Annotated in this window: 47 protein-coding genes, 1 tRNA gene, 3 pseudogenes and 1 riboswitch; of the genes and pseudogenes, 29 read left to right on the top strand and 22 right to left on the bottom strand. The window is 70.2% G+C overall.

The genetic code is table 11. The features are described from left to right. From ABZ826_RS21515 to ABZ826_RS21535, 5 genes and pseudogenes are all read left to right on the top strand, one after another. Positions 1-150: pseudogene (locus tag ABZ826_RS21515) on the top strand (4-hydroxy-3-methylbut-2-en-1-yl diphosphate synthase); the annotation flags it as partial. Positions 151-176: 26 nt separating this feature from the next. Then, positions 177-2,078 (top strand): 1-deoxy-D-xylulose-5-phosphate synthase, encoded by a 1,902-nt coding sequence (gene dxs, locus ABZ826_RS21520; protein ID WP_361450471.1) that lies wholly within the window; start codon positions 177-179, stop codon positions 2,076-2,078. Then, entirely contained in the window at positions 2,075-3,472 is a 1,398-nt protein-coding gene (locus ABZ826_RS21525; RefSeq protein ID WP_361450474.1) for an aspartate aminotransferase family protein, read from the top strand. The genes dxs and ABZ826_RS21525 overlap by 4 nt, the downstream gene beginning before the upstream one ends. A gap of 84 nt (positions 3,473-3,556) precedes the next feature. Next, entirely contained in the window at positions 3,557-4,165 is a 609-nt protein-coding gene (locus ABZ826_RS21530) for an XRE family transcriptional regulator (RefSeq protein ID WP_361450477.1), read from the top strand. Between the two features lie 33 nt (positions 4,166-4,198). Beyond that, positions 4,199-4,366 (top strand): DUF6126 family protein, encoded by a 168-nt coding sequence (locus ABZ826_RS21535; protein WP_176729046.1) that lies wholly within the window; start codon positions 4,199-4,201, stop codon positions 4,364-4,366. A 21-nt stretch (positions 4,367-4,387) separates the two neighbouring features. Here the strand turns inward: ABZ826_RS21535 and ABZ826_RS21540 are convergent, their stop codons facing one another. Next, positions 4,388-5,200 (bottom strand): tyrosine-protein phosphatase, encoded by an 813-nt coding sequence (locus tag ABZ826_RS21540; RefSeq protein ID WP_361450480.1) that lies wholly within the window; start codon positions 5,198-5,200, stop codon positions 4,388-4,390. A 225-nt stretch (positions 5,201-5,425) separates the two neighbouring features. Between ABZ826_RS21540 and ABZ826_RS21545 the strand changes: the two genes are divergently transcribed. From ABZ826_RS21545 to ABZ826_RS21555, 3 genes are all read left to right on the top strand, one after another. Then, positions 5,426-7,525 carry an alpha-galactosidase gene (locus ABZ826_RS21545; RefSeq protein WP_361450483.1) on the top strand — a complete coding sequence of 700 codons (2,100 nt, stop codon included), beginning with the start codon at positions 5,426-5,428 and terminating at the stop codon, positions 7,523-7,525. 290 nt (positions 7,526-7,815) lie between these two features. Then, positions 7,816-7,976: riboswitch (cyclic di-AMP (ydaO/yuaA leader) on the top strand. A gap of 3 nt (positions 7,977-7,979) precedes the next feature. Next, a complete protein-coding gene (locus ABZ826_RS21550; protein WP_361450486.1) occupies positions 7,980-8,909 on the top strand; it encodes a LysM peptidoglycan-binding domain-containing M23 family metallopeptidase in 930 nt (309 codons plus the stop codon). A gap of 188 nt (positions 8,910-9,097) precedes the next feature. Continuing rightward, positions 9,098-9,943 (top strand): SGNH/GDSL hydrolase family protein, encoded by an 846-nt coding sequence (locus ABZ826_RS21555; protein WP_361450489.1) that lies wholly within the window; start codon positions 9,098-9,100, stop codon positions 9,941-9,943. Between the two features lie 89 nt (positions 9,944-10,032). On the opposite strand, the gene ABZ826_RS21560 is transcribed toward ABZ826_RS21555, so the two are convergent. From ABZ826_RS21560 to ABZ826_RS21585, 6 genes are read right to left on the bottom strand one after another with little or no spacing between them, the layout of a single operon-like run. Next, positions 10,033-10,911: an STM4011 family radical SAM protein gene (locus ABZ826_RS21560; RefSeq protein WP_361450492.1), complete on the bottom strand. Its 879-nt coding sequence runs from the start codon at positions 10,909-10,911 to the stop codon at positions 10,033-10,035. A gap of 8 nt (positions 10,912-10,919) precedes the next feature. Continuing rightward, positions 10,920-12,284, bottom strand: coding sequence for an STM4012 family radical SAM protein (locus ABZ826_RS21565; RefSeq protein WP_361450495.1), 1,365 nt, complete (start codon positions 12,282-12,284; stop codon positions 10,920-10,922). After that, positions 12,281-13,096, bottom strand: coding sequence for an STM4013/SEN3800 family hydrolase (locus tag ABZ826_RS21570; RefSeq protein ID WP_361450711.1), 816 nt, complete (start codon positions 13,094-13,096; stop codon positions 12,281-12,283). The genes ABZ826_RS21565 and ABZ826_RS21570 overlap by 4 nt, the downstream gene beginning before the upstream one ends. Positions 13,097-13,133: 37 nt before the next feature. After that, entirely contained in the window at positions 13,134-14,288 is a 1,155-nt protein-coding gene (locus ABZ826_RS21575) for an STM4014 family protein (protein WP_361450498.1), read from the bottom strand. Further along, positions 14,269-15,243, bottom strand: a complete 975-nt coding sequence (locus ABZ826_RS21580; protein ID WP_361450501.1) for an STM4015 family protein — start codon at positions 15,241-15,243, stop codon at positions 14,269-14,271. Before ABZ826_RS21580 ends, ABZ826_RS21575 begins: the two co-directional genes overlap by 20 nt. 6 nt (positions 15,244-15,249) lie before the next feature. Beyond that, a complete protein-coding gene (locus ABZ826_RS21585) occupies positions 15,250-16,206 on the bottom strand; it encodes an STM4015 family protein (RefSeq protein WP_361450504.1) in 957 nt (318 codons plus the stop codon). Between the two features lie 200 nt (positions 16,207-16,406). On the opposite strand from ABZ826_RS21585, the gene ABZ826_RS21590 reads away from it, so the two are divergent. Beyond that, entirely contained in the window at positions 16,407-16,733 is a 327-nt protein-coding gene (locus ABZ826_RS21590) for a hypothetical protein (protein ID WP_361450507.1), read from the top strand. Positions 16,734-16,927: 194 nt separating this feature from the next. Further along, complete coding sequence (locus ABZ826_RS21595) at positions 16,928-17,929, top strand: DUF6745 domain-containing protein (RefSeq protein WP_361450510.1); 1,002 nt, start codon at positions 16,928-16,930, stop codon at positions 17,927-17,929. Positions 17,930-18,116: 187 nt separating this feature from the next. Here the strand turns inward: ABZ826_RS21595 and ABZ826_RS21600 are convergent, their stop codons facing one another. The 4 genes from ABZ826_RS21600 to ABZ826_RS21615 form a co-directional block, all read right to left on the bottom strand. After that, positions 18,117-18,728, bottom strand: coding sequence for a TetR/AcrR family transcriptional regulator (locus ABZ826_RS21600; protein WP_361450513.1), 612 nt, complete (start codon positions 18,726-18,728; stop codon positions 18,117-18,119). Positions 18,729-18,936: 208 nt separating this feature from the next. Further along, positions 18,937-20,157, bottom strand: a complete 1,221-nt coding sequence (locus ABZ826_RS21605; protein WP_361450516.1) for a Glu/Leu/Phe/Val dehydrogenase dimerization domain-containing protein — start codon at positions 20,155-20,157, stop codon at positions 18,937-18,939. After that, positions 20,154-21,779: a thiamine pyrophosphate-dependent enzyme gene (locus tag ABZ826_RS21610; protein ID WP_361450520.1), complete on the bottom strand. Its 1,626-nt coding sequence runs from the start codon at positions 21,777-21,779 to the stop codon at positions 20,154-20,156. Before ABZ826_RS21610 ends, ABZ826_RS21605 begins: the two co-directional genes overlap by 4 nt. Positions 21,780-21,890: 111 nt before the next feature. After that, positions 21,891-22,478, bottom strand: a complete 588-nt coding sequence (locus ABZ826_RS21615) for a carboxymuconolactone decarboxylase family protein (RefSeq protein ID WP_361450523.1) — start codon at positions 22,476-22,478, stop codon at positions 21,891-21,893. 161 nt (positions 22,479-22,639) lie between these two features. Here ABZ826_RS21615 and ABZ826_RS21620 point away from each other — a divergent pair, with 161 nt between their 5' ends. The 3 genes from ABZ826_RS21620 (at position 22,640) to ABZ826_RS21630 (ending at position 24,892) form a co-directional block, all read left to right on the top strand. Beyond that, positions 22,640-23,080 (top strand): PPOX class F420-dependent oxidoreductase, encoded by a 441-nt coding sequence (locus ABZ826_RS21620; RefSeq protein WP_361450526.1) that lies wholly within the window; start codon positions 22,640-22,642, stop codon positions 23,078-23,080. A 99-nt stretch (positions 23,081-23,179) separates the two neighbouring features. After that, complete coding sequence (locus ABZ826_RS21625; RefSeq protein ID WP_361450529.1) at positions 23,180-24,382, top strand: MBL fold metallo-hydrolase; 1,203 nt, start codon at positions 23,180-23,182, stop codon at positions 24,380-24,382. A gap of 201 nt (positions 24,383-24,583) precedes the next feature. After that, positions 24,584-24,892: a transposase gene (locus ABZ826_RS21630; RefSeq protein WP_361450532.1), complete on the top strand. Its 309-nt coding sequence runs from the start codon at positions 24,584-24,586 to the stop codon at positions 24,890-24,892. A gap of 204 nt (positions 24,893-25,096) precedes the next feature. On the opposite strand, the gene ABZ826_RS21635 is transcribed toward ABZ826_RS21630, so the two are convergent. Further along, entirely contained in the window at positions 25,097-25,282 is a 186-nt protein-coding gene (locus tag ABZ826_RS21635; RefSeq protein WP_361450535.1) for a LacI family DNA-binding transcriptional regulator, read from the bottom strand. 239 nt (positions 25,283-25,521) lie between these two features. Between ABZ826_RS21635 and ABZ826_RS21640 the strand changes: the two genes are divergently transcribed. The 7 genes from ABZ826_RS21640 (at position 25,522) to ABZ826_RS21670 (ending at position 34,120) form a co-directional block, all read left to right on the top strand. Then, a complete protein-coding gene (locus ABZ826_RS21640) occupies positions 25,522-26,829 on the top strand; it encodes a mandelate racemase/muconate lactonizing enzyme family protein (RefSeq protein ID WP_361450714.1) in 1,308 nt (435 codons plus the stop codon). Between the two features lie 297 nt (positions 26,830-27,126). Then, complete coding sequence (locus ABZ826_RS21645) at positions 27,127-29,277, top strand: DUF6351 family protein (RefSeq protein ID WP_361450538.1); 2,151 nt, start codon at positions 27,127-27,129, stop codon at positions 29,275-29,277. 871 nt (positions 29,278-30,148) lie between these two features. Next, the gene (locus ABZ826_RS21650; protein WP_361450541.1) at positions 30,149-32,086 is read left to right on the top strand and encodes an ATP-binding protein; all 1,938 of its coding nucleotides are present in this window, start codon (positions 30,149-30,151) and stop codon (positions 32,084-32,086) included. Positions 32,087-32,093: 7 nt separating this feature from the next. After that, positions 32,094-32,528 carry a roadblock/LC7 domain-containing protein gene (locus ABZ826_RS21655; protein WP_361450544.1) on the top strand — a complete coding sequence of 145 codons (435 nt, stop codon included), beginning with the start codon at positions 32,094-32,096 and terminating at the stop codon, positions 32,526-32,528. A 2-nt stretch (positions 32,529-32,530) separates the two neighbouring features. Continuing rightward, a complete protein-coding gene (locus tag ABZ826_RS21660; RefSeq protein ID WP_361450547.1) occupies positions 32,531-32,902 on the top strand; it encodes a DUF742 domain-containing protein in 372 nt (123 codons plus the stop codon). Next, a complete protein-coding gene (locus tag ABZ826_RS21665; RefSeq protein WP_361450550.1) occupies positions 32,880-33,536 on the top strand; it encodes an ATP/GTP-binding protein in 657 nt (218 codons plus the stop codon). The genes ABZ826_RS21660 and ABZ826_RS21665 overlap by 23 nt, the downstream gene beginning before the upstream one ends. After that, on the top strand, positions 33,533-34,120 hold the full coding sequence (locus tag ABZ826_RS21670; protein ID WP_361450553.1) for a GAF domain-containing protein: 588 nt from the start codon (positions 33,533-33,535) through the stop codon (positions 34,118-34,120). Before ABZ826_RS21665 ends, ABZ826_RS21670 begins: the two co-directional genes overlap by 4 nt. A 196-nt stretch (positions 34,121-34,316) precedes the next feature. Here the strand turns inward: ABZ826_RS21670 and ABZ826_RS21675 are convergent, their stop codons facing one another. From ABZ826_RS21675 to ABZ826_RS21695, 5 genes are all read right to left on the bottom strand, one after another. After that, positions 34,317-36,227 carry a DUF2264 domain-containing protein gene (locus tag ABZ826_RS21675; protein ID WP_361450556.1) on the bottom strand — a complete coding sequence of 637 codons (1,911 nt, stop codon included), beginning with the start codon at positions 36,225-36,227 and terminating at the stop codon, positions 34,317-34,319. A gap of 36 nt (positions 36,228-36,263) precedes the next feature. Then, entirely contained in the window at positions 36,264-38,696 is a 2,433-nt protein-coding gene (locus ABZ826_RS21680) for a polysaccharide lyase 8 family protein (RefSeq protein ID WP_361450559.1), read from the bottom strand. A gap of 22 nt (positions 38,697-38,718) precedes the next feature. After that, entirely contained in the window at positions 38,719-40,113 is a 1,395-nt protein-coding gene (locus ABZ826_RS21685; RefSeq protein ID WP_361450562.1) for a M60 family metallopeptidase, read from the bottom strand. Positions 40,114-40,270: 157 nt separating this feature from the next. Next, positions 40,271-41,365 (bottom strand): LacI family DNA-binding transcriptional regulator, encoded by a 1,095-nt coding sequence (locus tag ABZ826_RS21690; protein ID WP_361450717.1) that lies wholly within the window; start codon positions 41,363-41,365, stop codon positions 40,271-40,273. 62 nt (positions 41,366-41,427) lie between these two features. Then, positions 41,428-42,414: a hydroxyacid dehydrogenase gene (locus ABZ826_RS21695; RefSeq protein ID WP_361450565.1), complete on the bottom strand. Its 987-nt coding sequence runs from the start codon at positions 42,412-42,414 to the stop codon at positions 41,428-41,430. Positions 42,415-42,753: 339 nt separating this feature from the next. Between ABZ826_RS21695 and ABZ826_RS21700 the strand changes: the two genes are divergently transcribed. From ABZ826_RS21700 to ABZ826_RS21720, 5 genes are all read left to right on the top strand, one after another. Beyond that, positions 42,754-43,767 carry an ABC transporter permease subunit gene (locus ABZ826_RS21700; protein ID WP_361450568.1) on the top strand — a complete coding sequence of 338 codons (1,014 nt, stop codon included), beginning with the start codon at positions 42,754-42,756 and terminating at the stop codon, positions 43,765-43,767. Positions 43,768-43,849: 82 nt separating this feature from the next. Continuing rightward, positions 43,850-44,710 carry a carbohydrate ABC transporter permease gene (locus tag ABZ826_RS21705; protein ID WP_361450720.1) on the top strand — a complete coding sequence of 287 codons (861 nt, stop codon included), beginning with the start codon at positions 43,850-43,852 and terminating at the stop codon, positions 44,708-44,710. A gap of 51 nt (positions 44,711-44,761) precedes the next feature. Further along, positions 44,762-46,435 carry an extracellular solute-binding protein gene (locus tag ABZ826_RS21710; protein WP_361450571.1) on the top strand — a complete coding sequence of 558 codons (1,674 nt, stop codon included), beginning with the start codon at positions 44,762-44,764 and terminating at the stop codon, positions 46,433-46,435. Continuing rightward, positions 46,432-47,898, top strand: coding sequence for a M1 family metallopeptidase (locus ABZ826_RS21715; RefSeq protein WP_361450574.1), 1,467 nt, complete (start codon positions 46,432-46,434; stop codon positions 47,896-47,898). Before ABZ826_RS21710 ends, ABZ826_RS21715 begins: the two co-directional genes overlap by 4 nt. Then, a complete protein-coding gene (locus ABZ826_RS21720; RefSeq protein ID WP_361450577.1) occupies positions 47,895-50,111 on the top strand; it encodes a right-handed parallel beta-helix repeat-containing protein in 2,217 nt (738 codons plus the stop codon). The genes ABZ826_RS21715 and ABZ826_RS21720 overlap by 4 nt, the downstream gene beginning before the upstream one ends. Before the next feature lie 58 nt (positions 50,112-50,169). On the opposite strand, the gene ABZ826_RS21725 is transcribed toward ABZ826_RS21720, so the two are convergent. Continuing rightward, on the bottom strand, positions 50,170-51,192 hold the full coding sequence (locus ABZ826_RS21725) for a LacI family DNA-binding transcriptional regulator (RefSeq protein WP_361450723.1): 1,023 nt from the start codon (positions 51,190-51,192) through the stop codon (positions 50,170-50,172). A 246-nt stretch (positions 51,193-51,438) separates the two neighbouring features. Between ABZ826_RS21725 and ABZ826_RS21730 the strand changes: the two genes are divergently transcribed. Genes ABZ826_RS21730 through ABZ826_RS21740 form a run of 3 tightly spaced genes read left to right on the top strand, consistent with a single transcriptional unit; the run spans position 51,439 to position 54,178 of the window. Further along, positions 51,439-52,302: an ABC transporter permease gene (locus ABZ826_RS21730; RefSeq protein ID WP_361450580.1), complete on the top strand. Its 864-nt coding sequence runs from the start codon at positions 51,439-51,441 to the stop codon at positions 52,300-52,302. A 38-nt stretch (positions 52,303-52,340) separates the two neighbouring features. After that, positions 52,341-53,360 (top strand): ABC transporter substrate-binding protein, encoded by a 1,020-nt coding sequence (locus ABZ826_RS21735; RefSeq protein ID WP_361450585.1) that lies wholly within the window; start codon positions 52,341-52,343, stop codon positions 53,358-53,360. After that, a complete protein-coding gene (locus tag ABZ826_RS21740) occupies positions 53,357-54,178 on the top strand; it encodes an ABC transporter ATP-binding protein (protein WP_361450588.1) in 822 nt (273 codons plus the stop codon). The genes ABZ826_RS21735 and ABZ826_RS21740 overlap by 4 nt, the downstream gene beginning before the upstream one ends. Positions 54,179-54,306: 128 nt before the next feature. Here the strand turns inward: ABZ826_RS21740 and ABZ826_RS21745 are convergent. From ABZ826_RS21745 to ABZ826_RS21755, 3 genes and pseudogenes are all read right to left on the bottom strand, one after another. Further along, positions 54,307-54,570 (bottom strand): annotated as a pseudogene (locus ABZ826_RS21745) (sugar phosphate isomerase/epimerase); the annotation flags it as partial. A 122-nt stretch (positions 54,571-54,692) separates the two neighbouring features. Then, complete coding sequence (locus tag ABZ826_RS21750; RefSeq protein WP_361450591.1) at positions 54,693-55,595, bottom strand: transketolase; 903 nt, start codon at positions 55,593-55,595, stop codon at positions 54,693-54,695. A 58-nt stretch (positions 55,596-55,653) separates the two neighbouring features. Continuing rightward, positions 55,654-56,355: a transketolase gene (locus tag ABZ826_RS21755; protein ID WP_361450594.1), complete on the bottom strand. Its 702-nt coding sequence runs from the start codon at positions 56,353-56,355 to the stop codon at positions 55,654-55,656. Between the two features lie 127 nt (positions 56,356-56,482). Between ABZ826_RS21755 and ABZ826_RS21760 the strand changes: the two genes are divergently transcribed. Then, positions 56,483-56,556, top strand: a tRNA-Pro gene (locus ABZ826_RS21760). Between the two features lie 99 nt (positions 56,557-56,655). Here the strand turns inward: ABZ826_RS21760 and ABZ826_RS21765 are convergent. Next, positions 56,656-56,958 (bottom strand): annotated as a pseudogene (locus tag ABZ826_RS21765) (tyrosine-type recombinase/integrase); the annotation flags it as partial. Positions 56,959-56,987: the final 29 nt, after the last annotated feature.

Here is a 56,987-nt window from a genome sequence, read left to right on the forward strand (position 1 = left end):
AAGGGGCAGATCTTCGTGAAGGGCGAGGTCATCAAGACCGTGCCGGAGTCGAAGATCGTCGAGACGCTGATCGAAGAAGCCCTGAAGATCGCCGAGGGCATGGATGCCGCGGGAGCGCCATCGGGGGCTCCCGCCGTCACTGTGAGCTGAAACAGAACCAGAGAGGGGGCCCGAGCGTGACGATTCTGGAGAACGTCCGAGGGCCGTACGATCTCAAGGCGCTGAGCGCGGCGGAGCTCGACGAACTCGCCGAGGACATCCGGCAGTTCCTCATCCGGACGGTAGCGAGGACGGGCGGTCATCTGGGGCCCAACCTGGGGGTGGTGGAGCTCTCCATCGCCCTGCATCGGGCCTTCGACTCGCCCCTGGACCGCATCCTGTGGGACACCGGACACCAAAGCTATGTGCACAAACTGCTCACCGGGCGGCAGGACTTCTCCAAGCTGCGCGGCAAGGGGGGCCTGTCCGGCTACCCCTCCCGCGAGGAGTCCGCGCACGATGTCATCGAGAACTCGCACGCCTCGACCGTCCTCGGGTGGGCCGACGGCATCGCCAAGGCCCATCAGGTGCTGGGGCGGAGCGACCACGTCGTGGCCGTCATCGGTGACGGCGCGCTCACCGGCGGCATGGCCTGGGAAGCGCTCAACAACATCGCGGCCGCGAAGGACCGTCCGCTGATCATCGTGGTGAACGACAACGAGCGTTCGTACGGCCCGACGATCGGCGGCCTCGCCAATCACCTCGCCACGCTCCGCACCACCGACGGATACGAACGCTTCCTCTCCTGGGGCAAGGGAGTGCTCCAGCAGACGCCCGTCATCGGACAGCCGTTGTACGAGTCGTTGCACGGCGCGAAGAAGGGGTTCAAGGACGCCTTCGCCCCGCAGGGCATGTTCGAGGACCTCGGGCTCAAGTACGTCGGTCCGATCGACGGCCATGACGTCGCGGCCGCCGAATCCGCACTGCACCGGGCGAAACGCTTCCACGGCCCGGTTCTGGTGCACTGCCTCACCGAGAAGGGCCGTGGCTACCCGCCCGCGCTCCAGGACGAGGCCGACCGCTTCCACACCGTGGGCGCGATGGACCCGCTGACCTGCGCACCGCTCGCCCCGGCCGGAACGCCGTCGTGGACCGCTGTCTTCGGGGACGAGATCGTCGCGATCGGTGCCGAACGGCCGGACGTCGTGGCCATCACCGCGGCGATGCTGCACCCCGTAGGACTGACGCAGTTCGCCGAGGAGTTCCCCGACCGGGTCTGGGACGTCGGGATCGCCGAGCAGCACGCCACGGTCTGTGCGGCGGGTCTCGCCACCGGCGGACTCCATCCGGTCGTCGCCGTCTACGCCACCTTCCTCAACCGGGCCTTCGACCAGCTGCTGATGGACGTCGCGCTGCACAGGTGCGGGGTGACGTTCGTCCTGGACCGGGCGGGGGTCACCGGGCCCGACGGAGCCTCCCACAACGGCATGTGGGACATGTCGGTGCTGCAGGTCGTCCCCGGGCTGCGGATCGCGGCCCCGCGCGACGCCGACGAGCTCCGGGCCCAACTTCGCGAGGCCGTCGATGTCGACGACGCGCCCACAGTGATTCGGTTTCCCAAGGCGTTGGTGGGGGAGCAGATCCCGGCCGTCGACAGGATCGGCTCCATGGACGTGCTGCACCGGGCGGCCGACCCCGATGTGCTGCTGGTGGCCGTCGGTGTGCTCGCCCCCGTCTGTCTCGGCGCCGCGGACCTCCTGGCGGGCGGCGGCATCCGCTGCACCGTCGTCGACCCGCGCTGGGTCAAACCGGTCGACGAACAGCTGGCCCCGCTCGCCGAACGGCACCGGCTGGTCGCCGTCGTCGAGGACAACAGCCGGGCAGGGGGCGTCGGTTCGGCGGTCGGACAGGCGCTGCGGGACGCCGGGGTGGACGTACCCCTGCGGACGTTCGGCATCCCCGAGCAGTTCCTCGCCCACGGCAAGCGCGCCGAGGTGCTGGCGGACATCGGGCTCACACCGGTGGAGATCGCCGGGCGGATCAGCGCGGCCCTGGCCGCCAGGGAAGCAGTGAGAAGGACCGAGGAGAGCGGGGCATGAACGACGACGGGCCCAAGGGCTTCGATCTGGCACAGCTCCTCGCGGAGCGCGGCGCCGAACGCTATGAGCTGCACACCAGGCACCTCAACCACCAGCTGCCCCGCATGCTGCACACCATCGGTTTCGACAAGGTCTACGAACGGGCCGAGGGCGCGCACTTCTGGGACGCGGACGGCAACGACTACCTCGACATGCTCGCCGGATTCGGGGTGATGGGACTCGGCCGCCACCACCCCGTGGTGCGCAAGGCCCTGCACGACGTCCTCGACGCCTCGCTCGCCGACCTCACCCGCTTCGACTGCCAGCCGCTGCCGGGGCTGCTGGCGGAGAAGCTGCTCACGCACAGCCCGCACCTGGACCGGGTCTTCTTCGGCAACAGCGGCACGGAGGCCGTCGAGACCGCTCTGAAGTTCGCCCGGTACGCCACCGGCAGACCCAGGATCCTCTACTGCGCGCATGCCTTCCACGGGCTGACGACCGGCTCGCTCTCGGTGAACGGGGAGAGCGGCTTCCGGGACGGCTTCGCACCCCTGCTGCCGGACACCGCCATCGGACTCGGCGATCTCGACGCTCTGCGGCGGGAGCTGAAACGCGGCGACGTGGCGGCACTGGTCGTCGAGCCCATCCAGGGCAAGGGCGTCCACGCCGCGCCGCCCGGCTTCCTGCGGGCCGCACAGGACCTGCTTCGCCGGCACAAGGCACTGCTCATCGCCGACGAGGTGCAGACCGGCCTCGGCAGGACCGGCGACTTCTACGCGTACCAGCACGAGGAAGGAGTGGAACCGGATCTGGTCTGTGTCGCCAAAGCCCTCTCCGGCGGCTATGTGCCGGTCGGGGCGACGTTGGGAAGGGACTGGATCTTCAAGAAGGTCTATTCGTCCATGGACCGGGTCCTGGTCCACTCCGCGAGCTTCGGCTCCAACGCACAGGCGATGGCGGCCGGCCTCGCGGTCCTCGCGGTGATGGAGGACGAGCAGACCGTCGCCCACGCGCGCCGCACCGGTGATCTGCTGCGCGAACGACTGGCCGCGCTGGTCGACCGCTACGAGCTGTTGCACGAGGTGCGCGGGCGCGGCTTGATGATCGGCATCGAGTTCGGCCGGCCGTCGTCACTGAAGCTCCGCAGCCGCTGGACCATGCTGCAGGCGGCCCGCAAGGGCCTCTTCGCGCAGATGGTGGTGGTGCCGCTGCTCCAGAAGCACCGCATCCTCACCCAGGTCTCGGGCGACCATCTGGAGGTGATCAAGCTGATCCCGCCGCTGGTGATCGGGGAGCCCGAGGTCGACCGGTTCGTCACCGCGTTCACCGCCGTGATGGACGACGCCCACAGCGGTGGCGGGCTGATGTGGGACTTCGGCAGGACCCTGGTCAAGCAGGCTGTCGCCAACCGCTGACGGGACTGCCCTGTACGGCTCAGGGGCTTTTGCCTCGCAGGCAAGAAATTTGCCTCCGAGGAAAGCTCCTGGCCCAATGGGTACATGAATACTCCGGACGGAGGGGTGGCCGACGAGCTGCCCGGGATCGCGCCACGCCTGCGCGATCTGCGCCGCAGCCGTGGTCTCACCCTGGAGACCGCCGCCGAGCGGGCCGGGCTCTCACCCGCCCATCTCTCCCGACTCGAAACGGGCCGTCGTCAGCCTTCGCTGCCGATGCTCCTCGGCCTTGCCAGGATCTACGGTACGACGGTCTCCGAACTGCTCGGCGAGAAACCCCCGGAACGTGACGCGATCATCCGTGGCGGAAGGTTCGAAGGGGCCGAGGCCGACGGCTGGATGTACCGGCGGGCCGGTGGCGCCGGCCGGGCCATGCAGGCGCTCCGCGTCCGGGTTCCGTACGGCGCGCAGGGCGACCTCGTGCGGGTCCATCCCGGTGAGGAGTGGCTGTACGTGCTCGCCGGGCATCTGCGGGTCACGCTCGGGGACACCGTGCACGATCTCGCTCCCGGTGACAGCGCGCACTTCGACTCGCTCACCCCGCACCGGATCACGGCCGTCGACCGTGACGGTGCCGAGCTGCTCTTCGTCCACACCCTGCTGCAGAGCCCCGCCGCCGCGCTGTGCCTCGGCAGCGGTATCCACCATCGCTGAGTCCGGTCCGTCCGGTCGCCAGAGAGGACTGTCATGTCCGATTCAGAGAACTTCGACCCGCTCGGGTCCAGGAAGAACTACGAGGCCCAGGAGCGGAAGTTTCCGCGCGGCGTGGTGATCCGGCTGTTCGCCTACCTCATCGCCGGACACATCTTCGCGGCCTTCCTCTACTTGCTCTTCGCGGTGGCCGGTAAGGGCTGACCACCGCGAGGAGCGGCCCGGCTACGCCTCGTCGAGGAGCTGCTCGCGCAGCCGCTCACGGGTCTCGGGGGCGAGCTTCAGCCCCTCGGAGAGGTAGCGGTCGGTGCCGCCCCAGGTCTCCTCGATGGTGGCGAAGGCAGCGCCGAGATAGTCCGCGTGGGCGCCGAAGAGGGGACTGAGCAGCTCCATCACCTCGGGCGACATGCCGTTCGCCGAGGTGTCGCTGCGGTGCACCTTGTAGCGGCGGTGGGCGTCGTTCGACTTGAGGTAGTCGGCCTCGATGGCATCGCGCTCGACGCCGACGGCCAGCAGCGACACCGCGATCGACAGACCGGCCCGGTCCTTGCCCGCCGCGCAGTGCATCAACGCCGGAACGCTGTCCTCGGCCAGGGCGTGCAGGACACGGCTGTGCTCGGCGGTCCGGTCCAGGATGATCGAGCGGTACGAGGCGATCATCCGGTCCGCCCCCTTGCCGTCGGCGAGGAGCGAGCGCAGCTGGTCGAGATCGCCGTCGCGGACCATCCGCCAGAACTCCGCGCCGTCGGCGGGGTCGGAGAGCGGGATGCTCACGTTGCGTACGCCGGGCAGTTCCACGTCCAGGCCGTCGAGCCGGTGGTCGGCGGCGTTGCGAAAGTCGAAGACCGTGTGCAGTCCGAGACCGCCGAGGAACGCGGCGTCCTCGATGGTGGCGTGCGCGAGGTGACCACTGCGGAAGAGCCGTCCGTGCCGCACCCGCCGGCCGTCCTCGGTGGGCAGTCCGCCCACGTCGCGGAAGTTGCGGACGCCCGCCAGCTCGGGTTCCGTCGACGGGATCTGCGGCAACTGTTGCGTCACAGGGACTCCTGGGGTGTCTGGCGTCGACGCGAGTCGCCGACAAGGCCACTTCCGCGACGATACGACATTGATTCCTCAGGCAATCATCTCGGTCTTTCCTTGTCGATACCTCGTGAACCCTCGCGCTCCGGTGGCGAATCCGTCCGGCGAATTCCTTGCGAGACCGTTGCCCGCCCACCCGGCGACGGTCGATGATGTGCGGAACTGTTGGAATGTGGGGAAGCGATGATCGAGACTGGCGGCAAGGGCCGGACCTGGCTGCTCACCGGGGCGAGCAGCAGCTACGCATTGCGAGTCACCGAGCGGGACGAACTGCTCCATCTCCACTGGGGGCCGCGGATCTCCCTCGCCGCGGCCGATGCCCTGGCTGCGGCGCCGGATCCGCCAGCCAGGGGATTCGAGTCCCGGCTCGACGGCCGTGAGGAGTATCCCGTGGAGGGCGGCCCGCGGTTCGTCCGCCCGGCCCTCGCGGTGCGCACCCCCGAGGTCCGCGGCACGGAGTGGGCCTTCACCGACGCCGTGGTGGACGGGGACGAACTCCGTATCGGCTTCACCGACTCCGTGCACCGGCTCGCCCTCACCCTGCACTACCGGATGCGGAACGACTCCGATGTGATCGAGCGCTGGGCCACCGTCACCCATGCGGGACCGGACGGCCCGCCGCTGGAACTGCTGCGCGCCGACGCCGCCGCCTGGGCGCTGCCCGCCCGCGACGGCTGGCGGCTGAGCCGCCTGCACGGCCGCTGGGCGGCGGAGTCCCGGCTCGCGCGGGCGGAGCTGACGTACGGCGAAAGCGTCATCTCCAGCAGGCGCGGCCATACGGGCCACCAGTACCTGCCGTGGGTCGCGCTGGATGCCGACGGTGCGGCGACCGAGGAGAGCGGGGAGGTGTACGGCTGCGCGCTCGGCTGGTCCGGGTCGTGGCGGATCTCCGTACAGCGGCTCCCCGACGGGCTCGTGCAGATCACCGGCGGCGCGGGCCATGACGACTCCGGGCTGCTGCTGCTCGGACCGGGTGAGTCCTACGTCACACCGGCCTTCGCCGGACTGTGGAGCGCGGAGGGGTTCGGCGGGGCGAGCCGGGCCTGGCACGCCTGGCAGCTGGCCCATGTGATCCCGGACGCGCAGAACCTGCGGCCGGTGCTCTACAACTCCTGGGAGGCGACCGGCTTCGACATCTCGCAGGGGCAGCAGCGCGCCCTCGCCGAGCGGGCCGCGGCGATGGGGGTCGAGCTGTTCGTCGTGGACGACGCGTGGTTCGGGCAGCGCACCAGCGACCGGGCGGGGCTCGGGGACTGGACGCCGAATCCGGACCGCTTCCCCGGCGGGCTGAAGCCGCTCGCCGACGAAGTGCACGGTCTCGGCATGCAGTTCGGCATCTGGGTCGAGCCGGAAATGGTCAATGCCGACAGTGATCTTTATCGCGCACACCCGGACTGGGTGCAGCACTTCCCCGGCCGGACGCGCACCGAGTTCCGTAATCAACTGGTGCTCAATCTGGCCCGCGCCGATGTGCGGGACCATCTCTATGGGCAATTGGACACGCTGCTCTCCGGTGCGCCCGTCGACTATGTGAAATGGGACTTCAACCGCTCTTTCACCGAAGCGGGCTGGCCGGGCGAGGAGTATCCGCAGAAGCTCTGGATCGAGCATGTGCGCGCCCTGTACGAGCTGATCGACCGGCTACGGGCGGCGCACCCCTCGGTCGCCTTCGAGTCCTGCTCGGGCGGCGGCGGCCGGATCGATCTGGGGATTCTGTCCCGCACGGATCAGGTGTGGACCTCCGACAACACCGACCCGCTCGACCGTCTCGCCATCCAGGAGGGCTTCGGTCAGATCCATCCGGCCCGGGTGATGGCCGCCTGGGTCACCGACAGCCCGAACGTCCAGCTCAACAACCGGGTCAGCTCGCTGCGCTTCCGCTTCGTGAGCGCGATGGCCGGTGTGCTCGGGGTCGGCGGGGACCTCGCCGAATGGAGTGAGGGGGAACTGGCCGAGGCGCGGGGCTGGGTGGACCTCTACAAGGAGATCCGGTCGGTGGTGCAGCACGGCGCCCTGTACCGGCTGCGCGCCCCGCGCGGCGGACTCAGCGCGGTCCAGTACGTCCACGGGGAGGAGACCGTGGTCCTGATGTGGCTGGAGGCGCAGCGGTACGGGGAGCGGCCCCCGGCCCTCGGACTGCGCGGGCTCGACCCCGCGGCGACGTACACCTGCCTGGACACGGGGGCGGTGCACCACGGTTCGGTGCTGCTGCACCAGGGGCTGCACACCGGGCTTCAGGGGGATCTGGATGCGGGGGTGGTGAGGCTCCGGCGCGAGCGATGAACACGGCGTGTCCGTAATGCGCCGATTCTGGCCTAACGGGCACTGTTTGTCGGGTAGGTGGTCGTCCTCTCGTGAGCGGGATCATATCCGTGACGGTGCGTGCTGGCGGGGCGGTCGGGCATTCCGTGCGCGGCGCGGAAATTCAAGATCCTTAATCCACGGAGTGTGACCGGAATTCCGCGCCGAATTCCCGGCGCGGATTCCGATGAGGAGCCGGAGGCTTGTTCTCGCCGTCCCGACTCGCTTACGGTCACCGTCAATCCGGTCGGACCGCCTAATCCTGCCGCCGCCCGGAATTCGCACCCACTCATCGTGTGGCAGGAGCGGGGGAACCAGGTAGGCCGCCGATCGGAGAAATCCGGCCGGCTCGGGGTGAAGCCGCGCTCAGTGCGGCCGGGCATCTCCAGCCCGAACCCGACAGCTCACCTCGTAGGCGCCGGAGAGGAAACACCCCATGCCCATATCGGGTAAGCACCGTCGTACGAAGTCCAGCGTCATCGCCCGTGGCGTCGCCGCCGCAGGCGCCGGTGGCGCCGTCATCGCGCTGCCGCTGCTCGGCGCCACCGGTGCCCACGCTGCGGAACAGGCCGCCCCGGCCGCCGTCACGCAGTCCGCCTCCGCCGCCGCGCACGCCGCCCCGGCCCAGCCGGTCGCGCAGAAGCAGGCCGCCACCACGACCTACTCCGTCGTCTCCGGCGACTACCTGTCGAAGATCGCCGCCGAGCACAAGATCGAGGGCGGCTGGCAGAAGCTGTACCAGGACAACCGCGAGGTCGTCGGCGAGAACCCCGGTCTGATCTTCCCGGGCATGAAGCTGACGCTCGGCGGCAAGGCCTCGGCCGACGCCGCGTCCACCGGCGCCGGCGCGGGCGCGGCCCTCCCCTCGAAGGCCCCCTCGGTCGTGGAGAAGTCCGCCCCGGCCAAGGCCTCGACGGTCACGGAGTCCAAGACCTCCGCCCCGGCGGTCCAGAGCAGCAGCTCCGGCTACGTCCACCCGGTCCCCGGCAACCACACCACCGGTTACCGCGCCTCCGGCTCCAACTGGTCCAGCGGCAGCCACACCGGGATCGACTTCCCCGTCTTCACCGGCACCAGCGTGAAGGCCATCACCTCCGGCACCGTCGTCACCGCCGGCTGGGGTGGCGCGTACGGCAACCAGGTCGTCATCAAGCACGCCGACGGCCACTACTCGCAGTACGGCCACCTGTCCTCGATCTCCGTCTCGGCGGGCCAGTCCGTGAGCACCGGTCAGCAGATCGGCCTCTCCGGCGCTACCGGCAACGCCACCGGGCCGCACCTGCACTTCGAGGTCCGCACGGGCCCGGCGTACGGTTCGGACATCGACCCGATCGCCTTCCTGGCTTCGCACGGCATCTACGTCTGAGTCGAACTGCCGGGCACATGAACGACATGGCATGACCCGAGCCATACAGAAGGGGCGGTGCGCGGCGGCGCACCGCCCTTCTGCTTATTCCCCCTTTACCAAAACCTGACCGGGTGGTCTATCTCACCACCCGTCAACCCCTTATTACGGTCGCGTAGGTCACATTCGGCGGTGCAGGATAAGCGTTTGTGGCAGACGATTCGAGAAAAAATCAACGTGGCGTCATCAACCGACATGGTGTCATCGGGTCGTACGCGGCGATTGGCGACAGCTTCACCGAGGGAGTCGGCGACCCCGGCCCGGACGGGACCTTCGTCGGCTGGGCGGACCGGTTCGCGGTACTTCTCGCGGACCAACTCCCGGATCCCGATGCGGCAACGGGCACCGAAGGCTCCGCGCACGGGAATTTCAGGTACGCCAATCTCGCCGTACGCGGACGACTCCTGGACCAGATCGTCGAGGAGCAGGTGCCGCGCGCCAAGGAGCTCGCACCCGACCTGGTGAGCTTCTGCGCGGGCGGCAACGACATCATCAGGCCCGGCACCGACCCCGACGACGTTGCCGAGCGTTTCGAGCGCGCGGTCGCGGAGCTGACCGAATCGGTCGGCACCGTCCTGGTCACCACCGGCTTCGACACCCGTGGCGTTCCCGTGCTGCGCCACCTGCGCGGCAAGATCGCCACCTACACCGCCCATGTGCGGTCCATCGCCGACCGCTACGACTGCCCGGTCCTCGACCTGTGGTCGCTGCGGTCCGTCCAGGACAGGCGCGCCTGGGACGACGACCGGCTGCATCTGTCGCCCGAGGGACACACCAGGGTCGCGCTGCGGGCCGCCCAGGTCCTCGGCCTCGACGTGCCGGCCGACCCCGACCAGGAATGGCCCCCGCAGGCACAGCGCGGCACGCTCGAAGTCCGGCGTGACGACATCCACTGGGCGCGTGAGTACCTGGTGCCGTGGATCGGCCGTCGGCTGCGCGGCGAATCCTCCGGCGACCACGTCGAGGCGAAGCGGCCGGACCTCCTGCCGCTCTGAGGGCTGTCCCGTAATCCCAGGCGGGCGTGCGACGCCGGCTTCAGGGCGTCTGCCACCGCACTGCCCTCGCTCGCCGGACGGTCCGAGGCTCAGGACCGTCCGGCGAGGGACGACAACGGGGGTGCCGGTATCCGCTCCAGCACTCCGCCCGCGAAGACGTCGTACAGCGGCAGCGTCTCCAGATGTACATAGCCGATGTGGCAGTCGCAGACGGCCAGTGGACAGGCCCGCGGACCGAGCGAGCGGCGATAGCTCCCGTCGTAGAGGTTGCCCAGCTCCGCCGGGACGAAATGGCAGCGGCGCACCGTGCCGTCACCGTCCACCGAGATGACCGACTCGCCCGTCCGGCAGGGCAGCCCGGCCGACCGGTGCGGATGCCTGCTGTACGGGAAGAGCGGGTCGAGGGCCGTCCAGCGGTCCGCCTCCTCGTCGGTGTAGCTGCGCCCCTCGGCGGCGTTCACCCAGAGATAGACCTCGTCCGGCAGCGCGGCCCGCAGCCGCCGCGCCTCGTCGAGATGGTCGTCGAGACCGACGACCCCGACGCTGTGGCGGATGCCGAGCGCGGTCAGTTCCCGGCACTTGGCCAGGAACCGTTCGTACGGTGTCTGCCCCGGGTGGTACGTGCACCAGAGCGCGATCTTGTCGCGACCGGCGTCACCCGCCTCGGCCAGCCACGCCGTACGGCTGCTGAGGTTGGTCTGGATCGCGACCCGGCCGATGTGCGGCAGTTGCGCCAGCTCCACCAGCGCACGGCGGTACCAGGAGCGGACCAGGCCCTCGCCCCACGGGGTGAACAGGACCGAGAGCCGGTCGCCGCTCTGCGCGGCCGCCCACGCCGTGAACCGCTCCAGCGCGGCGCGGTCGGCACGCAGTTGCTCCAGGCTGTCCCGCCGCTTGGCGAACGGGCAGTACGGGCAGTCGTAGTCGCAGGACGCGAGCGGACCGCGATAGAGGATGGTCAGGTCCATGCGCGCGCTCACTTCAGTTCGTACGCGGCCATCGCGGCCCGTACGCCGGGGGAGAAGAGTTCCGGGCCCAGTGCGTCGGAGTGGGCCATGCCTTCGGGGGAGAGCCGCAGCAGGCCGGATGCTCCGGCCGTCGTGTCGAGCCAGCCACGCGCCTCGAACCCGGCCAGTTCAGTGCGGAAGTCGTCGGCCGGGGAGCTGCCGAACCGCTCCCGGTAGTCGGCCGAACGCAGCCCTTCGGCCTGCAGGACCGATTGCAGGAGATGGCGTCGGCGGGCCTCGTCGTCGTCCACGTACCGTCCTACCTCGGCGCGTGAGAAGTCCTCGGTCGCGGTGTAGCCGTCGATGATCGCCCGGACCTCCCGCATCTCCACCGCGTAGTCGAAGGAGTAGTGCAGACCCGTGGTGTACGAGCGGGCGCCGCACCCCAGGCCGATCATGCCGTCGGTCTGACAGGCGTAGTCGTCCGGGCCGTCCGTCCGGAGGGCGTCGGCGCGGCGGAACATCCGCATGGACACCTGCTCGTAGCCGTGGGCGAGGAGATGGTCCCGGCCCGCGCGGTACAGCCGCAGTCGCTGTTCGTCCCAGGCGGCGTCCGCCGCTGCCTCGCCGTCGGTGCCGAGACGTCCCAGACCGGTCAGTGGGCGCACGTACAGCGGGTAGAGGTACAGCTCCTCCGGCCGCCAGTCGAGCGCCGCGTCCAGCGAGGTGCGCCAGCTGTCCTCGGTCTGCCCGTCGATGCCGTAGATCAGGTCGATGTTGAGGATCGGGATGCGGGCATCGCGGATCCGGTCCAGCGCCTTCTCCACCTCGGCGCGGCGCTGCGGTCGCACGGCGGCCCGCGCCTCGGCCTCGACGAAGCTCTGCACGCCGATGCTGATCCTGGTCGTCCCCCGCTCGGCGAGGACCGCGAGCCGGTCGGCCGTCGCGGTCGACGGCGAGGTCTCCACCGACAGCGGAACGGACCGCAGATCGGCACCCATCCGCTTCTCCGCGATGTCGCAGAGCCGCTCCAGCTCCGCCGCGGTCAGGAACGTGGGAGTGCCGCCGCCGAACGCCGCCGCCGCGAACCGCACCGGATCGGCGTCGCCCAGCGCGTCGCGGACGGCGGTGGCCTGCCGGTCGAGCGCGTCGAGATACCGGGTCGTCAGCTCGTCCGGCGCGCCGATCCGGGTGAAGAGGTTGCAGAAGCCGCAGCGGACCTCGCAGAACGGTATGTGCAGATAGAGCGAGAGCGCGTCCTTGCGCTCGGCCGCCCACAGCTCGCGCAGCGCGGGCCGCTCGGCGAGGGGGTGATAGGCGGTCTTGTGCGGATAGGCGTAGACATAGCTCTGGTACGGGCGCGTGGCGTGCGCGACGGTCGTGGTGCGGCTCATGGTGCGGTGGCCCCCGGTTCCAGGAAGAAGTGCGCGTACGGAACGGTCCAGACGGACTCGTGGCCGAGCCGGTGACCGGTGTAGCCGTCGTCCCCATAGGCCGTGCCGTGGTCGGAGCAGACGATGGCGAAACAGCGGCGACGGCTGCTCGCGGCGGCGAAGAGCCGGCCGATGTGGGCGTCGACGTATTCCAGGGCGGCGGCATGGGTGGCGCGGGAATCGCCCGCCTCGCGCGTGGCCCCCGGCCGGTGGAACCAGTTGGGCTGGTGCAGGGCGGCCACATTGACGAAGAGGAAAAGCCGCTGCTCGGCGGGGAGCTCGGCGACGACCTGCTCGGCACGGGCCACCTGGGCCTCGAACGAGGTGGGCGACGCCACGCCGAACTCCGGTTCCCAGTGGCTCTCCTGGAACATGCCGGGCAGCACGGAGCCGAGCGGCCCCTGCCGGTTGAAGAAGCCGACGCCGCCGACGCACACCGTGCGGTAGCCCACGCCTGCGAGGCCGGACAGCAGATCGGGGGTGTCGAAGACGAAGGTGCCCGAAGCCGTGGACTCACTGCCCGCGAAGCGTGCCGCGAACAGCCGGGGGTGCGGCCCCGGGCCGGCTGGTGTCGGCAGGAATCCCGCGAAGATCGCCTGGTGGGAGGCGTAGGTGAAGCTGCCGGGTGCATGCCGCTTCTCCCAGACCCCACCCGGCAGATGGCGCGCCAGATGGGGGATGCGTCCGGCGGCGGCGAGCTCGGCCGCCACGTCGTGGCGCAGGGTGTCGAGGGTGACGAGCAGCAGATCGTGACTTCCCACGATCTCGGTCATGTCCGGGTTCCCGGCGTCGGCGGGGGCGGGCGCGGTGTCAGGCAGTGGCGATTGCACGGTGGTTCCTTGCTCTGTTCAGTACGGCGGCGACCTGCGCCGCATAGGTGTCCATGCCTTCGGCGCCGCTGCCGGGCAGTCCGGTCAGTCGCGGCAGCAGATCACCGAAGGCGTTGACCTCGCCGACGGCGAAGCGCCGCCAGCCGGCCGTGGGCAGCAGGTCCACGCCCACGCAGAGCGTGTCCGGGAAGCAGGCCGCGGCTCGTTCGCACATGGCCAGGGCCTTCGCCCAGTTGCCGCCCGCGGTCTCGACGGCCGCACGGACGTCGTCGAGACTTCCGCGCTCGCCGCCGAGGTGAAGATTGGTCATGGGGGAGTGGCTGGTGCGTACGACGGCGTGGGTGGCCCGGCCGGCCACCACCACGACCCGCAGATCCGCCGCCCTGCCACGCTGGGTGGCCTTGGGCAGCCAGCGTTCGACATGCAGCCCGTCCGGTGCGAGCGCGTCGACGATCGCCGCGATCTCCCGTTCCGTCGTGCAGCGGCGCACCCGCAAGGAGTTGAAGAGCCGGCCGGCCGGGTCGCGCTCCACCGAGGTGGTCGCCCTGATCCGGCCGGGCCCGGCCGTCTCCACGGCCAGGACCCCCGAGGCGGACGAGCCGTGCGCGAGCTTCACGAAGACCCTGGGCATGCCCAGCGCCGTCATCCGGTCGCGTACGTCCGTCCAGTCGCGCACCACGGGGGCGGCCGCCCCCGAGGTCGGCGACGCGGGCACGGGCACACCGGAGCCGTCCAGCGCCGCGTGGCAGAGCCGCTTGTCGAACAGCACCGCGACATCCCCGGGGCCGTCGAGCAGCGTGGCGCCGCAGCGGGCGGCCGTCCGCGCCACCGTTCGTACGGCCGCGGTGAACCGGGCGTACCACAGGGCGGTTCCCTCGACCCTGGTCGGATCGTCGACCGCGCGGAGCAGCCGCTCCACCTCGGTGTCCTCACCGGGCGAGTCCGTCCGGACGGTCTCGCCCGGACGGAAGACGGCCTTGCCGCGCAGCACGTCCAGCCACGGCACGACCCGCGCGGGAGGCAGCCCGGCAGCCCGCACGGCGTCCTGGAAGAGCGCGACCCGGCGGTTGCCGGGCACACCCACGATGGCGAAGCGCGGCGCCGGCGCAGCCGGGCTATTCGCTGACGGCGACATAGCGGAATTCGTCCTCGTCCGGATCCCAGTCCTCGGCCTCGTCGGCATCGGCGCTCACCCGGTCGGTACCGAGCAGACCCGTGAGACGTTTCACCAGCGCGCCGCTCATGTAGTGGTGGTGCAGATCCAGCGAGGTCAGATGGGTGAGCGGCTGGCCCGAGAGCAGTGCCTCGGCTCCTTGGTCGCTCAGCGTTCCCATCGAGAGGGAGAGCGATTCCAACTGGGCGACGACCGGGGCGGAGGCCACCGCGGCCGCGATCTCGTCCTGGATCTCGCTGTTCTGCAGCCCCAGATGACGCAGCGCGGGGAACGACGCGCCCGACAACAGGGGTGCGAGGTCCTCCACGCCGACGTTCCCGCCGTACCAGGAGGAACCCAGCCAGAGTTCGAGGTGCTCCAGCGCCGGTAGTTCCGAGGCGCCGATCGCCCGCACGATGTCGGCCGACAGCCCGCCCGACTCGAACCTCAGCTTCCTGAGCGACGTGTGCCGCACCGGTCGCAGACCGAGCGTCGTCCGCTTGTCGTCCACCTCCTCACCGCCCCCGCGGACCGTGAGTTCCTCCAAGCTGCCGAACGCCTCGACGACCGGTGTGACGTCGGCCATCTCCAGCCATGACACCTCGCACTCCTCGCTGACGACATCGGCGAGGAAGAGAGCCCGCAGAGCCGGGAAGCGGTCCGCGTCCCCGACCAGCAGATCGACGACGGGGGCGAAGGACTCGTACTCCTCCTGCCACCAGGGACCGATCAGCAGGGCCCGCACCCGCGTGGTGTCGACTGTGTCGATGAAGTGCCGCCACAGCGTGGCGAATGTCAGATCGCCCTGCCAGGCACTCTCCAGCCGCCACGCGACGGAGCCGGCGGCCGGGAGGGAAGAGGTGCCCTGCCCGTCCGGCCCCGGCAGGGTCAGGACGGGCAGGCCGTGAAACGTTTCCGGGTGTTCGATGCCAGTCATCGCGGATCACTCCGAAACAGAGGTGTAGCGGCCTTCGACACCGCGGTCGCCCCACGGCTTGTTGCGCTCCGACACGTCGACCCGCACACCGTGGGATTCCAGTGCCTGGACGAGCCGGCCCTGCATCGGCCCGGTCATGAAGTGGTGGTGCAGATCGAGTCGTTCGAGATGAGTGAGCGGCTGGCCGTCCAGCAGTGCCGCCGCGCCCTCGTCGCCCAGTGTGCCGTTCGACAGGTCGAGGACACGCAGTTGGGCGACGACCGGGGCACCCGCGACGGCCGTCGCGATCTCGTTCTGCAGCTCGCTGTTGCGCAGGCCGAGGTGGGTGAGGCCGGGGAAGCGGGAGCCGGAGAGCAGCGGGGCCAGGTCCGCAACATCGGCGTCGCCCCCGTACGCGGAGACACCGAGCCAGAGATCGAGCCGCTCCAGCGCGGGCAGCTCGCTGTCCAGGATGCCGCGGATCACCCCGACCGGCAGACCGCCGGTCTCGATGGTCAGTGAACGCAGCCGCTCATGCTTGGAGGGAGAGAAGACCAGGTCGGAGCCGCCGCGCACCCCGAGTTCGCGCAAGCCGGGGAAGGCCCTCAGCAGTGCTGTGACATCCGACTGCTCGATCCAGGAGATCTCGTTCTCCTCCATGGTCATGTCGCCGACGAAGACTGCCTCCAGCGAGGTCAGCCGGTCGGCCGCGGCGATGACCAGATCGATCGGATAGGAAGAGGTCTCCTCGTAGGACTCGCCCCACTGACCGATGATCAGCGCCCGCACACCGGCGGGGTCGACCACCCGCAGAAACGCCTGGAAGGCCTCCTCCCACGTCATCTCGCACTCGTCGTCGTACGGATCGACCGAGATGCGCCAGGCCGCGGCGTCGGCGGCCTGTGCGGGCGCCTCCTTCGTCGCGTTCTCGAAGTCGACCGCGGGAAGGCCGAGCAACTCGTGCAGATGGTCCACACCGGACATGACCCTGAGCTCCTGGTACTGGGGGACGGCTGATGTCCGCAAGGTTTATCAAGCGGCACTGACAACGCGGCGACCGGGGACCGTCCGGGACGTGTCCACCAACGTCCGCCAAAGCCGGCCACCGGTCGATTGTCAGACCCTCCCCGTAGCGTTTTCTCCGTGGCCGGCACAGCGGGTGCGGCCATCGAGGGGAGACGTCTGTGTACCGGCAGGGCGATGTACTGATCGTGCCGTTGGAGGAGTCGGCGGTGCCCGCGCATCTCGTGGACGCGCCGGGTGAACCGAGGGACGGGCGGGGGCGCATGATCCTCGCGCTGGGCGAGGTCACCGGCCATGCCCACGCGGTGCAGGGGCCGGGCCGGCTGATGCGCGAGGCGGGGGCGTTCGGGCCGATGCTGCTCCATCTTCCCGAAGGCGGCCGGGTGGTGCACGAGGAGCACGCGGCGATACCGCTGTCGAAGGGCTGGTACCGCGTGGTGCGCCAGCGGGAGTACACGCCGGGCGCGGTCCGCATCGTCGCGGACTGACGCCGCCGCCCGGCCGGGTGGCGGCGCATCGGAGAAGTGCCCCGGTGACGGGGGCTCACCCGATCACGCCTCGGTGACGGGGCCGCCCCCTCACGTCTTGGTGACGGGCGCACCGGATCAGCGAGGGCGCAGCACAGAAGACAGAACACCGAATACCGAACGCGGACACAGGATTCAGGGGACGGGGAAGACCGATGCAGTACGTGGACTCATGGCGGACCGTGGCAGCGGCGACCGGCGGGGCGGACCGGGCCGCCGCCGAGGACGGGCTGCGGCTCGCCTACCGCAGCGCGGGACTGGCCGAGCCGGAGCGGATCGTCTGGGTGGATTCGCCGAGGGCCGCCGTGGAGGCCGTCGAGAAGCTCGTCGACGGCGGAAGGTCGGTGCGCGACGAGGTGCGGACCCGACCCTGGGCGCAGGAGCGGCGCCGGATGTACGACGAGCTGGGCCCGGCCGGCTGGTCCGCTCTGTGGTCGGCCACGGGGGCACAGCTCTGGGAGACCACGGCCTCGCTCGCCGAGCGGATCAGGTCCGGTGTCGTCGCCGATCTCGCGGAGCGTCCCGAGGACGAGTCCGCTGTCCGGCTGGTGCTGCTGGACGCGGTCCTGGGCCAGCACGACGCGGCCTGGCTCGCCGCGTTCGACGGCCGGGGCGACCGGCTGAACGGCCTGGCCGAGGTGGCCAGACACGCGGGCTGGTGGTGGCCCTACGAGCGCGTAGTGGTGATCAGCGAGCGCCCGGAGGCACTCCACCGGGACGAGGCGGGCCGGCTCGACCGGGGGGACGGACCGGCGCTCGCCTACCGCGACGGCTTCGCGCTCCACGCCTGGCGCGGCATGCCCGTCCCCGCCGAATTCCTCGCGGAACTGAACTCCCTGACCCCCGAACGGATACGTGAGGAGCAGAACGCGGAACTGCGCCGCGTGATGCTGGAGTTCTACGGTTACGACCGCTATCTCAGCGAGTCGGGTGCCGAGCCGGTCCACCGGGACGAGACGGGCATCCTGTGGCGGATCGCGCTCGACGGCGACGAGGACGTGGTGATGGTCGAAGTGGTCAACTCCACCCCGGAGCCTGATGGCACCAGCCGCACCTACTGGCTGCGGGTACCGCCCGGCACGAGGACCGCGAAGGACGGTGTGGCCTGGACGTTCGGGCTGCAGGGCGAGGCGTACGCGCCCCTGCGTCAGACCTGACCGGCGGCGCCCCGCTCACCCGGCTCGGCCGCGACCGCGGCCGGCGCTCGGCGTACTCGGTGCCCGCGGTGAGCTGTGTCGTCGGGAGCCCGGCCCGGGGTTGGGGATCGACGGCCCGTTGGGGAAGGGTGGCCCGGACGTCCCGGCAGCCGACGTGCCGGAGTGACCCGCCCTCACGGGACGCGGTTCAGGCTGTCAGCGCCGTCCGGTCGATGCCGAGTTCACGGGCGAGTGCCTCGTCGGTCCAGGCGAGCATCGTGGCCCGGGAGAGCGGACCCGCGTACGAGATCATCTGCACGGCCAGGCCGTCCAGCAGGGCGGTCAGCCGCCACGCCACGGACATCGGGTCGTCGCACTGGAACTCACCGGCTGCGGCGCCCTCTTCGATGACCTCGGCCAGCTCCGCCTTCCACTGCTGGTCGAGATCGCCGGCCACATTGCGCAGTGCCGGATCACGCAGCGAGGCGGCCCAGCCCTCGATCCACAGCCGCCAGCCCTTGGCCTGGCCCGTCGGCGCGTACCAGCGGACTGCGGTGCGCAGGCGTCGCACCGCACTGGTACGGCGGCTCAACAGCTTGCGCAGATGGGCGAGATCGGCCTCGGCGGCATGTGCGAAGGCGGCCGCGACCAACTTCTCCTTGGTCGAGAAGTGGTAGAGCACCAGTGCGTTGCTCACGCCGAGCACGGCGGCCACGTCGGCGATCCGTACCGCCGCCACCCCCCGCACCTCGATCTGTTCGACGGCAGCACGCAGGAGTTCCTCGCGCCGTTCCGCCACGCTCAACCGCACTCTTGCCACGGCGTCACCCTAACGAATGCGCGCCCAGGAGGCAGTCCGGGGGCGGAGCCGCGCGGCTCCGCGCGGACCGGACGCCCGGCGTGCCGACCCGCGCCGTCGGCCCCGGAACCCGGCACGGCGGAGTCGTGCGCGCGGATCAGGCGCGCGTCCACGCCCCGCACGCGTCGGCCGTCGGCCGGAACGGTTTTGGCCAGAGGCGCGGTCGGATTCAGCGGTACCAGCCGAACCGTTCCGTCATGACGGGCAGCCGGTCGGCGACGATGGCATGGGCGGCGGCCCGCGGGGTGCTGCCGTCGGTCTCCGCGCGATCCAGCATCCGTCCGATCAGGGCCCGCATCGAGCGGCGGGTGTGCCCGAACGCCTCGTCGGCGTCCGCGCCGATGTCACCGAACAGGGTCCACCACCACCAGGCGTTCGTGCCGGAGTTGACGACCACATCCGGCAGCACCGTGATCCCGCGCGCCGCCAGCAGCCTCTCCGCCTCGGCGAGCACCGGCATGTTCGCCGCCTCGACGACCCAACGGGCACGAATCCGGGACTGGTTGGTGGTGTCGATCACGTACGAGACCGCCGCCGGGACCAGCAGCTCGGCATCCTGCGCGAGCCAGGCGTCCGCGGGCAGCTCCCGGTCGCCGTCCCGGAGCGCGCCGCGGTCCACCGTCCCGTACCCGTCCCGGGCGGCCAGCAGCGCCTCGACATCGAGACCGGCCGGATTGGCGATCGTGCCCTTGATGTCGGCCACGGCAACCACAGTCAGCCCGGCCCGCGACAGGAACCGGGCCGTCGCCCCGCCCATGGTGCCGAGCCCCTGCACGGAGACCCTCGCCTCCCCGTACGGGACGCCCGCCCGGTCCAGCGCCGCGAGCGCCGACTCGGCGACCCCGCAACCGCCGACCAGTTCGTCGAGCCCGATGCCGTCCACCTCGACGGCGAACGCGTCGGCGAGCCGTCGGCGGGCCGCCGTCTCGTCGTCGAGCAGTGGATAGACGGCCTGGACCGAGGAGACGAGCCCGGCCTCGGCCGCCGCCCGGTCCACGATGTCCTGGGTGAGCCCCAGGTCCTCGCCGGTCGTCCATACGTTCTCGATGTACGGGCGCACCGCCCGCAGATAGCGCACCAGAACGCCGTACGCCTCGGGGTCACGGGGATCGCAGTCGATGCCGCCCTTCGCGCCGCCGAGCGGTATGTAGCGGGCCCCCGTGTCGTCGACGTCGAAGTGGAGGGCCTCCTTCATCGTCATGCCGCGGGCCAGCCCTGCCACCTCGTCGAGTGTGCAGCCCGCCCGCATCCGCAGCCCGCCGCTGGAGACCCCGCGCACCAAGCGGTCGACGACCAGATGGCCCTGGCGGCCGGTGATGTGGTCGGTCCAGGTGAGCGAGATCAGCGGGGCGGAAGGGATGGTGGCGCGGGACACCGCAGGTGTCGTCATCGGGGGCTCTCCTCGGTCACAGCGATCACGGTGGGCCCAGGGGTCGTCAGGGCCAGGGACAGGGCACGGGCGAGCGCCTCGGGGGTGTCGGCACGGGCGCCGTGGCCGCCGTACGCCCGCGCCAGCGCGGGCAGGTCGACGGACGGCAGATCGACGGCCGTGGGGATGTCGCCGCGCGCCGCCATCTCGTCACGGATCTCCCCGTAGCCCCCGTTGTCGAAGACCACGACGGGCAGCGGCAGCCGCAGCTGGGCGGCGGTGGCGAGCTCCTGCACGGAGAACTGCAGCCCGCCGTCCCCGCTGAGTGCCACGACCTGCCGGTCGGGGTACGCCGTCTTCGCGCCGATCGCCGCGGGGAGCGCGTAGCCGAGCGTGCCGAAGCCGGTCGGGTGCAGATAGCGCCCGCGCGGGCCGATGGGCAGATGGGGCAGGGCGCCGTAGTAGCAGCACTGCGCACTGTCCGAGGTCCAGATCGTGTCGGCGGCCGACACGGCCCGCGCGGCCCGCAGATACGGCAGCCAGCGGACGTCGCGCCGCGCGGTTTCGGCGTCCCGTGCGGCACGCAGCTCACGTACCGCGGCGGGGCTCTCGCGCATGTCCGGGGCGCCGATTCCGGCCTGTGCCAGCTCGTCGCGCAGCGCGTCCAGCGTGGGGTGCGCCGCGCCGACCAGCGCCAGATCGGCGGGCAGTCCCGCGTACATCTGGGCGGGGTCGATGTCGACCCGGATCAGCGTGCCGCCCAGCTGCGGCGGCGCGGACCACAGGTCGGACTCGGCCAGCTCGGTGCCGACCGCGAGCACCGCGTCTCGGCCCGCCAGCCACTTCTGCACAGAGGGGCTGTGCAGTGACACCCCGAGCGAGAGCGGGTGCGTCTCGTCGACGATCCCCTTGCCGTTGGCGGTGGTGACGACCGGGGCGGCCAGCGCCTCGGCGAGCGCCAGACACCCGGCGGACGCGGACCGTGCCCCTCCGCCCAGGACCAGCACGGGCCGCCGGGCCGCCCGCAGGACCTCGGCCGCGTCCCGGAGCGCGGGTCCGGCAGGGACCGGGGCGGACAGCGGTGGCGTGTGCCGCACCGGCCCCACAGGCCCCGCCGTCTCCAGCAGATCCAGCGGCACCTCGACATGGACCGGACGCGGGCGTCCCGAACGGAACAGGGTGAACGCCCGCGCCACCGCCGAGCCGATCTCCTCGATCGTCGACACCCGGTGGCTGAACGCCGCGACCGCACGAAGCGCCTCGGACTGGCTGCGCATCTCGTGCAGCAGACCGGCCGGCTGACGCGGGTGGCGCAACGGCATCCCGGGCGACACGACCAGCAGCGGCACGCTGTCCGAATACGCCTGTCCGACCGCGGCCGTGATGTTGAGAAGCGCTGGTCCGGTGGTGGTGATCGCCACCCCGGGCCGCTGGGCGACCCGGGCGTACGCGTCCGCCGCGTACCCCGCACCCTGTTCGTGCCGGGGCGTGACATGGGCGATCCCGTACCGCGTCAGATGCCGGTAGATCTCCAGGTTGTGCGTTCCCGGAATCCCGAACGCCGTGGTGACCCCGTGGGCCGCCAGGGCGCGGACCACGGCCTCGCCACCCGTCGGCGACGCACTTCTCGGCTGCCCGGCCACCCGGCCTCCCTCCACTGACAGGTCGGTGCCGACCGGTCGATTTACTGAACCGTCGGTCAGTATCGGGAGGCGCGAGCGGTCGTGTCAATGCGACCTGCGCTGAATCGTCGTTCAGTGGCCGGACCGCGGCGGTCGCCGGCTCGCGGGGCGTTCCGCCTCGCACCGGTCCTTGAAGCCCTGGCTGGTCAGCCCGAGGGCGGAGTTGGTGCGCGAGCGCATGTTCTCCACCGCGACCATGGTCGTGAGCTCGACGAGCGCCGCCTCACCGAGCGCGGTCCGCAGCCGCTCCACCAGCGCGTCCCCGACCTCGGGCGGTGTGAGACTCATCGCTTCCGCGTAGGCCATGACGTCGCGCTCCAGCGAGGTGTACGCCTCGCTCTCGCGCCACACCGGCACGTCACGCAGCTTGCGCGGATCGATGCCGTGGCGGTGGTTCTCCCAGTAGCCGAAGTCCATGCACCAGCTGCATCCGATGGTGGCCGCGGACGTCATGACGGCCAGCGCCTTGAGCTGCGGGTCCAGCTTCTTCCAGCGGCCCACCGCCAATTCGAACCGGGCTCCGGCCCACAGCACCCCGGTGTGGTGGGCATTGACCCGTACGGGATCGATGACCTTGCCGTACGCACGGTTCGAGTACCACGACACGGCGCGGAACAGGAGGGTGCGGGGCGGGTCGAGCGAGATGCGGGCGTTCGTCATGGCCGGTCTCCTTCGATACGGCTCGGATGCCGTCCGGCGGCCCGGGGGGACGCCGGACGGCGGCTGCGTTCACGGGTGTGACGGACGGGGTCGCCCCGGATGTGACATGGGAGTGCGGCCGGATGCGGAATCCTGTGGCGGGTACGGACGTTGGATCCGGCATGACGGGAATCGACGCACAGCAGGACGCGCTGCTCGGGCTGCTCGGCGAGGAGAACGGCGGCGTGCTCGTGACGCTCAGGCGCGACGGCAGGCCCCAGCTGTCCAATGTCAACCACTTCTACTATCCCGAGGAGCGCATCGTCCGCGTCTCGATCACCGAGGGCCGGGCGAAGACGAAGAACCTCCGCCGCGACCCGAGGGCGAGCTACCACGTCACCAGCGTGGACCGCTGGGCCTGGACGGTCGTGGACGGTGCGGCCGAACTGTCCCCGGTCGCGGCCGACCCGCACGACGCCACGGTGGAAGAACTGATCACGCTCTACCGCGACGTCCAGGGCGAACACCCCGACTGGGACGACTACCGCGAGGCGATGGTCCGGGACCGGCGTGTGGTGCTGCGGCTGCACATCGAGCGCGCGTACGGGCAGCCGCGTGGCTGACGGCGTCCGGCCCGGCCGTCCGCACGACGGCCGCTGCGCACTCGCACTGTCGTACCCCCCACCCATAATGAGACGACACCGACTCCCTCAGGAGATGATGTGACCGGCGCCGACCCCTTGCTCCCGCTCCGCACCCGGCTGCGTTCGCTGCGCCCCGCCGCATTCGGCGCCGATCCGGCGGGTGCCCGTATGGAGCGCATCCGCCGCTCACCCAACTTCGCCGACGGTGTCTTCCAGAACCCGGTGGGGGCACGGACCAGGCCGTCCGGATCCACCCTGGAGTTCGCGAAGGTCTACTTCCGCAAGGAGGAGCGGGCGCGCAGGGCGCCGGTCGGCACCGTCCCCGTCCACGCCACCACGTACGCCGACCTCGCCGAGCCGCCCGCCACCGGGCTGCGGCTCACCTGGATGGGCCATTCCAGCGTGCTCGCCGAGATCGACGGCCGACGGGTGCTCTTCGACCCGGTGTGGGGTGAGCGCTGCTCGCCGTTCGCCTTCGCCGGGCCCAAACGGCTGCACCCCGTCCCCCTGCCGCTTGCCTCGCTCGGCCCGGTGGACGCCGTGGTGATCTCCCACGACCACTACGACCATCTGGATCTGCCGACGATCCGGGCCCTCGCGGGCACGGACACGGTGTTCGCCGTTCCGCTGGGCGTCGGCGCCCATCTGGAGCGGTGGGGCGTGTCCACGGACCGGATGCGTGAGCTGGACTGGAACGAGACCACGAAGATCGCCGGGATCAGTCTCACCGCGACCCCGGCCCGGCACTTCTGCGGCCGCGGCCTGCGCAACCAGCAGCACACGCTCTGGGCGTCCTGGGCCGTCGCGGGGCCCGAGCACCGGATCTACCACAGCGGCGACACCGGGTATTTCCCCGGCTTCAAGGACATCGGCGCCGAACATGGCCCCTTCGACGCCACGATGATCCAGATCGGCGCGTACTCCGAGTACTGGCCGGACATCCATATGACGCCGGCCGAGGGCATGCGGGCCCATCTGGATCTCCAGGGCGGCGAGCCGCTCGGTGCGATGCTTCCGATCCACTGGGCCACCTTCAACCTCGCCCCGCACTCGTGGGCCGAGCCCGGCGAAGGCACCCTCGCCGCGGCGGAGGACGCCGGTGCCCGGATCGCCCTGCCACGCCCCGGTGAACCCTTCGAGCCCACGGCCCTGACCGTTCCCGCAGAGCCGTGGTGGCGCGCCGTGGCTGCCCCGATTGCTCACCCCTGGCGCCGCAGCGAGGCAACGGACGTTGCTCAGGGTCAGGACAATCGCGATCTTGATCTCGCAGGTGAGCGGTGACTCGGGGCAGGGGTGAAAGCCCCTCGCCCCGTACACCGCGCGGGAGAACATGAAGCCGGCCGGTGTGAGCGTGCTGGAGCCGCCGAACTCCCCCTTCATGTGTGCCTCGTGAGGGGTGACGTCGAAGGTGGCCCTCACCCCTGATCTTGGACACTCGAGATAGTGGATCTTGAGGATCTGAGAGATGGACGTGTCGTGGTCATGAAGCACTATTCCGCCGAGTTCAAGGCGGATGCGGTCGCGTTGTACGAGTCGCGGCCGGAAGCGACGATCAAGCAGGTTGCCGCGGACCTGGGGATCAACGCGGAGACGCTGCGGAACTGGATCCGGGCGGCCGGCTCCGGCCGCCCGCGGGGCCGGAGTTCGACCGCCCCGTCTTCAGCCCCGGTAGTGCCGTCGGCGCTGGAAGCCGAGGTCGCCGCCCTGCGACGGGAAAACGCCGAGCTGAAGAAGGAACGCGAGATCCTGTGCAAGGCGGCCCGCTATTTCGCGGCGGAGACGGGCTGGTGAACCGCTGCCAGTTCGTTGAGGACCACCAGCGCCGATACGGCGTGAAGCGGTTGTGCCGTGTGCTGGGCCTGGCCCGGTCGACCTTCTACTACTGGCGCCGGACGGCGTCGCTGCGGGCAGCCCGGCAGGGGGCCGACGCACGGCTTCCCGCCCTGATATGCACCGTCCACCGAGCCTCGGACGGCACCTACGGTGTCCCGAGGATCACCGCCGAGCGGCCGCAGCATCGAGGATGCGCTGCCGGGTCTTCGGCTGCACCTGGTCGGGTGCGGTGAACGCACGGGACACCGTCGACACCGAGACGCCCGCGGCGCTCGCCACCTCCCGGTCGTGACTGCCACGGACGGCCTCCTCGTCGTCCTGAGCCGGGGGACCCCGGTCGTCTCGCACCTGGATCCTGCGAATGCGGTTGATGTTTGCGAACGTTCCCAGGGCGTGTCAAGACGCGTGTCAGGACTGTCATGTCGAGGAAATCCACCTGCATGCACGGGACTTGCGCTTCGCCTCGACTGCTGCCGATGATGTGTTCTCAACAACTGCACTGAAATCGCGGGAACGTTTTCATAGAGGAGTGGTATGAAGATCACCGGCCTGGAAGTGCTGACTCTCCCGACCACGGCGACAGCATGATGCTGGTCGTGGTCGACACCGACGAGAGCATCCACGGCCTGGGCGAGGTCGGCATCAGGTCGCGCCAACGGGCGGTCGCGGGCGGTCTCGAGCACCTCGCGGAGCTGATCGTCGGCGAGGTCCCGCGACGGATCGAGCACCTCTGGCAGGTGATGTTCCGGCGCGGGTTCTTCCCCGCCGACCGCATACTCGGCGCCGCCATCGCAGCAGTGGATGTGGCCCTTTGGGACATCCGGGGCAAGGCGCTCGGCGTACCGGTGCATGAACTCCTCGGTGGGCGGGTGCGTGATCACGTACCCGCCTATGTGTATGTCGGCGACGGCTACCACGACCGCGCGTGGTTCCTGGACCGCTGTCGCGACCTGGTCGCCCAGGGCCGGCGCCATCTGCGGTTCGCCTCGCCGCACGACGCCGACGGCACGCTCAACGCCCGCTGCTGCCTGCGCGACGCGATCGACCTCTTCCATCAGGTGCGGGACGCGGTCGGCGAAGAGATGGAGCTGATCCTCGACGTCCATACGCGCCTGGATCCGTCGGAGGCGCTGACTCCGTGCCGGGAGATCGCGGCGGCCCGCCCGTACTTCGTCGAGGACCCACTGCGCTGTGAGAACCCGGACAGCTACCGCATGCTGCGGGCCCGCACCGGCGTACCGCCGGCCGCAGGTGAGCAGTACGGCTCCGCATGGGAGTTCAGGACACTCATCGACGACGACCTCATCGATTTCGCGCGCGTGGACGTCGGGGTGGCCGCGGGCCTGACCGAGGCGAAGAGGATCGCGGCAATGGCGGAGACCCACCACATCAAGCTCGCCACCCACAACCCGCTCGGCCCGGTCACCGCTGCCTCCTCGCTCCAACTCAACCCGGCCTGCCCCAATGTGGCGATCCAGGAGCACCAGACCGACCCCGAGCCGGCCATCGCCGGCCTCTTCACCGCGCGGCCGACGATCTCGCCGGGGTGGGTGGAGCTGAGCGAACTGCCCGCCCCGGCATCGGCGCCGGCATCGACCGGGGGGCGGCACGCTGGTACCAGCCGCGACAGCCGAGCGCCCGCACTTGCACACGGTGGACGGGGCGTTCACCAACTGGTTGCGAGGCAGGGTCGGTCGGCCGCGCGGGCCCGCCACCGCCCCTGCGGAATCGAAGGCCGCGTACAACCCTTGTGCCCCATCCGCGGACGCCGGACAAGGATCGGGTCCTTTCCGGACAACCCCTGCGCCTGCCGACGGAGTTCGTATCCCCGGGCGATGTTGAAGACGGTCAGCATCTCGCCGTCGCACAGGGCAACCTCGGATGGCAGCCCGTGACGCTCTCGAAGTAGCCGGAGGGCCGCTTCATCCCGAGGCAGCGGCTGATCTTCAGTCATTCCACCAGCATGCACGCTCCTGCGCACCCCGACCATCGAGCGAAGAGGCACAACCCAGAGACCTGCCTCGTCGGCAGGTATCGCCCGTACGCCACCAGAGGTGCCATGCCCATGTCACCGGCTGGGAAGCCGCACACCATGACAACGGGACATTCGCATCACCGTCCCGGCGGGCCCACGGCCCGCGTCTGCACACTGAGTATGATCTCCGACTTCAGGAAGTGAGGCGAGTTCCGTCGTGTCGTTCAGAGGAGCCGCGAGGCCGGTCGAACTGGGCCTTGCCGGTATAGCGTTCATGGGCGTGCTGGTAGGCGCGTCGGCGACGCCGGCCGGCAGTCAGGAACGCGAGAAGCTGCAGGTGACGGTCGTGTCGTCGCGGCCCGGCACGGTGTCGGGAGACGACGCCCTGATACGTGTCGAGGTGCCCGCCTCCGTAGCGGCCGACAAAGTCCAGGTCGAGGTGGAAGGCCGGGACGTGACCTCGAGCTTCCGGCGCTCCGGCGACAATGCGCTGATGGGCGTGGTGAAGGAGCTGTCCAAGGGCGACAACAGGCTCACTGCCAGAGCTCAGGGTGCGGGCACCGGACAACTGACCTTGAAGAACCACCCCATCACGGGGCCGGTGTTCGCCGGGCCGCACGAGCAGCCGTTCGTCTGTGACACCGCCGAATTCAAGACGGTCACCGGCGGCACCCTCGGGCAGCCGATCGACAAGGACTGCTCGGTCAAGACCCGCGTCGATTACATGTATCGCACCACGGCCGGCAAGTTCGTTCCGTTGCCCGACCAGAACGTCCGTCCCGCCGATCTGGCTACCGCCAAGACGAGCGCGGGCAAGGAGGTGCCGTACATCGTCCGCGTCGAGACCGGCACCATCAACCGCGGTATCTACGAGACGGCCGTGCTGCACGACCCGAAGTCCGGCACCCCCGACCCGCTGCAGCGTGGGCCGGGCTGGAACGGGCGCCTCGTGTACGGCTTCGGTGGGGGCTGTAACAGCGGCTGGTACGTCCAGGGCCGCAACACCGCCGGCATCATGAACGACACGTATCTGAGCAAGGGCTATGGTGTCGCATCGTCCACGCTGAACGTCTTCGGCAACAACTGCAACGACCTGCTGGCGGCCGAGACCATGAGCATGGTCAAGGAACGCTTCGTGGAGACGTACGGCGACCCGGCCTTCACCATCGGAAACGGCTGCTCCGGCGGCTCGTACCAGACCCACCAGATCGCCGACAACTATCCGGGTCTGCTGGACGGCATCCTCTCCGGCTGCAGCTTCCCCGACGTCGGCTTCGGGACGATTCACACGCTCAGCGACGCCCAGCTACTGAACCACTACTTCAAGGAAGTAGCGCCGGACGCGTTCACCAAGGAGCAGCAGAAGGCGGTCTCCGGGTTCGGCAAGTGGGAGAGCATCGGCAGCCTGGCCAGGGCCGGCGGCCGTATCGACCCTACGGTGTTCTGCCCGCCCCAACTGCCCGAGGGACAGCGCTACGACCCCGACACCAACCCGGACGGTGCCCGCTGTGACGTCTACAGCCATACCGTGAACGTCTACGGCGAGGTACCGGAGACAGGGAAGGCGCGCAGGCCGCTCGACAACACGGGTATCCAGTACGGACTTGAGGCCCTGAACAAGGGGACCATCGACATGGACCAGTTCATCGGCCTGAACCGGCGTATCGGCGGCCTCGACGACGACGCCAAGCCCGCCGCGGAGCGCACCGTAGCCGATCTCAAGGCGGTACGGACGGCCTACCGCACGGGTCGCATGCTGAACGGCGGTGCCGGCCTCGCCGACGTTCCGATCATCGACTACCGCGACTACACGGACGACGCGGAGGCCGGCGACATGCACATGCGCTTCCACTCCTTCTCCACCCGGGCGCGCTTGGACAAGGCCAACGGCACCCACGCCAACCAGGTCATGCTCACCCGCTCCAACGGGCACGGATTCACTCTCGCCGGGATGCTGTCCGACATGGACCAGTGGCTCACCGGCATCAAGGGAGACTCCGGCAACGACGCCCCCATCGAGAAGATCGTCCGCCACAAGCCGCAGGGTCTCACGGACGCCTGCTGGACCCGTGGCATCGGTGCGAAGAAGATCACGGAGCCCCAGGTTGAGGGGATCAACAACACCGAGTGCAACACCCTCTATCCGGTGTGGACATCGCCGCGGATGGTCGCCGGAGCCGATGTGGCGAACGACATCGTCAAGTGCCGCAAGCGTCCCGTGATCCGCTCGGACTACCGAGTGCCAGTGACCGAAGGCCAGTTCAGGGATCTGAAGGCGATCTTCCGGGACGGTGTCTGCGACTGGTCCAGGCCCGGGGTGGGTCAGCAGGACCTCGCCGGTACATGGCTCTCCTTCGACCGGAAGTGACAGGATCGCGGCGGGTGAGCCAAAACGGGGGCAGGTGCGACCTCGCGCTTCGGTGTCAATGGTGGTGAGTTCCCGCGTTCGCCCAGGTCAGCATCTGTTTCCTGCTCGCTGAAGCGTCGTCACCCCCTCTCTTCCCCTCCTTGTCGTCAGTGGGGGGAGGAGAGCATCGGGGTGCGGGGCGGCCTGGCGGCATTCCCAGCCCTGGCGGGCCGTGTCCGGTCCCCGGCCGAGGACCGGACACGGCCCGCCGGGGGAGCGCGGGTCTGATGGCCAGGAAGCACTTCCTCTTTGCGTGTCTTCTCGTCCATCAAGGAGCACGAAGTGCGTGGGGCGGGGATATCGCCTGATTCTTCGGGCGTGGTGGTGTCGGACCGGACCGGGGTGTTCGCCGGTGCCACGCCATCCTGAGCATGCCGCCTTGCAGCTGTGGGGAGCAGGGCGGGTCAGCCATCGGGCCGGCGGCCCCTGGTCCCACGAGTCCCGGGACCGGTGGGAATACGGATCACGCGACGCGCAACGACGGCGCAACGACAGACGGCCAGGCCCGTCCGGCGCACGACCGGACGGGCCTGGCCGTTCCATGCGCTCAGGAACTCGCCGCCGTAGGCCGTTCGAGTGTCCGCCGACCAGGTGTCAATGCGGAGTTTTCGGTCGACTGTGCGAAAGCTCATACCAGAGTGGGACGGATGGCGGGCAAGTTCGACAACTGCCCGTTGCGCATACGTGATTGACGACTACTGTGTGTGCTCGGTGATCAACGGTGGGCTCATGACTGCCGAGCCTGCCCGACCGATGAACCGAGCCTGACCGACCACCGTAGGTGCCACCACATGAACGCCGATTCCTGGTGCCCCACGTACCGAGGACACTGATGTCTCAACTTCGCGCACCCGAAGGGCGACCGGAACGCCGAGAGGGCGGACGGCACGGCCGACCCGGTGCCCATTCCCACTCGGCCACGGCGAGGCCGCGCGCCACCCAGCCATCCCCCGAGGCGCGTATACGCCCCCAGGTCCTGCGCACGGCGGTGCTGCCGACCGTCGCCGCCGTGCTGAGCGGCGCCGCGGCGGTCATCTTCACCGTCCGCACCACCGGCGCGCGGCCGACGACGGAACTGTGGAGCGCCCTGGGCGTGGCCGGCGCACTGGCCCTCGCCGCCGTACTGTCCGCGTACCTCGCCGCCAACCGCGTCGCCACCACTGTTTTCGGCCGCTGTCTGGCCCTGCGCAGGGCCAGCGCACAGGGCCAGGCCGAACTGCAGCGTGTGGTGGAACAGCTCCGCAACGGTGAGCCCGTACCCGCACGACGGCCCGCTCCGCCCGCCGCCCCCGGCAGCGACGCCTTCGAGCTGCTCGCGCAGGAACTCGGCCGCCAGCAGGAGGCCGCCGTGGCCGCCGTCGTGCAGGCGTCCCGGCTCCCCGATCACGCCGGCGAGGAACAGAAGGTCGAGGTCTTCGTCAACCTCGCCCGCCGTCTGCAGTCACTGGTGCATCGCGAGATCCAACTGCTCGACGAGCTGGAGCACGAGGTCGAGGACCCCGATCTGCTCAAGGGCCTCTTCCAGGTCGACCATCTCGCCACCCGCATCCGCCGGCACGCCGAGAACCTCGCCGTGCTCGGGGGCGCCGTCTCGCGGCGGCAGTGGAGCAACCCGGTCACCATGACCGAGGTCCTGCGCTCGGCGATCGCCGAGGTCGAGCAGTACCCACGGGTCAAACTCGTACCCCCGATCGACGGCACCCTGCGCGGTCACGCCGTGGCCGATGTGATCCATCTGCTGGCCGAACTGGTGGAGAACGCCACCGTGTTCTCCGCCCCGCACACCCAAGTGCTGCTGCGCGCCCAGCAGGTCACCGCCGGGCTGGCGCTCGAGGTCGAGGACCGGGGCCTCGGCCTGCCCGGCGACGAGCAGAGGCGGATGAACGCCCTGCTGACCGACCCCGACCGGGTCAGTGTGGCCCGACTCCTGCAGGACGGCAGGATCGGCCTGTTCGTCGTCGCGTCGCTCGCCCGGCGGCACGGCATCGCGGTCCGGCTGCAGAGCAACATCTATGGAGGCACACAGGCCGTACTCGTCCTCCCGCAGTGCCTGCTGGGCGCGGACGCGGACGCCCCGGCCGGGAGCGACGCGGCTCCGGTCCCGCCCCCGGGACCCGTGCACCGCCCACCCGCCGAGGACGACCCGGGCAGCCACCGCAGGCCGGATCCGAGCCTGAGCCCCGGCCCGGCACCCGGTCCGCAGGCCGGAACCGACCGGCAGCCCTACGTCCCCAGCCAGCCGCTGCGTCTGCATCAGCCACCCCAGCAGGCGCGTCGCCAGGACGAAGCCCCACCGCTCCCCCTGCGCGCCGAGCGCCTCGATCGTCCGACCCCGGCCGAGGCCCGACCCGGAATCCGGCGCACGGACGACGCCCCCGCGTCGCAACACTGCGAGCCCGGCGTCGTACGCGGCACCATGGGCCGGCCGCAACTTCCCAGGCGCGCCCATCAGGAGCATCTGGTTCCGCAGCTCAGAGAGGCACCCGTCCCACGCGCCGAGGACGAACAGGCCTTGCACGATCCGGGTCTCATGGCGGCCTTCCGGCGGGGCATCGAACTGGCCGAGGCCCGCACCGAGTCAGAGACGGACACCGACCCGGCCCCGGACATGCACCACGAATCGGCGCCCTCCCAGGCCTGGCGGCCCCAGGTCCCGCTGCCGGTCCGGGGACGGACGGCGACCGCCGCCCCGTACCACCAGGCCCCCGTTCCGGCCCCGGCCCCGGCCCCGGCCACCGACCCTCTCGAAGCGAACACCTCCAAGGAGTAGATGCACCATGGCGACCGATATGCCGTCCGGTCAGGTCTCGGACCTCGACTGGCTGCTGAGCGGACTGGTCCAGCGCGTGCCGTACACACGCAGCGCTGTCCTCCTCTCCGCCGACGGACTGGTGAAGTCCCTCCATGGCATGGACGCCGACAGCGCCGATCACATGGCGGCGCTGGCCGCGGGCCTGTACTCACTCGGCCGCAGCGCCGGCGCGCGCTTCGGCGACAGCGGCGACGTACGCCAGGTGGTGGTCGAGCTCGACTCGACGCTGCTGTTCGTCTCCACCGCCGGGTCGGGTACCTGCCTCGCCGTACTCGCCGGCCGGGAGGCGGACCCTGCGGTGCTCGGCTACGAGATGACCATGCTGGTCAAGAGCGTCCGGCCTTACCTGATGACTCCGGCGAGACAAGCGGCCGGGGCCCCGAGCCCCACGGGACTTTGAGGGTGTCGGTCCCACAGGACGGGCCGTTGCTCGACGACGCGGCCGGCCGGCTCATCCGCCCGTACACGGTGAGCAACGGCCGCACCCGTCCGACGACCGTGCTCGACCTGCTCTCCCTGGTGATGGCCACGGGGACTGAGCCGCAGACGCATCTGGGTCCCGAGCACTCCGTGGCGCTGGGGCTGTGCGGCGGTCCCACCTCCGTGGCCGAGATCGCCGCCCAGCTACGGCTGCCCGCGGTCGTCACCAAGGTGCTCGTATCCGACCTGGTGGACTGCGGGGCGGTCACCGCGCATCCGCCGGCCTTCCATGACATGCCCACCGACCGATCCCTGCTGGAGGCAGTGCTCGATGGCTTACGACGACAGCTATGACTCCGGCAGCACCTACGACTCCGGTGGCAGCGACCGATCGGGCGGCTGCGAAGGCTTTCCCGTCGCGCTCAAGGTGCTGGTGGCAGGTGGGTTCGGCGTCGGCAAGACGACGTTCGTCGGCGCGGTCAGTGAGATCGCGCCACTGAGCACGGAAGAGCTGCTGACCCAGGTCAGCGCGGCGACCGACAGTCTCGACGGCATCGAGTCCAAGAGCTCCACCACCGTGGCCATGGACTTCGGCCGCATCACGCTCGACGAGCAGCATGTCCTCTATCTGTTCGGGACCCCCGGCCAGGAACGCTTCTGGTTCATGTGGGACGAGCTCTCCCAGGGCGCGCTCGGAGCGGTGGTGATCGCGGACACCCGCAGGCTCGCGGAGTGCTTCGCCGCCGTCGACTTCTTCGAGCGGCGCGGCATCGGATTCATCGTCGCGGTGAACGAGTTCGACGGCGCCTTCCGCTACGCGCCCGAGGAGGTGCGGGCCGCACTCGACCTGGGGGCGGACGTGCCGGTCGTACTCTGCGACGCCCGGATCGCCAGCTCCGGCACCGGGGCACTGGTCACACTGGTCCAGCACCTGATCAACGCCACCTCCGTACCGGCCCCGATGTCCGGCTTCGGAGCCCACCCGTGACCCGATACGTCGCCGACCGGCTGCTGCTCACGCCCGTCGACCGCGACGCCCGCGTCCGTACGCAGCGGCTGCGGACCCTGGGCCTCGGGGAGCGCAGCGACGCCTCCTTCGACAACTTCGACGCCTTCGCCGACCGGGTGGCCGAAGTGACCGAAGTGCCCTTCTCGATGGTCAACTTCATCGACGGGAACCGGCAGTTCTTCGCCGGACTGCACACCCCGGCCGGCGCGAACAAGGGCTCCGACCTGGGCGCCACGGCCGCGGCCAGTGGCCGCGGCGCCCGGTATGTGGCCCTGGACCGCGGCTACTGCCCGCATGTCGTCGTACGGCGCAAGGCGCTCGTCCTGGAGGACGTCTGCGACTACCCGAGGTTCGCCGGAAATCCGGTGGTCGACGACATAGGTATCCGTTCCTACCTCGGCGCGCCCCTCATCGACCGCACGGGCGTCGCCCTGGGCGCCGTCTGCGCCGTCGACACCGTGCCCCGGCCCTGGGGCAGGGCAGGGCTGGACACGATCAAGTCCCTGGCGCAGGAACTTGTCGGGCACATCGATCAGCGAGAGGGCAACCGCCTCGGAATCTGAGACGCCGGCCGGGCGGCCCGGAGAGTGAGTGGACGCCGGTCGGCCACGAGCGGCGTGCGGGGGTGGCGTGAACCCGGCCCCGGTGGAGCATCAACGTGGCGCGGCGTCGACCACGGCCCGCCACTCGACCGGCCTCAGGAATCGACGCGGACCTCAGGACCCGACGCGGACCTCAGGAATCGACCGGCCCCGTTCGTCAGACCTCGACCGTCGTCCCGTCCAGGAACGTCAGCACCACCGAGTCCGCACCCGTCCGCACCCGCACCGAGTCGCGCAGCGCCTCCGGATGCACGGCGTCCCGGGAGAGGGCGACCAGCGACACATGGATGCTCCGCCCGCCCGGATGCGGCCGGCTGCGCAGATAGGGGATCGCGGAGCGCGGTCCGTACGCGTTGGACTGGACATCACGTGCCACGTCGGCGCCCTCGGTCCCACCGTCCCAGCCGTGCAGCGCGACCAGGGCGCTGCTCAGGCCGTCGGCCGTACGGGCGAGTGCCCAGTCGGGACCGGACACGGCGAAGGGGCTCTCCACATGAGCGACCGCGTGGCCGCCCTCCCGCACCACCGCTCCCTCGGGCGCCTCGACCCGGTGCACCCGGATCTCCCACCCGCCGTGCAGCACACTCGTCGTCCCGATCCGGTACGGCCGGTCGTCACCGGGCAGCCGGGCCGCGTACCAGGAGGCGGCGACGCGGCCCTCGCAACGCAGCGGATGGATGCGGCGCCGGGACGACGGGGTGCCGTCCGGGGCCACGAGCGCCAGATGGCCGTCGACGGAGCGAGCCACGGCGTGCGGGGCGGCTTCGGGCGCCGTCGCCGTCGAGTAGGCGAGCTTTGCGTAGTGCGGATCGTGGGTGCCCTCGGACGGATCGTCCGCCTCGTCGTACGGAGGATTGTGGTCGCTGCCGTGGTTGATCAGCCGCACGATGCCGTCGTCGCGGGTGCCGTGCAGCAGCCAGCCGGGGGCGGGCAGCGCGGTGTACTGGTCGGACTCCTCGATGGGCAGGGGGAGTTCGCGGGCCGTCCACACCGGATGGTCCGCCGGGAGCAGCAGTCCGAGGAAGCCCTTGCTCGCCCAGTACGGCGAGGCGGGGCCGGAGTACGGCTGGGTGCTCGGCAGGAACGTGTCGTACCAGCCGAGCGGCAGCAGCCCCCGCTCGTCCGGTACACCGCGCTCCGCGAAGTGCCGCATCGTGCCCGAGGCGAGTCGGCGCGTGAGCCCCGGCGCCAGCGGGGTGCAGTCGGCGAGCGCCCCCATCCACACCGGTGCGAGCGCGGCGAACCGGTACGTCAGCGACCGGCCCTGGTGGACCGGCGCACCGTCCGATCCGAAGAAGTGCGGGTAGTCCTCCAGGAAGCGGCTGAGCCGCTGCCGGTAGACCTCGGTCCGGCCGCCGTCGTCGGGGCCCGCGATCCGCGACCACAGCAGCGGGTACAGATGCATGGCCCAGCCGATGTAGTAGTCGAAATTGCGGCCGTCCCCGTCGGTGTACCAGCCGTCACCGACGTACCAGTCCTCGATCCTGTCCAGATTGCTCTCGATGTCCGAGCGGCTGTACGGGGCGCCGACCGAGGCGAGGAACTGCTCGGACACCACCTGGAAGAGTCGCCAGTTGTTGTCCCAGGTGCGTCCGCCGACGAAACCGGAGAACCAGTCGACGACCCGCTCCTGCACCCGGGCGTCCAGCCGGCCCCAGATCCACGGCCGGGTCTCGTGCAGCGCGACCGCGACCGACGCCGCCTCCACCATCTGCTGCGAACAGTCCGTCAGCCGCGGCCACGACTCGCCGCTCCCGGGGTCCGTGCCCGCGGCCAGTCCCGCCGTGTACCGCTCGATCAGCGCGGGGTCGACCGCCCCGCCCGCGCCCGCGATCCGGCAGGCGGCGAGCAGGAACGACCGGGCGAACCCTTCCAGCCCGTCGCAGACGACACCCGACCAGCTGCGCCTGCCGGGCAGCCGGTACTGCGCGAAGCCGGGTGTCGCGTACGGTACCAGCGCGTCCAGCATCCGGTCGGCCGTCACCTCCCAGTGGGCCCGGGTCCAGCCGGTGCGTGACGACAGGAGCCGGTCGGGCGGCGGCAGTTGCAGATGCGGTGCGACGGACATGGTGGTGCTGCTCCTCAAAACGGGTGCGAAGGCGGGTTACTGGATGAGTTCGGCCCGGTGGGTGTGGCCGCGTGAGCCGCCCACGGCGACGGTGAGAAAGGGCCTGCGGCCCGGGACGAGGCTCACCGTGTCATCGGCGTCCACCACGGACCGGACACGGAACGGCAGCTCGACCGAGAGCGTGGTGAGCGTCCGGCCCGGGTCGGCGACCGCGACGGACAGGCGCGTGCCCCGGCGCCGCACGAGCACCGAAGCCGGGCCGGAGGCCGTGATCCCGGCCGCGGTTCCGGCGCCCCAGAAATTCACCGCCGTCAACCCTTCCCGGCGTACCTCGACGGCCTGCGCCGTGGTGTCGTTCGCGACGATCCGGACCGGTCGGGAGTGTGACCAGACCGAGGTTGCCGCCGCCGACGCGCCGGGCAGCAGCACATAGGCGTACCGGGCGTCGGTGGGGGAGAGGCCGTGGTCGACCCAGAGCGTGAGATAGCGCCGGGTGACGGGATCGGTGCCGCCGCCCGTGTCCGCTCCGGTATTGATGGCCCGCCAGGTGCCGGTGCGCTGCTCACGCAGGGCGCGCAGGGCGGTCCCCTCGGGGAAGACATAGCCGCCGACGCCCTCGACATGCGCCCACCGGGCGCGGTCGAAGTCCTGGGTCCAGCCCTGCTCGACGGGGTGCCGGACACCGTCGACCAGCAGCCGGTGCCGGCCGTCCGTGCCGAGATTGCGGTTCTCGACGATCGTCTCCACCGTCCGGCCGTCGCTCCCGGTGATGCCCGTGCCGAGCGCGATCACCGCGTTGTCCAGCAGGAACCAGGACTTCTTGGTCCTCAGTGTGGTGCCCTGGGCGCCGATCACCTCCATCGCGGCGGCCCCGTACCGGCCGTCCAGCACGGCCCCGCCCGCGACGGCGTTCGCCGGACGGTAGGTGGACGTACCGGCGCCCGTGCCGAGATCGGACCGCTGCCGGGTGTCGACGGTGGTGCCGGGGAGCCGGTATGGATCGACGGTGGGCCAGAAGCCGTCGTTGAACTGCCCCAGGTCGTCGCCGTCGTACAGATACGTCATGCCGTCGCCGGTGTACCAGCCGTGCAGATTCTCGCCGTTGCCCGCCTCGTACGCGGAGATCCGCTTCGACGACAGCGACAGCGCGCAGGCCCATCCGGGGCGGCGGTGCACGACGCGGTCCATGTCGGCGAAGACGAAGTGTCCCGTCGTGCGCGGCTCGGCCTCGATCGCACGGTCGGTCAGCACTGCCTTGGCCAGGGCGAGTTGGGGCAGCGTCGCCAGGGCCGTGACAGGCGTGGTGCGGTTGTGGGTCAGCCAGCCCTTGACCAGCGCCCGCCAGCGGCCCGCGTACGCGGCGGGGGCGCCGGACGCGAGGAGCAGGATCGCGGCGAGGGCCGTCGCACCGTCGCGGTGGTCACCGGCGCGCTCCCGGGAGATCGCCCGGCCGCGCACCGAGTCCATCATCAGTCCGTCGAAGATCACCGGGGCGAAGGTCCGCTCGACGGCCTCGTACATCACCGACACGTCCGGGTCGGCGACCGCCCACTCGGAGCCCGCGAGGAGCGCCAGCAGATAGGCGGTGCCATTGAGCAGCACGATGCCGTACGAACCGGTGTAGGCGACCACGTCGTGCTGGACGAACGAACCGTCCTCGTAGAAGCCGTCACCCGAACTCGCATAACGGAAGAGGCTGTTGCGCCCCGAGTCGCGCACGTCGGAGAGCGCGTCACGGGCGGAGACGAGCTTGTCGGCGTCCTGCCCCAGCAGCCCGCGCAGCGCCACGATGACGGCCTTGTCGGTGCGGTTGGCGCCGGTCTCGGCGAGGGTGGGGGAGTTGGTACGGCGGTCCGCGTCCGGGCAGAAGCGGTCGACGACCGCCAGATAATCCGCCAGATCGGCTGCGGGAAGCCTCTCGCGCAGGAGGACGGAGCAGTCCATCAGGGCGCGCGGGGCGCCGATCTCCCAGAACCACCAGTTGCCGGTTTCGCGCTTGGCCGGGTTGAACGCGATGTCGTAGGTGAAACGCAGTGCGGCGACGAGGGCGTCCGCCACCTCCGCGCTCCCGGCGAGAGAGGTGTCCTCGGTGGCCCAGGCGGTGGCGACGGTGCGCAGCCGGGTGTAACTCTGACCGAAGTTCCCCGGGTCGGTGAGCGGGGCGAGGTCGGACCAGAGCGCGGTCCGGCCGGCACCGCGGTCGAGGGTGTTCCAGAGCCCCTCGGCCGTGCTGTCCAGGGCGGCGAGCGCTGCTGTGAAGTCGCTGTCGGACGGGTCGAACCCGCCGCCGGTGAGCAGCGTCTCGGCCCGCTGGAGCAGGGTGTCGAAGTCTGCTGACGCCGTCGCCCTGTCGGACGCGGCCACGACGGGCCGTGCCTGCGCGGCGCCCGCCGACGTCATGAGCATCGTCCCGGCCGTGACGGCCGTGGCGGTGCCCGCCGCGAGAAGAGTCCTTCTGCTGAGGTTCATGGTGGTCCCTCTCTCGCCTCGGTCAGTCGGCCAGCGTGGACGGGTCGACGGGGGGCTTCGGCAGGTTCAGGGCGGCCAGTTCCGCTCTGCCGGTGGCGTCGATCGGGAACGCCCAGGTGTTCACGAAGAAGTCCGTGAGGTCGTAACCGGCGATGCGGCTGGAGTAGGTGGCGAGGGCCCGGTAGCGCTTGTCGTTCTCCGTGTACTGGGACTGCGGGTTCTCCTCGCGCACCAGCTTGTGCAGCCGGGGCCAGAAGTCGTCACCGAAGGCCAGTTCCAGCTGGCGCAGCGGGACGAGTTGCTCGTAGGCGCCGAACGACTTCTCGTAACTCAGCCCGGCCGTACCGAACTTGCCCTGTGCGGACTGGAAGTAGGTGAGTCCCGTCGTCGCATCGACCGTGAGGAGGTTGGACGGCTGCTTCAGGGTGCGCTGCGCGGCCAGCGAGTAGATGTTGACCGTGACCTCGGTCAGACCGCCGGGCTTGTAGGCGAACTGCTGATGCAGGTGGCCGAGTTCGTGGTAGAGGCCCCAGCCGCGGGTGCGCAGCCCCTCCACCGTCGTGGCCCGGTCGAGATAGGCCCGCGGGAAGCCGTTGTAGCCGTGGGTGGCGTAGGCGCCGACACCGGCCGGCACCTTGCTGACCTCGGTGAAGTGGTACGGCCCCGCCTTGCGGCGGTGCACCGGCTTGGAACCGTCGAGACCGCTGATCCGGGCATGCGAGTCGATGATCGTCTCGACCAGCCCGAGCAGGGCGGCATGGTCCTCGTCGCGGTACAGCAGCGCACCCTCGCGGGTGAGCGTCATGATCGTGTGCGGGGCGTGGAGCTCGACGTACGGCGACGCGGTGAGCGTGTCCAGCTGCTGCTGGTAGCCGGCCTCGGCGGTGCGCCCCAGGGCGAAGACCGGCATGGCGACGGCACCGGAGCGGACCAGCACACCGGCACGCTCGCCACGGCCCGTCAGGGTGAGGTAGACCGGGCCGCCGTGCGGGTCCGTCACGGTATTGGCGCCCGCGGTCAGCGGGTAGCTCCGGGGCTCGGTGATCTCGCCGTAGTAGTCCCAGGCACCGATCCACAGGGTGGGCAGCAGATCGTCGTACGGCTGGACGGTGAGCGAGAGCGGGGTACCGGCCGGGACGTACAGGCCGGTGGGCTGGAACTCCGAGCCGCGCAGAGCCTGTCCGAGCCGCAGCCGCTCGGCCTCGGCGGCCGGCCGCGCGGTCAGGGTCAGCCGGACCGGACGGCCCGCGCCCGGACCGGAGGCGGCGCCGGCCGTCGCGGCTCGGGCCGTGCCCGCGCCCAGGGCGATCGCCGCGCCGGCTCCGGCCGCGGCGGCGAGCACGGAACGCCGCCCGACGAGGGAGGAGGCGGAGGAGGGGGCGGTGGCGGAGCCGACGGAGTCAGTGGTTGTGCGCATGCGGAACTCTCCCTGCAGAAACGAGTGAGGGGCGGAAGCGTGCGGAACGGGTGCTGCTCGGCGCCAGCATGTAAGCGGTTGCTATCGAGCCGCAAGGGGAGTCGCGAAGTTACTGTGATTTTCTATGGCCAACTGCGGACAGGCGGGAAGTAACCGGTCACATGCGGGGGGACCGGCCGCGCCGTGGCGCAACGGAATCGCGTACCACGATGTGGGTCCCGAGCCGCAGCGCGCCCGTGGTCGGCTCGCGCCAGTCGTCCTCGTCCCCGCCGGTGACCGCGAGCCGTACCGCCTGACGCCCCATCTCCTCCAGCGGAATGTGGACGGTGGTCAGCCGCGGCCGCAGCTCCTGAGCCACCGGGATGTCGTCGTAGCCCACCAGGGACACGTCCTTCGGCACCCGGACCCCGGCCTCCTCCAGGGCCTGCGCCGCGCCCGCCGCCACCATGTCGTTGGCGGCGAAGACCGCGGTGAAGTCCGGCCCGTCCCGCAGCAGTTCCGCCATCCGTCGGTACCCGAAGTTGCGGCTGAAGGCGCCGGGCTGGACGAGCTCGGGGTCCATGGCGACACCGCGCAGTTCCAGGGCCCGCTGGTGCCCGGCCAGCCGGTCGCGGGTGGTGGAGAGCTTGGGAGGGCCGCCGAGGTAGAGGATTCGCTCGTGCCCCTGCATCAGCAGATGGTCGGTGATGGCGAAGGCGCCGCCCTCGTTGTCGTACTCGACCGCGACGATCGGAGCCTGCTCGCCCAGCGGCGACCTGCCGCACAGCACGAGCTTCGATCCGCCCGCGTCCAGCTCGCGCGCCCTGCGGGCCAGCTCGGTGGTGTAGCCGCGGTCCGCGAGGGAACCGCCGACCACGACCACGGCGTCCGCCCTCCGCTCGTGCATCAGATCGATGAAGGCCAGCTCGCGCTGCGGGTCGCCCTGGGTGCAGCAGACCAGGCAGAGCCGTCCGCCGAGCGCCGCCTCCCGTTCCACACCGCGGGCGATGTACGCGTAGAACGGGTCGATGACCTCGTTGACGATGATGCCGACGGTGCGGTTGGAGACGCCGGCCAGCGCACGCGCGTGGGCGTTGACGACATAGCCGAGTTCGCGCATCGCGGTCTCGACACGCTCCCGAGTCGCTTCGGCGACCGGGTAGTTGCGATTCAGTACGCGGGAGACCGTGGCCGTCGAGACGCCAGCGCGCCGGGCGACATCGGTGACCGTCGCGCGCCGTTGTCCGTCCGCGGCTGTGCTCTGCCGGCGCATCCGGCTCACCCCCTGGTGACTGTTGTGTGACGCCGAGCCTAGAGCCTGCGCCGGGACGGAGCTCATGCGATCCTCCCCAGGTCGGCCCGGTGCACCGGGTGGTCGAACGGGATGCCCCCCGCGTACCGCGTCAGCTCGTCGACGGCGAGTGCCCCGAGCCGCCCCACCTCGTTGCCCTGGGCGCCCGCCAGATGCGGGGTGAGGAAGGCATTGGGCAGGTCCCACAGGGGGTGGCCGTCCGGCAGTGGCTCGGGCGACGTCACATCGAGGACCGCGTCCAGACGCCCGCTGACCAGGTGGCCGGTCAGTGCCTCGGTGTCCACCAGAGGGCCGCGCGCCGTGTTGACCAGCAGGGTGCCGGGCCGCATCAGGCCGATCCGCCTGGCGTCGATGATGCCGCGGGTCTCAGGGGTGTCGGGGGCATGGACGGTGACCACGTCGCTGGTCGCCACCAGGGTGTCCAGGTCGGTCGCGGTGACACCGAGCCGCTCCGCCTCGGCCCGGCTGACGTACGGGTCGTACAGCAGCACGTCCGCGTCGAGGACCCGGAGCAGTTCGATGACCCGGCGGCCGATCCGGGACGCCCCGACCACGCCGATGGTCAGGCCGTGCGTGCCGAGCCAGTGCTGGCGGTCGAGGTCGGCGCCGGTGCGGTGGGTGCGCCGGGTGCGGAAGAGTCCGGCCAGCGGAAAGACGCGCTTGGCGCCCATGATGATCGCCGCCAGGGTGAATTCGGCGACCGGTACGGCATTGGCGGCGGCGGCCGAGGAGACGACGATCCCTCGGTCGAACGCGGCCGGGGACAGAAACGTTTTCACCGTGCCGGCGGCGTGGATCACGGCACGCAGCGCGGGCGCCCGGTCCAGCAGTGCGGCGTCGACGGGCGGGCAGCCCCAGCCAGTGAGCAGGACCTCGGCGACGCCCAGCGCCGCCGAGGCGTCCGGGGAGTCGAACTCGCTGATGACGGAGGGAGCGAGCAGGTCGGCGGTCTCCTCCAGACGGGCTCGTACCGGTGGCGGAAAGACGTCGTCGAGCAGTCCGGGGCTCATGACCAGGACGGTGCGCGGCCGTCGTGGGTGCGGTGCCGCGGCATCGCTACCGGAATGAGCCGGTGCCTCTTCGGTGGTTCGCACCCTGCCTCCGGATAGTAATCGCGTTCTATGGAATGACCGGCACGCTAGGGAGCCTGATGGCCGACCGTCAAGCTCGTGGCCACCCCAACTGTCCTGTTCGGAAGCATTTTTGTCGATTCTCTGGGCGGGAATTGCTGGTTGGAGCATCGTGTCTCGACGACTTTCGGCTGGATCTCTTGACGCTTGGGTTAACCGCTTACTAACTTGCGGCCCCAGAAGGCTCACCATGCGCCACCCAGCCGAACAGGACGCACCATGGCTGAAACAGCACCCCCGTTGCCGCGGGAGAAACGGCGACAGAAGGCCGGAACACCCTCCCCGCCCGCTGCCCAGGCCGTCGTCGCACAGCACCGGCTGACGCTCTGGCAGCGGATCAAGCGGGACCGGGTGATGCTGCTGCTCACCCTGCCCGGCCTGCTGTACTTCGTGGTCTTCCACTACGTGCCGCTGCTCGGCTATGTGGTGGCGTTCCAGGACTACCAGCCGTACCTCGGGTACATGCACAGCGTCTGGGTGGGGTTCGCCAACTTCTCCGCGGCGTTCGGTGAGCCGGCCTTCTGGTCCGCGACGTTCAACACGCTGGAGATCGCCCTCGTCCAGCTGGTGTTCTTCTTCCCGATCCCGATCGCCCTGGCCCTGCTGCTCAACAGCATCGCCAGCGACCGTGTCAGGCGCTTCGTGCAGAGCGTCGTCTACCTGCCGCACTTCATCGGCTGGGTCATCATCGTCTCGATCTTCCAGCAGATCCTGGGTGGTGCCGGCCTCCTGCCCGACGTACTGAGCGGACTGGGGCTGCCGCGCTACGACATGATGAGCGACCCCGGCGCCTTCCCGTGGCTGCTCACCCTCCAAGTGGCCTGGAAGGACGCCGGCTGGGGCACGATCATCATCCTTGCCGCGCTGCTGAACATCGACAAGCAGCAGTACGAGGCGGCCGCGATCGACGGTGCGGGTCCGCGGCGCCGCCTGTGGCACGTGACCCTGCCCGGCATCGCCCCCGTACTCATCCTGCTGCTGATCCTCAACCTCGGGCAGATCCTCTCCGTCGGCTTCGAGCAGATCCTGCTCCAGCGCGACGCGGTCGGCCCGGACGCCGGTGAGGTCCTGGACACCTACGTCTACTACCACGGAATCAAGGACAACGACTGGGGCGTCGCCGCCGCCGTCGGACTCGTCAAGGCGGTCATCGGCACCGCACTCGTCCTGGGCGCCAACAAGTTCGCCCACCGACTCGGCCACGAAGGGGTGTACCGCGGTGCTGACCGCTGAGAAAACGCGCGCCACGACGGAATCCACCGCACCGGCGCCCCGGCCCGCCACCATCCGCGCGTCCGAGGGCCGGCCCCCGTGGATGGAGCGCCCGACCCGCATCGGGCAGATCGCCAAGGCGCTCGCCGTCGTCGTGGTCGTCCTCGCCGTCGCCTATCCGCTGGTCGGCGTCATCGGCACGAGCTTCGCCTCGCAGACCGACATCATCAAGAGCTCCGGTCTCGTCCTGTGGCCGGACCACCCCACCCTGGACGCCTACCGCACCATCTTCACCGGCGGAGTCGTCACCCGCGCGCTGATCGTCTCCGTCGGCATCACCGTCCTCGGCACCCTCGCGAGCCTGCTCGTCACCGTCGGCATGGCGTACGGACTCTCCCGCCGCGATGTCACGGGCTCCCGCTTCATCCTGATGACGGCCCTGTTCACGATGCTCTTCAATGCGGGCATCATCCCGAACTTCCTGCTGGTCAAGGGCCTCGGCCTGTACGACACGTACGCGGCCCTCGTCATGCCCACCCTGGTCAGCGCCTTCAACCTGGTCGTCCTGCGGTCCTTCTTCATGAACCTGCCGGAGGAGTTGTACGACGCCGCGAAGGTCGACGGGGCCGGAGACTTCCGCATCCTGGTGCGGATCGTCCTGCCGCTGTCCAAGGCCGTCCTCGCCGTGATCAGCCTCTTCTACGCGGTGACGTACTGGAACGCCTTCTTCAACGCGCTCCTGTACCTCAACGACTCCGACAAGTGGCCGCTGCCCATGGTGCTGCGCACCTATGTCCTGCAGGGCCAGAGCCTGAACGCGGCCTCGGCCGGCGAAGTGCTCGCCCCGCAGCAGGCCGTACAGATGGCGGTCCTGGTGATCGCCGTCGTACCGATCCTCTGCGTCTATCCGTTCCTGCAGCGCTACTTCACCAAGGGCGTGCTCACAGGCGCCGTCAAGGGCTGAGCGCGGCCACCGCCCCCCACTCCTTCCTTCCCCTCTCCCAAGGAGATTCAGGTGTCGAGCTCCACCCCCATCGACCGCAGAGCACTGTTCCGCATGGGTGCGGGCGTCGGTCTCTCACTCGCCGCCGCCCCGCTGCTCGCCGCCTGCGGTGACGGCGGCACGACCGCGAAGGCGGAGGCCAAGAGCGTCTCGCTGCTCCCGAACACCGCGGTCCGCAACATCGGCCTCAAGCCCGACCTGGCGGGCACCGCCGCCGGTGTTCCGCAGGGTTTCTTCAGCTACCCAGCCAAGCCGCTGCGGGCCACGAAGGGCACGCCGCTCAAGGGCGCCGAGCCGATCAGCGCGACGATGGAGACCTTCTCCCCGCCGCCGCCCGCACGCGGCAAGAACGCCGCCTGGCAGGAGATCGAGAAGCTCCTCGGCGGCCAGGTGAACATCACCGCCGTCCCCGCCGACGACTACGGCACGAAGTTCTCCACCATGCTCGCCAGTGACAGCCTGCCCGACCTCTTCATGTACCCCGAGATCGGAGGTGTCGACAACAAGGCGGCCTTCCTGCAGGCCAAGTGCGCCGACCTGACGCCGTATCTCGCCGGGGACAAGATCAAGGACTACCCGAACCTGGCCGCGATCCCGAAGGGCGCCTGGCAGGCCGCGATCTTCGGCGGGAAGCTGTACGGCATCCCGATCGCCCGCAGCGGCACCGGCGGCGCCGGCTTCTACCGCCATGACCTGTTCGAAGAGGTCGGCATCACGAGCCTCGACCAGATCACCGACCTGGCGAAGTTCGTCGAGGTCTGCAAGGAACTGACCCGGCCCAAGAAGGACCAGTACGCGATCATCGCGGGCGCCACCAACGTACTCGCCATGTCGGCGGGCGCGCCCTACTTCTGGCGGCTGGACGAGAAGACCGGCAAGTTCACCACCGACCTGGAGACCCCGGAGTACCGCCAGGCCGTGGAGACCGCGTGCGAGCTGTACAAAGCCGGCTGTTTCTACCCGGGCACGCTCCAGATGACCGGGGCACAGAAAGCCCAGTACACGGACATGTTCAAGAACGGCAAGGGCGCCTACGTGTACGACGGCATGCCCACCTACCTGGCGTCCGGTGTCGGCTACACCGCCGCGATGAAGGCGATCGACACGAAGTACGACCCGAGGCCCTTCGTCCCGTTCGGCTCCGCTCCCGTCGCCTGGATGGACAACGTCAAGCTGGAGAACACCCATGTGAAGAAGGCGTCCGGGGACCGGGTCAAGCAGATCCTGGCCCTCGCCGACTTCGCGGCCTCGCCGTTCGGCAGCCAGGAGTACACGCTGATCAACTACGGCGTCGAGGGCAAGGACTTCACCCGGGACGCCAAGGGCAGCCCGGCCCTCACCAAGCAGGGGGCCCAGGACGTCACCGTGCCGTGGAAGTTCATGGCTTCCGCCGTCCCCGCAGTCTTCAGCGCCGACTCGGAGCAGGGCGTCCGGCACGTCCACGACACCTTCACCAAGATGATTCCGATCATGGAGCAGGATCCGACGCTCCAGTACTCCTCGCCCACCTGGGACTCGAAGGGTTCCGGCAGCCTCTACACGTTCAGGCAGGACGCGCTCAAGGACATCATCTCGGGCCGTAAGCCCATGTCCGCCTACGACCAGCTCGTCAAGGACTACCTGGCCAAGGGCGGCGAGCAGGCCCGCGGCGAGTTCGAGGACGCCTTCCAGAAGGGGAAGAAGTGACGACGCGACGCTCGGCCCTCAGACTCGGCGGCGCGGCGGTGGCCGCAGCCGTCGCCGTACCGGTCCTCGGTTCGCCCGCCTCCGCGCGGTCGCACGGCTTCGACCCGAAGCCGGGCTCCGACGGCGTCGGCGACCCGCTCTTCCCGACCCTCGGCAACGGTGGCTACCAGGTCGTCCACTACGACCTGACCTTCGACTTCACCCCGGTGACGTACGACTTCTCCGCGACCGTGAAGATCAACGCCAAGGCCACCCAGGACCTCTCCGCGTTCAACCTGGACACCGACGGACACACCATCGAGTCCGTCACCGTCGCGGGCCGCCCCGCCACCTGGGAGCTCTCGCCCGGCAAGAGCGGCCAGGAGCTCACCATCACCCCTGCCCGACCGCTCCACAGCGAGCAGGCGTTCACCGTCGAGGTCCGCTACCGGGGCAACGGCAAGGCGCCCCGACTCGGCCTGACCGGCTGGAAGTTCGGCACCGACGGCGGCTTCGCCTCCGCCGCCCAGTCCTCCCGCGCCGACACCTTCCTGCCCTGCAACGACACCCCGTCCGACAAGGCGACGTGGACCTTCCACATCAGCGCACCGCAGGGCTATGTCGCCACCGCCAACGGCGAGCTGCTGCACAAGACCCCGCGCGCCGACGGCTCCACCGTCTGGCACTTCGCCCTGCGCGAGCGCATGGCGACGGAACTCATCGGCATCGCCGTCGTCAAGGGCACCTATCTCTACGGCACCAGCCACCGAGGACTGCCCCTGCGGCACATCGTCCCGCAGGGACAGGAGGAGAAGTACGGTCCGATCGTGGCCCGAACCGCGGACCATCTGGCCTGGCTGGAGGAGAAGTTCGGCCGCTACCCGTTCTCCGTCTACGGCGTCCACATCTACGACGGCTACACCGACGCCCTGGAGAACCAGACCCTTTCCCTGTTCTCCACCAACTGGTTCAAGCCCAACGCCAACGGTCAGCCGGGCTACGAGACCACCATGGTCCATGAACTGGTCCACCAGTGGTTCGGCGACTGGGTCACCCCGAACGACTGGCAGCAGGCATGGCTCAACGAGGGCCCCGCCGTCTACTACGCCGGCCTGTACGGCGAGGAGCGCGGCTGGTCGGTCTTCGAGGACAAGATGAAGGACACGTACGCGAAGCTCGACGCCGTCCGCGCCGCCGACGGCCCGCCCGGACTCCCCAAGGCGCTCGGCGGCACCAACATCTACGACGGCGGCGCACTCGTCCTGTACGCCCTCGCCCTCAGGATCGGGCAGCGGAAGTTCGACAAGGTCATGAGGGAGTGGGTGAAGCGCTTCAAGGACTCCACCTACACCAGCGAAGCCTTCATCCGGCACACCGTCGACGTCACCGGCGACACGTCCCTCGACCCGTTCCTGCGCGACTGGCTCTTCGGAGCCGTGAACCCGCCCATGCCCGGCCACCCCGACTGGAAGGCCTCCGCGTGAACCGCCGCCCTCTGAACGTCGTACGGACAACCGCAGCTGCCGCCACCGCGGCCGTCCTGGCCGCACTCCTCTCCGCCCCGGCCGCCCTGGCCGCACCCGGGGTCCGCACTCTCTACGCGGCCCCGGACGGACACGGCAGCTCCTGTACGGCCGCCCGCCCCTGCACTCCCGAAGGCGCCCGGGACGAGGCCCGCACCGAGACCGGGCGCGACGTCCGCGTACTCCTGAAGAACGGTACGTACCAGCGCGACGCACCCCTGAAGCTCGGCGTCGCCGACTCCGGGAAGGACGGACACACCGTCACCTGGACTGCGGCGCCGGGCGCCCGCCCGGTCCTCTCCGGCGGACAGGCCATCACCGGCTGGCGGCAGAACGCCGACGGCACCTGGACCGCCGACGTCCCGGCGGGTGTCACTCCCCGCCAGCTCTTCATCGACGGGCGGCGCGCGACCCGCGCCCGGGGCGCGGCCTGTGCGGCGAGCACCTGTGATGCCACGGGGACCGGCATGACCGGCGCGACCGCCACCGGCATCGCCAAGTGGCAGCGCCCCACCGACGCCGAGGCCGTCATTCGGGTCCGCTGGCGCAACTACCACTGCCGGATCACCGACGTCAGCGGCGATGTCATGACCTTCGCCCAGCCCTGCTGGACCAACTCGGCGAGCGGCACCAACCGCACCGGACCCGCCTGGGACTCCACCGCGGTCGACTCCACCCGCTACAGCGGCGTCGCCTACTTCGAGAACGCCCGCGAACTCCTCGACGAGCCCGGCGAGTTCGTGTGGAGCTCGCAGGACCGCACCGTGACGTACCTGCCGCGCAAGGGCGAGAACATGCGCCGCGCGCAGGCCGTCACCCCGCACACCGAGCAGCTGCTCGTCGTCGACGGTGCCCACGACCTCACCGTCAGCGGAATCGAATTCGCCTACGCGGCGTACCACCAGCCGGACACCGACGAGGGCTACGCGGGCATGCAGGCCGGTCTCACCCTGACCGGAGCCACCGGCCCCGTCGACCACGCGGGCCGCTTCTACACCAAGCCGTCCGCAGCGCTCACCGTGCGCGGCGGCTGGCGCGTCAGCATCGACAACGCCCGGTTCAGCCGTCTCGGCGGCGCGGGCGCGATCCTCGAAGCGGGCACCAAGGACAGCTCCCTGACCCACTCGTCCTTCACCGACCTGTCCTCCGGCGCGGTGTACGTGGGCGACACCGAGCCGATGCCCGGGGCGGCGCTCGCGGGGGAGCGGGACACCATCGCGTACAACACCATCAGCCGCACCGGCGTCGAGTACACCGACTCGGTGGGGATCTGGGCCGGTTACGAGGCCCAGCTGACCGTCGACCACAACAGCCTGGACCACCTCCCGTACTCAGGGATCTCGGTCGGCTGGGGCTGGAACCAGCCCGAGGCCCAGAAGTCCGTGCTGCGTGACAACAAGGTGACCGACAATCGGATCACCGATGTCATGGAGGTCGCACAGGCGCAGCACGACGGTGGCGCGATCTACACGCAGGGCGCCCAGCCGGGCACGGTCGTCTCCGGCAACTACATCAACCGCTCCGCCTTCGGCAACACCGAGCGCGACGGCAACGGCATCTACCTCGACGAGCAGTCCTCGCACATCGTCGTCGAGCGGAACGTCATCACCCGCATCGGCTACAAGTGGGTCTCCAACTGGGCCGACTACGGCATCCAGAACACCGCGCGGGGCAACTGGACCGACACCGCCGCGCCGGCTCTCGGCGGCAAGGGATCGGTGATGACGGACAACCTGACCGGTCTGGACCGACTGCCGGCCGGAGCCCTCGCCGTCGCCGCGCGAGCGGGTGCCCACGGCGGCGCCGTCGAGCAACTGAGGACCGACCTGGCCCGTACCGGCACCGCGACCCAGTCCTCCACCGAGGGCACGGCCGAGGCGGTGCTCGCCCTGGACGCCGACACCAACACCGACACCCGCACGCTGTCGGAGGCGGGCGCCTGGTGGCAGGTCGACCTGGGCCGCGAACGGCACATCCGTCAGATCGAGATCTGGAACAACTCCTCGTCCGCGACGGCCGATTTCGATGTCGTCACGGACGACGGAACGATCCACGTCAGCGGGAAGGCACTGCGCCCGACCGTTCTGAATCTGGACAGCCGGACCCGCACGGTGCGGATCGCGGCCTCCGGCACGGGCCGCGTGGCACTCTCCCAGGTGCTCGTCCACCCGTAACGGTCCGCTCTCCGTCGCCGGACACACGACGGACACCTCGGCACCCGGGCGCCGCCGGTCACCCGACCGGCGGCGCTCCCGCGCTGTCCCGCACCACCACCTCGCCCGCCACCCGCACCACCCGGGCCCGCCGCCCCGCGGACTGCTCCCGCAGCGCCAGCGCGATCACGTCCTCGCCCATCGCGGTCAGCGGCAGCGCCACCGTGGTGAGCGCCGGTGACAGCTCCCGGACCAGCGGAATGTCGTCGAAGCCGGCGAGCGAGACATCCTCCGGTACCCGCAGCCCCACTTCCCGCAGCGCGGCGAGCGCACCGACCGCCATCACATCGGTGACCGCGAACACGCAGGTCGGCCGGGGGTCGTCGCGGGCCAGCAGCGCGCGAGCCGCCGCGTACCCGCCGTCGCGGGTGAACGCACCCTCCACGACCCGGTCGAGCACGATGCCCGCCTCGGCGAGGCCTTCCCGGAAGCCGGCCAGCCGGTCCGAGACCGTGGTCAGCGCGGGCGGACCGGTGAGCACCGCGAATCTCCGGTGCCCGAGCGAGACCAGCCTGCGGGCGAGCGCGACCGCCCCCGCCCGGTTCTCCGGCTGTACGGTGTCCACGCGCAGGCTGCGGTGCCGGCTGACGACGGCCACCCGACCGCCGCCCCGTACGTACGGCTCCAGTTCGGCATCCAGGGCGCGCTCCCATGCCCGGTCCTGGAACCCGGAGCCGATGAGCAGGATCGCTCGGGCGCGCTGGGCCCGCAGCATCGAGACATAGGCGATCTCCCGGGCGGGTTCCCGGAAGGTGGAGGCCAGCATCACCAGCAGACCCCGTTCGGCCGCGGCCCGCATCACACCACTCGACACGGCGGCGAAATAAGGATCACTGACGTCATGACAGATGACGCCCACCGTACGGTTGTTGGCCGAGCCGGCGAGCGCCTGCGCGTGCGCGTTGGGGATGTAGCCGAGCCGGCCCGCCGCCGCCCGTACTCGCTCGCGCAGGTCGTCCCGGACCCGGGCCGTGCCGTTGAGAGCGCGCGAAGCGGTGGCGGAGGAGACGCCGGCCTCCCGGGCCACGGCGTCGAGCGTCACATGGGTGGGCGCGGGCGGGACTCCGCGCGGTCCCGGCCGGTGCGGTGTTCCCCGTTCACTCAACTCGACCCCCAGGGGCGCGGTGATGGAAGGGCCCGAAACTTGTCGACGACCTATTGACCCTGCGTGCAGGCAGTCATTAGCGTGGCGAAAACCTTACCAGAAAGCGCTTTCTGGAAGCGCCTTCTCGTCATCGCAGGATCGCACAGCTCTCCACAACTACCCCAGAAGTGCAGGGAGTTCACAGTGAGCCAGAGCGCGTTGACCAAGAGTCCCGGCGAGGCGCCGGGAGTCGTCAGGCGGGCCGGTCCCTCGCTGGGGGAGCGATTGACGCGGGCGGCCGAGCAGAGCTGGCGGCCCGTCGCCCTGCTGCTCGTCTGTTTCGCCGCCTGGTGGGCGATCTCGGCGGCGCGGCTGGTGAAGCCCTATCTCGTGCCGTCACCCGGCGCGACACTCGATGTCCTCACCGGCAAGGCGGGTTACCTCTGGCAGCACACCTGGGTGACCACCTACGAGACGCTGCTCGGCTTTCTGATCGCCACCGCCGTCGGTGTCCTGGCAGCGGTCGTCATGGTGTACTCCTCGACCGTCGAGCGCACGCTCTATCCGATCCTGCTCTTCGCCCAGGTCGTGCCGAAGATCGCCATCGCGCCGCTGTTCGTCGTCTGGCTCGGCTTCGGCATCGAACCGAAGATCCTGATCGCCGTGCTCATCGCCTTCTTCCCCGTGGTGATCTCCATGGTCACCGGCCTCAAGGCAGTCGACCCGGAGACGCTCCAGCTGTCGGCGACGATGGGCGCCAGGCCCTGGCAGACCTTTCTCAAGATCCGCTTCCCGGCTTCGCTCCCGCATCTCTTCTCCGGTCTCAAGGTCGCGGTCACCCTGGCGGTGACCGGCGCCGTCGTCGGGGAGTTCGTCGGTGCCAACGAGGGCCTGGGCTATGTGATCCTCCAGGCCAACGGCAACCTCGACACCCCGATGCTCTTCGCCGGGCTGCTCGTGATGTCCCTCATCGGCGTCGTGCTCTTCGTCGCCGTGGAAATCGCCGAAACGCTGCTGCTCCCGTGGCACGCCAGCCGCCGGGAGACCTCCGCCACCACCACGTACTGACTCCGCCGTACCGACTTCGTCGTGAGAAGGGCCAGCCCATGCACGCGCGCAGACTCCTGATCGGTGCCGTACCCCTCGTCCTGGTGGCCACGGCCTGCGGTGGCAACGACGCGTCGACCACCACGAGCGACTCGGGCAAGAAGCTGGACAAGGTCACGCTGACGCTCAACTGGTATCCGTACGGCGAACACGCGCCGTTCTACTACGGCAAGCAGCAGAAGATCTTCGAGAAGCACGGCATCGATCTGAACATCCAGGCGGGTCAGGGCTCGCAGAAAACGGTGCAGGCCACCGCCGCCGGCCAGACCGACTTCGGCTGGGCGGACACCCCGGCACTGCTCGCGGGCGTCGACCAGGGCGTCCAGGTGAAGAGCCTCGGGGTCTTCCTCCAGACCACCCCGGCGTCGGTGCAGTCCTTCGACGCGGAGGGCATCGGGTCGCCCGCGGATCTCAAGGGAAAGACCATCGCGGGGACCGCCGGTGACGCGCTCTCCAAGACCTTCCCGATCTTCCTGAAGAAGAACAACCTCGACGCGTCGGACGTCAAGGTCCAGAACACCGATCCGGCGGGCAAGATCGCCGCGGTGATCTCCGGGAAGACCGACGGGCTCCTCGGCTACGCCAGCGACCAGGGCCCCACCATGCAGGAGAAGGCCAAGAAGAAGGTCTCGTATCTGCGTTTCTCCGAGAACGGGCTGAACTTCTACTCCAACGGTCTGCTCGCCGGACAGAAGATCCTCGCCACGAAGTCCGAACTCGCCGGACGCATGGTGCAGGCGGTCAGCGAGTCGTGGGCGGCCGCCGAGAAGGCCCCCGGGCCCGCCGTGGCGGCGATGGACGGAGCCTCGGAACAACTGCCACCGAAGACGGTCCTGGCCGAGCAGTTCAGGACGACGCTCACTCTGCTGCACACCTCGTCCACCGAGGGGAAGGCGCCCGGAGTGAACAACGAGGCCGACTGGCAGCAGACCATCGACGTCTTCGCCGAGGCGGGCATGGTCAGCAAGCCGAAGGCCGTCGCGGACTACTGGGACGAGAAGACGGCGCTGAAGGGATGACGATGCCGAAGCAGTACACGACGCGGACCAAGACATCGGTACCTGCCGCGGCGGCGGTCGGACTGTCCGATGTGGCGGTCCGGTTCCGCAGCAGGAAGCACGATGTCACCGCGTTGCGCGAGGTCTCGCTCGATGTGGCGCCAGGAGAGTTCGTGGCCATCGTCGGTCCGTCCGGATGCGGCAAGTCGACCCTGCTCAAGCTGGTCGCCGGATTGCTGAAGCCGTCCTCGGGCGAGGTCCGGCTCGGTGGCGAGCAGGTCGACGGTGTGCGGCACGACATCGGTTACGTGTTCCAGCGCGCCGCCCTCCTGGAGTGGCGCTCGGCGCGCCGCAACATCCTGCTCCAGGCCGAGATCCGGAAGATGCCTCCGGCGCAGGCGCGCGGCCGGACCGACGAACTGATCCGGATGACGGGCCTGACCGGCTTCGAGGACGCGTATCCGCATGAGCTGTCCGGCGGAATGCAGCAGCGTGTGGCGTTGTGCCGGGCGCTGCTGCACGAACCCCCGGTGCTCCTGATGGACGAGCCGTTCGGCGCGCTCGACGCGCTCACCCGCGAGCAGATGAACATGGAGCTGAACCGCATCTGGCGGGAGACCCGCACCACCGTCCTGCTGGTCACCCACTCCATCTCGGAGGCCGTCTATCTGGCCGATCGCGTCGTGGTCATGAGCCCGCGCCCCGGCACTATCTCCGAGATCATCGAGGTGGGTCTGGACGCGGAACGGGAGTACGGCGAGACGCTGGGCCGCCCGGAGTTCCGGGACGCGGCCGCCCACATCCGCGACCTGCTGGGTGCGGCCTCCGCGCACGACTGACGGGGTCCTCGGCCCCCGGACGGGCTTGAGGACCGAGCCCGTCCGGGGCGATGGAGGACAGCACGGCCGCTCTGCTCACTTCAGCCCGAACGCGTCCGCCGGCAGGTCCCGCCGCGTGCACCTGCCGCTCAGTACCGCAGCCGGGACAGATCCGTACAGCTCGCGAGCGCCGAGGCGGACGGATCGGCCGGCGCGTCGTGCTCCACCAGCCACTGCTTCACACCGCCACGCCGCGCCGTGCCGAACATCGCCGGGAAGTCCAGCACCCCCGAGCCGACATCCGCGAAGTCCCCGTTGGACGCCAAGTCCTTCACATGGAGTGCCGGGAAGCGTCGCGGATGCCGTACGAAGAGCTCACCCGGCGCCGAGGCGCCGCCGTTGGCCGCCCAGTAGGTTCAGCTCTTGATGCGGTCAATGGGCCGGTGGTGCACGTCTGTGACGTAGCCAGGGCCTCGGCGCACGGGGCGCGGGACGGAGCCGAGCGGTGGCCCCCGGTCCGGGGCCACCGGCCCGGTCACCGGCGGAGGAACGCGCCGATGCGCTCCCGGAGGCCCTGCGGATCGAGTCCGTGGGCGGCGAGGTGCTCCTCCAGCTGCCCGTATTTGCGCAGCTCGGCCCGCCCCACCCCGAGGCCCAGCACACGGTGGGGCAGTTCCGCGAGCGCGTCATTGGCGGCGGCGGTGGACGTGCCCGCCAGATACGGTTCGACGATCACCACATCGGCGGTCCCGCGGTCACCGGCCGCCCGGCGCAGCCCCGCCCCGTCGAACGGGCGGACCGTCGTCGCGTACAGCACGGACACATCGAGACCCTCGGTCGCCGCGAGGACGTTGTCGAGCATCGGCCCGACCGCGATCACCACCCCGCCCGTCCCTTCGCGCACCGTGAGGAATCCGTCCGCCGCGCCGACCGGGCGAGCCCGGTCGTTGGACTGCAACGACAGCCGCACATACACCCGGCCGTCCCCGGCCGCGGCCTGCCGCAGCAGCGCCTCGGCCTCGTCGGGGTGGCCCGGCACCTGAATCGTCCAGCCGTCGAGGGTGTCCAGGAGGGCGACATCGCCTGGTGCCATGTGGGTGAAGCCTCCGGCCGGCCAGTCGTACGAAGCTCCGGCGCTCACCAGCACCCCGCCCACTCCCTGGTGGCCGAAGTCCAGCTTGACCTGCTCGAACGGCCGCTCCACGAGAAAGCTGGCGAAGGTGTGCACGATCGGTCGGAGGCCGGTGAGGGCGATTCCGGCCCCCGCGCCGACCAGCAGCTGTTCCCTGATGCCCACATTGACGACCCGGTCCGGATGAGCCCGTTCGGCCCCTTCGAAACCGTCCCGGCTGATCTCGGCCAGCACCAGCGCGAGACGGGGGTCCTCGTCCAGCAGCTGCGATGTGGTCGAGATGAAGCGGTCACGCATCGTGTCCATGTGAAGTGTCCCTCTCCGATTTCGTCGGTACCGCGTCTTCGGCCCTGGCCCGACGCGTTCAGTTCTTGGGGGCGACCCGCGCGACGACGGCCCGCGGTCGTCCGGGGTGGGCGGCCGTGAAAGCCGCGTGGAGTGCCTGGTGGTCCCGGCCGTCCACGGAGTCGACCGACCAGCCGGCGGCCTCGAACCGGGCCGCGATCCCGCCGGGACGGCCGTAGGACGCCGACGCGTTGTCGATCACCACGGTGTGCAGCTGTTCCAGCCCGGCCGGGCCCGCGTAGGCGAGCGCCTCGTGATTGCTGCCCTCGTCCAGTTCCGCATCCCCGATCAGCACCCACACCCGCGGATCGGTCAGCCCCTGCGCCCGCAGGCCGAGCACGCTCCCCACGGCCAGCGGGAGCCCGTGCCCCAGCGACCCGCTGCCGATCTCGACCCCCGGCACCAGCGTGCGGTCCGGATGATGCCCGAGTGGCGAGCCGTACGAACCGAAACCCGACAGCAGCTCCTCGCCGAAGAAGCCGTGCGCGGCCAGGACCGCGTAGTACGCCATCGGCCCGTGCCCCTTGGACAGCAGGAAGCGGTCGCGGTCGGGTGCGTCGGCGGTGCCGGGCGTCACCCGCAGTACCCGGTCGTAGAGCACCCAGAGGGCGTCCAGGGTGGAGGTCGCGGCGGGGCCGTGTTTCTCGTCCCCCGTCATCAGGCCCATCAGCCGGTTCATGTCGCCGTATTCGGCCCTCGGTGCGGCAGTCGTCTTCGTCATGGGTCCAGCGTGAAACGTCAAGCTTGGTCGAGGTCAAGCCGGGAAAGCGGTTCGTGACCACCCGCCCGAGTGCGGTATTGTTCTCATGCACGTTCGGCCAGGAGGAAGCCCCAGGTCAGGCGGGCATCGGGACGTGGCGCAGCTTGGTAGCGCACTTGACTGGGGGTCAAGGGGTCGCAGGTTCAAATCCTGTCGTCCCGACTTTGCGAAGTCGGAGGTCAGGGGCCGTTTCAGAGGAATCTGAAGCGGCCCCTTGATCGTTTTTGGGGACCAGTTGGGGACCGATCCGCCTTGACCGCGTCAGCGGGCGACGACGATCGGGCTCGGCAGGGACTGGGGAGCGCGCAGCACGCTGAGGTGTGCCGAGAGGGCGGCGCCTGCGGCGGTGATCTTGTGCACGTCGGGGTGCACGTGTCGCTGCGTGGTGGTCAGCGAGCCATGGCCGGCGATCCTGCGTGGGACGTGCACCTGGACCCCGGCGTCGGCGAACCGGGTGAGTCCTGTGTGGCGCAGGTCGTGGCGGCGAAGGTGCTCATGGCCGAGCTTCGTGACGACGTCGTCCCAGTGGGTCGAGTCACGCAGGACCGCGGTGGAGATACGGCCCTTCCTCTTGTCCAGGAGGCCGCCGGGAG

This window comes from Streptomyces sp. NPDC047515, from assembly GCF_040643055.1.
In the GTDB taxonomy this organism is placed as follows: domain Bacteria; phylum Actinomycetota; class Actinomycetes; order Streptomycetales; family Streptomycetaceae; genus Streptomyces.

Excerpts from the sequence above, each read along its gene's own strand:
- ABZ826_RS21525 (WP_361450474.1), top strand. The coding sequence starts at position 2,075 with ATGAACGACGACGGGCCCAAGGGCTTCGATCTGGCACAGCTCCTCGCG.
- ABZ826_RS21530 (WP_361450477.1), top strand. The coding sequence starts at position 3,557 with ATGAATACTCCGGACGGAGGGGTGGCCGACGAGCTGCCCGGGATCGCG.
- ABZ826_RS21535 (WP_176729046.1), top strand. The coding sequence starts at position 4,199 with ATGTCCGATTCAGAGAACTTCGACCCGCTCGGGTCCAGGAAGAACTAC.
- ABZ826_RS21545 (WP_361450483.1), top strand. The coding sequence starts at position 5,426 with ATGATCGAGACTGGCGGCAAGGGCCGGACCTGGCTGCTCACCGGGGCG.
- ABZ826_RS21550 (WP_361450486.1), top strand. The coding sequence starts at position 7,980 with ATGCCCATATCGGGTAAGCACCGTCGTACGAAGTCCAGCGTCATCGCC.
- ABZ826_RS21560 (WP_361450492.1), bottom strand. The coding sequence starts at position 10,911 with ATGGACCTGACCATCCTCTATCGCGGTCCGCTCGCGTCCTGCGACTAC.
- ABZ826_RS21565 (WP_361450495.1), bottom strand. The coding sequence starts at position 12,284 with ATGAGCCGCACCACGACCGTCGCGCACGCCACGCGCCCGTACCAGAGC.
- ABZ826_RS21570 (WP_361450711.1), bottom strand. The coding sequence starts at position 13,096 with ATGACCGAGATCGTGGGAAGTCACGATCTGCTGCTCGTCACCCTCGAC.
- ABZ826_RS21575 (WP_361450498.1), bottom strand. The coding sequence starts at position 14,288 with ATGTCGCCGTCAGCGAATAGCCCGGCTGCGCCGGCGCCGCGCTTCGCC.
- ABZ826_RS21580 (WP_361450501.1), bottom strand. The coding sequence starts at position 15,243 with ATGACTGGCATCGAACACCCGGAAACGTTTCACGGCCTGCCCGTCCTG.
- ABZ826_RS21585 (WP_361450504.1), bottom strand. The coding sequence starts at position 16,206 with ATGTCCGGTGTGGACCATCTGCACGAGTTGCTCGGCCTTCCCGCGGTC.
- ABZ826_RS21595 (WP_361450510.1), top strand. The coding sequence starts at position 16,928 with ATGCAGTACGTGGACTCATGGCGGACCGTGGCAGCGGCGACCGGCGGG.
- ABZ826_RS21605 (WP_361450516.1), bottom strand. The coding sequence starts at position 20,157 with ATGACGACACCTGCGGTGTCCCGCGCCACCATCCCTTCCGCCCCGCTG.
- ABZ826_RS21615 (WP_361450523.1), bottom strand. The coding sequence starts at position 22,478 with ATGACGAACGCCCGCATCTCGCTCGACCCGCCCCGCACCCTCCTGTTC.
- ABZ826_RS21620 (WP_361450526.1), top strand. The coding sequence starts at position 22,640 with ATGACGGGAATCGACGCACAGCAGGACGCGCTGCTCGGGCTGCTCGGC.
- ABZ826_RS21630 (WP_361450532.1), top strand. The coding sequence starts at position 24,584 with ATGAAGCACTATTCCGCCGAGTTCAAGGCGGATGCGGTCGCGTTGTAC.
- ABZ826_RS21640 (WP_361450714.1), top strand. The coding sequence starts at position 25,522 with ATGCTGGTCGTGGTCGACACCGACGAGAGCATCCACGGCCTGGGCGAG.
- ABZ826_RS21650 (WP_361450541.1), top strand. The coding sequence starts at position 30,149 with ATGTCTCAACTTCGCGCACCCGAAGGGCGACCGGAACGCCGAGAGGGC.
- ABZ826_RS21655 (WP_361450544.1), top strand. The coding sequence starts at position 32,094 with ATGGCGACCGATATGCCGTCCGGTCAGGTCTCGGACCTCGACTGGCTG.
- ABZ826_RS21665 (WP_361450550.1), top strand. The coding sequence starts at position 32,880 with ATGGCTTACGACGACAGCTATGACTCCGGCAGCACCTACGACTCCGGT.
- ABZ826_RS21675 (WP_361450556.1), bottom strand. The coding sequence starts at position 36,227 with ATGTCCGTCGCACCGCATCTGCAACTGCCGCCGCCCGACCGGCTCCTG.
- ABZ826_RS21680 (WP_361450559.1), bottom strand. The coding sequence starts at position 38,696 with ATGAACCTCAGCAGAAGGACTCTTCTCGCGGCGGGCACCGCCACGGCC.
- ABZ826_RS21685 (WP_361450562.1), bottom strand. The coding sequence starts at position 40,113 with ATGCGCACAACCACTGACTCCGTCGGCTCCGCCACCGCCCCCTCCTCC.
- ABZ826_RS21690 (WP_361450717.1), bottom strand. The coding sequence starts at position 41,365 with ATGCGCCGGCAGAGCACAGCCGCGGACGGACAACGGCGCGCGACGGTC.
- ABZ826_RS21695 (WP_361450565.1), bottom strand. The coding sequence starts at position 42,414 with ATGAGCCCCGGACTGCTCGACGACGTCTTTCCGCCACCGGTACGAGCC.
- ABZ826_RS21700 (WP_361450568.1), top strand. The coding sequence starts at position 42,754 with ATGGCTGAAACAGCACCCCCGTTGCCGCGGGAGAAACGGCGACAGAAG.
- ABZ826_RS21705 (WP_361450720.1), top strand. The coding sequence starts at position 43,850 with ATGGAGCGCCCGACCCGCATCGGGCAGATCGCCAAGGCGCTCGCCGTC.
- ABZ826_RS21735 (WP_361450585.1), top strand. The coding sequence starts at position 52,341 with ATGCACGCGCGCAGACTCCTGATCGGTGCCGTACCCCTCGTCCTGGTG.
- ABZ826_RS21740 (WP_361450588.1), top strand. The coding sequence starts at position 53,357 with ATGACGATGCCGAAGCAGTACACGACGCGGACCAAGACATCGGTACCT.
- ABZ826_RS21750 (WP_361450591.1), bottom strand. The coding sequence starts at position 55,595 with ATGGACACGATGCGTGACCGCTTCATCTCGACCACATCGCAGCTGCTG.
- ABZ826_RS21755 (WP_361450594.1), bottom strand. The coding sequence starts at position 56,355 with ATGACGAAGACGACTGCCGCACCGAGGGCCGAATACGGCGACATGAAC.